Source organism: Flavobacterium sp., from assembly GCF_965657075.1.
Taxonomy (GTDB): domain Bacteria; phylum Bacteroidota; class Bacteroidia; order Flavobacteriales; family Flavobacteriaceae; genus Flavobacterium.
Genome location: NZ_CBFHMV010000005.1, coordinates 55,907 through 113,577 on the forward strand (window position 1 = coordinate 55,907; position 57,671 = coordinate 113,577).

General features: G+C 28.8%; 50 protein-coding genes (2 of these 50 running past the window's edge). 27 read left to right on the forward strand and 23 right to left on the reverse strand.

The window, feature by feature from the left end; translation table 11 throughout:
- On the forward strand, positions 1-447 hold the final stretch of the coding sequence (locus ACTF56_RS05285; RefSeq protein ID WP_438965864.1) for a replication-associated recombination protein A. It extends 831 nt beyond the left edge of the window; 447 of the gene's 1,278 nt are visible here — the last part of the coding sequence; its start codon lies beyond the left edge, outside the window; its stop codon occupies positions 445-447.
- A 1-nt stretch (position 448) separates the two neighbouring features.
- On the opposite strand, the gene ACTF56_RS05290 is transcribed toward ACTF56_RS05285, so the two are convergent.
- The 7 genes from ACTF56_RS05290 to radC all read right to left on the reverse strand — a co-directional run bounded on the left by ACTF56_RS05290 (position 449) and on the right by radC (position 5,810).
- On the reverse strand, positions 449-940 hold the full coding sequence (locus ACTF56_RS05290) for a hypothetical protein (protein WP_438965865.1): 492 nt from the start codon (positions 938-940) through the stop codon (positions 449-451).
- 45 nt (positions 941-985) lie between these two features.
- Positions 986-1,729 (reverse strand): hypothetical protein, encoded by a 744-nt coding sequence (locus ACTF56_RS05295; protein WP_438965866.1) that lies wholly within the window; start codon positions 1,727-1,729, stop codon positions 986-988.
- Between the two features lie 97 nt (positions 1,730-1,826).
- Positions 1,827-2,516, reverse strand: coding sequence for a YjjG family noncanonical pyrimidine nucleotidase (locus ACTF56_RS05300; protein ID WP_438965867.1), 690 nt, complete (start codon positions 2,514-2,516; stop codon positions 1,827-1,829).
- 151 nt (positions 2,517-2,667) lie between these two features.
- The gene (locus ACTF56_RS05305; RefSeq protein WP_438965868.1) at positions 2,668-3,153 is read right to left on the reverse strand and encodes a hypothetical protein; all 486 of its coding nucleotides are present in this window, start codon (positions 3,151-3,153) and stop codon (positions 2,668-2,670) included.
- Positions 3,146-4,408 carry an ABC transporter permease gene (locus ACTF56_RS05310; RefSeq protein WP_438965869.1) on the reverse strand — a complete coding sequence of 421 codons (1,263 nt, stop codon included), beginning with the start codon at positions 4,406-4,408 and terminating at the stop codon, positions 3,146-3,148. Before ACTF56_RS05310 ends, ACTF56_RS05305 begins: the two co-directional genes overlap by 8 nt.
- The gene (locus tag ACTF56_RS05315) at positions 4,405-5,034 is read right to left on the reverse strand and encodes an ABC transporter ATP-binding protein (RefSeq protein WP_438965870.1); all 630 of its coding nucleotides are present in this window, start codon (positions 5,032-5,034) and stop codon (positions 4,405-4,407) included. The genes ACTF56_RS05310 and ACTF56_RS05315 overlap by 4 nt, the downstream gene beginning before the upstream one ends.
- A 92-nt stretch (positions 5,035-5,126) precedes the next feature.
- Complete coding sequence (radC, locus tag ACTF56_RS05320; RefSeq protein ID WP_438965871.1) at positions 5,127-5,810, reverse strand: RadC family protein; 684 nt, start codon at positions 5,808-5,810, stop codon at positions 5,127-5,129.
- A gap of 119 nt (positions 5,811-5,929) precedes the next feature.
- Between radC and ACTF56_RS05325 the strand changes: the two genes are divergently transcribed.
- Positions 5,930-6,589, forward strand: coding sequence for a DUF1287 domain-containing protein (locus tag ACTF56_RS05325; protein ID WP_438965872.1), 660 nt, complete (start codon positions 5,930-5,932; stop codon positions 6,587-6,589).
- A 52-nt stretch (positions 6,590-6,641) separates the two neighbouring features.
- Here ACTF56_RS05325 and ACTF56_RS05330 read toward each other — a convergent pair whose 3' ends face one another.
- Entirely contained in the window at positions 6,642-7,997 is a 1,356-nt protein-coding gene (locus tag ACTF56_RS05330) for a UDP-N-acetylmuramate--L-alanine ligase (protein ID WP_438965873.1), read from the reverse strand.
- Between the two features lie 85 nt (positions 7,998-8,082).
- Positions 8,083-8,769, reverse strand: a complete 687-nt coding sequence (locus ACTF56_RS05335; RefSeq protein WP_438965874.1) for a tetratricopeptide repeat protein — start codon at positions 8,767-8,769, stop codon at positions 8,083-8,085.
- A gap of 140 nt (positions 8,770-8,909) precedes the next feature.
- Here ACTF56_RS05335 and ACTF56_RS05340 point away from each other — a divergent pair, with 140 nt between their 5' ends.
- Positions 8,910-15,437, forward strand: a complete 6,528-nt coding sequence (locus ACTF56_RS05340; RefSeq protein ID WP_438965875.1) for an alpha-2-macroglobulin family protein — start codon at positions 8,910-8,912, stop codon at positions 15,435-15,437.
- A gap of 62 nt (positions 15,438-15,499) precedes the next feature.
- Here ACTF56_RS05340 and ACTF56_RS05345 read toward each other — a convergent pair whose 3' ends face one another.
- From ACTF56_RS05345 to ACTF56_RS05360, 4 genes are all read right to left on the reverse strand, one after another.
- Positions 15,500-16,777: a zinc-dependent metalloprotease gene (locus tag ACTF56_RS05345; protein WP_438965876.1), complete on the reverse strand. Its 1,278-nt coding sequence runs from the start codon at positions 16,775-16,777 to the stop codon at positions 15,500-15,502.
- A 58-nt stretch (positions 16,778-16,835) separates the two neighbouring features.
- The gene (gene obgE, locus ACTF56_RS05350) at positions 16,836-17,837 is read right to left on the reverse strand and encodes a GTPase ObgE (protein ID WP_438965877.1); all 1,002 of its coding nucleotides are present in this window, start codon (positions 17,835-17,837) and stop codon (positions 16,836-16,838) included.
- A 99-nt stretch (positions 17,838-17,936) separates the two neighbouring features.
- Positions 17,937-19,163 (reverse strand): hemolysin family protein, encoded by a 1,227-nt coding sequence (locus ACTF56_RS05355; RefSeq protein ID WP_438965937.1) that lies wholly within the window; start codon positions 19,161-19,163, stop codon positions 17,937-17,939.
- A 120-nt stretch (positions 19,164-19,283) separates the two neighbouring features.
- Positions 19,284-20,444, reverse strand: coding sequence for an adenylate kinase (locus ACTF56_RS05360; protein ID WP_438965878.1), 1,161 nt, complete (start codon positions 20,442-20,444; stop codon positions 19,284-19,286).
- A gap of 68 nt (positions 20,445-20,512) precedes the next feature.
- On the opposite strand from ACTF56_RS05360, the gene ACTF56_RS05365 reads away from it, so the two are divergent.
- The 4 genes from ACTF56_RS05365 to ACTF56_RS05380 all read left to right on the forward strand — a co-directional run bounded on the left by ACTF56_RS05365 (position 20,513) and on the right by ACTF56_RS05380 (position 25,219).
- Positions 20,513-21,043, forward strand: a complete 531-nt coding sequence (locus tag ACTF56_RS05365) for a hypothetical protein (RefSeq protein ID WP_438965879.1) — start codon at positions 20,513-20,515, stop codon at positions 21,041-21,043.
- A 75-nt stretch (positions 21,044-21,118) separates the two neighbouring features.
- Positions 21,119-22,273 (forward strand): 5-(carboxyamino)imidazole ribonucleotide synthase, encoded by a 1,155-nt coding sequence (locus ACTF56_RS05370; RefSeq protein WP_438965880.1) that lies wholly within the window; start codon positions 21,119-21,121, stop codon positions 22,271-22,273.
- Between the two features lie 343 nt (positions 22,274-22,616).
- Entirely contained in the window at positions 22,617-23,099 is a 483-nt protein-coding gene (purE, locus tag ACTF56_RS05375; protein ID WP_438965881.1) for a 5-(carboxyamino)imidazole ribonucleotide mutase, read from the forward strand.
- A gap of 95 nt (positions 23,100-23,194) precedes the next feature.
- The gene (locus ACTF56_RS05380) at positions 23,195-25,219 is read left to right on the forward strand and encodes a M3 family metallopeptidase (protein WP_438965882.1); all 2,025 of its coding nucleotides are present in this window, start codon (positions 23,195-23,197) and stop codon (positions 25,217-25,219) included.
- A gap of 88 nt (positions 25,220-25,307) precedes the next feature.
- On the opposite strand, the gene ACTF56_RS05385 is transcribed toward ACTF56_RS05380, so the two are convergent.
- A complete protein-coding gene (locus tag ACTF56_RS05385; RefSeq protein ID WP_438965883.1) occupies positions 25,308-26,423 on the reverse strand; it encodes an ATP-binding protein in 1,116 nt (371 codons plus the stop codon).
- Between the two features lie 275 nt (positions 26,424-26,698).
- Between ACTF56_RS05385 and ACTF56_RS05390 the strand changes: the two genes are divergently transcribed.
- The 6 genes from ACTF56_RS05390 (at position 26,699) to ACTF56_RS05415 (ending at position 29,745) form a co-directional block, all read left to right on the forward strand.
- Complete coding sequence (locus tag ACTF56_RS05390) at positions 26,699-27,202, forward strand: GbsR/MarR family transcriptional regulator (protein WP_438965884.1); 504 nt, start codon at positions 26,699-26,701, stop codon at positions 27,200-27,202.
- Between the two features lie 67 nt (positions 27,203-27,269).
- A complete protein-coding gene (locus ACTF56_RS05395; protein WP_438965885.1) occupies positions 27,270-27,596 on the forward strand; it encodes a hypothetical protein in 327 nt (108 codons plus the stop codon).
- On the forward strand, positions 27,586-28,497 hold the full coding sequence (locus tag ACTF56_RS05400) for a TIGR01777 family oxidoreductase (RefSeq protein WP_438965886.1): 912 nt from the start codon (positions 27,586-27,588) through the stop codon (positions 28,495-28,497). Before ACTF56_RS05395 ends, ACTF56_RS05400 begins: the two co-directional genes overlap by 11 nt.
- Positions 28,494-28,838, forward strand: coding sequence for a hypothetical protein (locus ACTF56_RS05405; protein WP_438965887.1), 345 nt, complete (start codon positions 28,494-28,496; stop codon positions 28,836-28,838). Before ACTF56_RS05400 ends, ACTF56_RS05405 begins: the two co-directional genes overlap by 4 nt.
- Before the next feature lie 11 nt (positions 28,839-28,849).
- Positions 28,850-29,236: a hypothetical protein gene (locus tag ACTF56_RS05410; RefSeq protein ID WP_438965888.1), complete on the forward strand. Its 387-nt coding sequence runs from the start codon at positions 28,850-28,852 to the stop codon at positions 29,234-29,236.
- 56 nt (positions 29,237-29,292) lie between these two features.
- The gene (locus ACTF56_RS05415) at positions 29,293-29,745 is read left to right on the forward strand and encodes an SRPBCC family protein (protein WP_438965889.1); all 453 of its coding nucleotides are present in this window, start codon (positions 29,293-29,295) and stop codon (positions 29,743-29,745) included.
- Here the strand turns inward: ACTF56_RS05415 and ACTF56_RS05420 are convergent.
- The gene (locus ACTF56_RS05420; RefSeq protein WP_438965890.1) at positions 29,728-30,543 is read right to left on the reverse strand and encodes a hypothetical protein; all 816 of its coding nucleotides are present in this window, start codon (positions 30,541-30,543) and stop codon (positions 29,728-29,730) included. The two genes, ACTF56_RS05415 and ACTF56_RS05420, sit on opposite strands and share 18 nt — an antisense overlap.
- A gap of 172 nt (positions 30,544-30,715) precedes the next feature.
- Here ACTF56_RS05420 and gcvP point away from each other — a divergent pair, with 172 nt between their 5' ends.
- The 3 genes from gcvP to ACTF56_RS05435 all read left to right on the forward strand — a co-directional run bounded on the left by gcvP (position 30,716) and on the right by ACTF56_RS05435 (position 35,264).
- Positions 30,716-33,559: an aminomethyl-transferring glycine dehydrogenase gene (gene gcvP, locus ACTF56_RS05425; RefSeq protein WP_438965891.1), complete on the forward strand. Its 2,844-nt coding sequence runs from the start codon at positions 30,716-30,718 to the stop codon at positions 33,557-33,559.
- Between the two features lie 131 nt (positions 33,560-33,690).
- Positions 33,691-34,062, forward strand: a complete 372-nt coding sequence (locus ACTF56_RS05430; protein ID WP_438965892.1) for a group III truncated hemoglobin — start codon at positions 33,691-33,693, stop codon at positions 34,060-34,062.
- A 143-nt stretch (positions 34,063-34,205) separates the two neighbouring features.
- Positions 34,206-35,264 carry a 3-oxoacyl-ACP synthase III family protein gene (locus ACTF56_RS05435; RefSeq protein ID WP_438965893.1) on the forward strand — a complete coding sequence of 353 codons (1,059 nt, stop codon included), beginning with the start codon at positions 34,206-34,208 and terminating at the stop codon, positions 35,262-35,264.
- On the opposite strand, the gene ACTF56_RS05440 is transcribed toward ACTF56_RS05435, so the two are convergent.
- Positions 35,265-36,545 carry an amidohydrolase family protein gene (locus tag ACTF56_RS05440; RefSeq protein ID WP_438965894.1) on the reverse strand — a complete coding sequence of 427 codons (1,281 nt, stop codon included), beginning with the start codon at positions 36,543-36,545 and terminating at the stop codon, positions 35,265-35,267.
- Positions 36,546-36,641: 96 nt separating this feature from the next.
- Between ACTF56_RS05440 and ACTF56_RS05445 the strand changes: the two genes are divergently transcribed.
- Entirely contained in the window at positions 36,642-37,172 is a 531-nt protein-coding gene (locus ACTF56_RS05445) for a methyltransferase (protein WP_438965895.1), read from the forward strand.
- A 39-nt stretch (positions 37,173-37,211) separates the two neighbouring features.
- The gene (locus ACTF56_RS05450; protein ID WP_438965896.1) at positions 37,212-38,060 is read left to right on the forward strand and encodes a glycosyltransferase; all 849 of its coding nucleotides are present in this window, start codon (positions 37,212-37,214) and stop codon (positions 38,058-38,060) included.
- A gap of 299 nt (positions 38,061-38,359) precedes the next feature.
- Here ACTF56_RS05450 and ACTF56_RS05455 read toward each other — a convergent pair whose 3' ends face one another.
- The 7 genes from ACTF56_RS05455 to ACTF56_RS05485 form a co-directional block, all read right to left on the reverse strand.
- On the reverse strand, positions 38,360-38,965 hold the full coding sequence (locus tag ACTF56_RS05455) for a hypothetical protein (protein WP_438965897.1): 606 nt from the start codon (positions 38,963-38,965) through the stop codon (positions 38,360-38,362).
- Positions 38,966-39,275: 310 nt separating this feature from the next.
- Complete coding sequence (locus ACTF56_RS05460) at positions 39,276-39,761, reverse strand: hypothetical protein (protein ID WP_438965898.1); 486 nt, start codon at positions 39,759-39,761, stop codon at positions 39,276-39,278.
- A gap of 375 nt (positions 39,762-40,136) precedes the next feature.
- Complete coding sequence (locus tag ACTF56_RS05465) at positions 40,137-40,451, reverse strand: hypothetical protein (protein WP_438965899.1); 315 nt, start codon at positions 40,449-40,451, stop codon at positions 40,137-40,139.
- A 13-nt stretch (positions 40,452-40,464) separates the two neighbouring features.
- Positions 40,465-43,140, reverse strand: coding sequence for a carboxypeptidase-like regulatory domain-containing protein (locus ACTF56_RS05470; protein ID WP_438965900.1), 2,676 nt, complete (start codon positions 43,138-43,140; stop codon positions 40,465-40,467).
- Positions 43,141-43,503: 363 nt separating this feature from the next.
- Positions 43,504-43,767: a hypothetical protein gene (locus ACTF56_RS05475; RefSeq protein WP_438965901.1), complete on the reverse strand. Its 264-nt coding sequence runs from the start codon at positions 43,765-43,767 to the stop codon at positions 43,504-43,506.
- Between the two features lie 22 nt (positions 43,768-43,789).
- Positions 43,790-44,545 (reverse strand): GLPGLI family protein, encoded by a 756-nt coding sequence (locus tag ACTF56_RS05480; RefSeq protein WP_438965902.1) that lies wholly within the window; start codon positions 44,543-44,545, stop codon positions 43,790-43,792.
- A 56-nt stretch (positions 44,546-44,601) separates the two neighbouring features.
- On the reverse strand, positions 44,602-44,934 hold the full coding sequence (locus ACTF56_RS05485) for a hypothetical protein (RefSeq protein ID WP_438965903.1): 333 nt from the start codon (positions 44,932-44,934) through the stop codon (positions 44,602-44,604).
- A gap of 611 nt (positions 44,935-45,545) precedes the next feature.
- Between ACTF56_RS05485 and ACTF56_RS05490 the strand changes: the two genes are divergently transcribed.
- From ACTF56_RS05490 to ACTF56_RS05530, 9 genes are all read left to right on the forward strand, one after another.
- Positions 45,546-47,159, forward strand: coding sequence for a helix-turn-helix domain-containing protein (locus tag ACTF56_RS05490; RefSeq protein ID WP_438965904.1), 1,614 nt, complete (start codon positions 45,546-45,548; stop codon positions 47,157-47,159).
- A gap of 133 nt (positions 47,160-47,292) precedes the next feature.
- On the forward strand, positions 47,293-47,451 hold the full coding sequence (locus ACTF56_RS05495; protein WP_438965905.1) for a hypothetical protein: 159 nt from the start codon (positions 47,293-47,295) through the stop codon (positions 47,449-47,451).
- A 16-nt stretch (positions 47,452-47,467) separates the two neighbouring features.
- Positions 47,468-49,747 (forward strand): CocE/NonD family hydrolase, encoded by a 2,280-nt coding sequence (locus ACTF56_RS05500; protein ID WP_438965906.1) that lies wholly within the window; start codon positions 47,468-47,470, stop codon positions 49,745-49,747.
- Positions 49,748-49,751: 4 nt separating this feature from the next.
- Positions 49,752-51,926: a lantibiotic dehydratase family protein gene (locus ACTF56_RS05505; RefSeq protein ID WP_438965907.1), complete on the forward strand. Its 2,175-nt coding sequence runs from the start codon at positions 49,752-49,754 to the stop codon at positions 51,924-51,926.
- Positions 51,916-52,782: a thiopeptide-type bacteriocin biosynthesis protein gene (locus ACTF56_RS05510; RefSeq protein WP_438965908.1), complete on the forward strand. Its 867-nt coding sequence runs from the start codon at positions 51,916-51,918 to the stop codon at positions 52,780-52,782. Before ACTF56_RS05505 ends, ACTF56_RS05510 begins: the two co-directional genes overlap by 11 nt.
- Positions 52,782-55,034 (forward strand): peptidase domain-containing ABC transporter, encoded by a 2,253-nt coding sequence (locus tag ACTF56_RS05515; protein WP_438965938.1) that lies wholly within the window; start codon positions 52,782-52,784, stop codon positions 55,032-55,034. Before ACTF56_RS05510 ends, ACTF56_RS05515 begins: the two co-directional genes overlap by 1 nt.
- Before the next feature lie 87 nt (positions 55,035-55,121).
- Positions 55,122-56,411 (forward strand): HlyD family secretion protein, encoded by a 1,290-nt coding sequence (locus ACTF56_RS05520; RefSeq protein ID WP_438965909.1) that lies wholly within the window; start codon positions 55,122-55,124, stop codon positions 56,409-56,411.
- Positions 56,412-56,781: 370 nt separating this feature from the next.
- Positions 56,782-57,528: an MlaE family ABC transporter permease gene (locus ACTF56_RS05525; RefSeq protein ID WP_438965910.1), complete on the forward strand. Its 747-nt coding sequence runs from the start codon at positions 56,782-56,784 to the stop codon at positions 57,526-57,528.
- Positions 57,528-57,671, forward strand: the 5' portion of a protein-coding gene (locus ACTF56_RS05530) for an ABC transporter ATP-binding protein (RefSeq protein WP_438965911.1). It continues 624 nt past the right edge of the window; only the first 144 of its 768 coding nucleotides appear in the window; its start codon is at positions 57,528-57,530; its stop codon lies off the right edge, out of view. Before ACTF56_RS05525 ends, ACTF56_RS05530 begins: the two co-directional genes overlap by 1 nt.

Here is a 57,671-nt window from a genome sequence, read left to right on the forward strand (position 1 = left end):
CGAAGAATGTTGATTTTAGCCAGTGAAGATATTGGAAACGCCAATCCAACTGCTTTGATTATGGCAAATAACACTTTTCAGGCTGTGACTACAATTGGTTATCCTGAAAGTCGGATTATACTGAGTCAGTGTGCGGTTTATTTAGCAACTTCTGCTAAAAGTAATACTAGTTACTTAGCCATTGGAAAAGCACAACAAATTGTAAAACAAACGGGTGATTTGCCTGTTCCGTTACATTTGCGAAATGCTCCAACAAAATTGATGAAGGAATTGGGTTATGGTGATGAATATAAATATTCGCACGATTTTGCCAATAATTTTGCTGAACAAGAATTTTTACCAACAGAAATATCGGAAACTAAATTTTTTGAACCTGGAGAAAATGCTCGTGAAAGAGAAATTCGTCAGTTTTTGAAAAATCGTTGGAAGGATAAGTATGGGTATTAGATTAGGTTTTACTTTTTAAAGCACTCAAAAATTCATATTCTTTGTTAGAGAGTTGGATTTTTATTGTATCATTTTTTATTAAATTAACTCTATATTTTTTTTCAATTAATTCAAAGTCTTTAAAAAAAAGTAAACTCTTAGTATTCTCATTTTGAAAATTTAAATGACTTTTTTTAATCAATACACCATTGTTTTTTGAAATCACTTTTATTTTTAGCTCATTCAAATCAACTTTATTTGATTCAATATTAAGAAACAAACAATTATTTGTGTAATAACAAAGCATATCAATATATAAAGAATCTTGATACTTAATTCTCAAGAAGTCACCTTCATACTTTAAGAAGTTATTTTCCGAATTATCAAAAAAATAAGGAATAAAATTCAAATTAGTTTTATCAAAATTAGCACTCTGTATTAATTTTTTATCTTTTTGAATTGGGGCGCATGATATAATTATAAAACAAAACAGAGCAAAAATGTTTTTTCTCATCTTTTGGTATTAAATATTAATCCTTTGTATAGAAACAAAAAATCATTAAAATTTCACTTCAACTTTTTCCACAATTAATTCATTATTTTGATAATATTCAAATTTTGAAATTTGTCCGTTTAAAGTAAATATTCCTTGAAGAGTTCCTTTTTTAGCAATGAAAATTGTTGGATTAGAAGTTTTTAATAATTCAAACTTTGTGTCTTTGTTTTCGTCTATTAAATTATAACCGTTTTTAGTGATTTCAAGACTCAATCCTTCATTGTTTGAACTTGACAATTCAGTGGCATTTGTACTTTGTTTAATTTCTTCTTTAATAACAATTACCTCGTTTTTAGCCTCCGTTTTATTTGAAACTTCTTTTTCTTGAATTGATTTAGAAATGTTTAGTTTTCCTCTCAAAGAAACTAAAGTCTCTCTAGTAACTTCAGAATGCGCTTTATCAAAATTTTTCTCTTTAGTAACAGATTCAGTACCTTTTAAAACAACATTTTTTTTGCAATCTTTAAGCTCAACGGTCATTTTGGTAGTTAAAAAACCTTTATCTTTTATTAAATCAACGTATAAATATTCACATCTGTTGTTAAACATTTCATCGGTCATAACATCCGTTTCTTGAAGTACTTGAAATCCTTCTTTTTCAAAAAACAGCTTGCATAAATCGTTCAATCCGTATTGATTGGCTTCTTTTTGAAACATAAATTGTTTTGGAACAACCACAGTTGTGTATTTTTCTTGTGCCAATAAGGAACTAGAAACCAATAGTAATAATAAAACATATTTTTTCATATATATAAAATTTATTTGTTAGCGGTCATATTTGGTATCGCCTTTTTATTTATTGGTGTTTGCTTATGCAAACTTGTTGTTAATGGCGATTTCATAACTATAATATTTTTTTTAATTCTAACAAATGATTTATTTGAGGTACCTCTAAATTGTGATTCAAATTTTGCTCGTTGAAATATACAACTTTAATTCCAAAATTTATTGCACCATGAATATCAGCTTCTAAACTATCACCAATCATTATACTTTCGTCCTTTGAGGCTTTTGCTGTTTTAAGCGCATGATCAAAAATTTGGGGATGTGGTTTTTTTTGACCTGCCATTTCTGAATTTGTTATGGTTTCAAAATAATGATCTATTTTAGAATTTACCATTTTTTTTCCTTGAACTTGACTAAAACCATTGGTTATAATGTGCAGTTGATATTTTGGTTTTAAGTAATCTAATATTTCAAAAGTTCCATCAAAAAGATGATTGTAATTTGGCAAATGCTCAATATAATCTTCTGAAAGTTCATGAATTTGTTCGTCTGATATTGAAAAATTTAGAGCATCAAATACATCTTTAAAACGAAAATAGCGTAAATCCTGATGACTTACTTGATTGAGTTGATACAATTTCCAATAATGTTGATTTCTTGGAATATAAATTTCTAAAAAATCACTTAAAGAGATATCAAAGTTATGTATTTTAAAAATTGCTTCGAAGGCAAAAGCAGAATTTTTATCAAAATCCCAAAGGGTGTGATCTAAATCGAAAAAAACATGTTTGATGTTTGAAAATGACATAAAATAAATGGATTATTAGAAGCCTAAAAGTGTTAGTTTAGCCCTGACAGTAATGGCATCTTTTTTACACTGCTTTTTTTAAGTAGTGTAAAAAAATAAAATGGATGGCAGGAAAATGGATTAATAGAAGCCTGAAGTGTTGCTCCAAAAACTATTTACTAATTATTTCTGCATTATCGATGTGATAAATCCAATCTTCAATATCTGTCTCATTATATCGAAAAGTTCCTTTTAAAGTAACGTACTGGTCGGTTTTTAGTTTGGGTAAATCGCCTTTAAATTTGATTCCAGCTAAAGTCTCTGGACCTGATTTTCCGCAGAAAAAGCATGCTGCAAAAACATTTTTACTGATAGCATAATTTTTTGAATCAATAGGAATGATAAAACCACTAATGATGACGGCTTTTTTGCTTAGTGTTTTTAATTTAGTGTTGACAACAGGGAATTCTACTTCGCCATAATCTTTTACAGTTTTCTTTTGATATTTGATATCACCTAGCAATTTCCAAGTTATTGTATCGGTTGCAACTACACTTTTTTTAGTATGTGTAACTTCTTTTGATGCATTTGAAGTTGAGAAACTGAACAGACCAAAGGCTACAAAAAAAGCCACTAGTGATTTTGAAATTTTATCCATTAGATAATGTTTTTGATATGTTTAAATTATAAGCTTTTATGGCCGGAATTAATGCCGCAATGATACCTACAAAGATAGTTAGTAAAAATAAGATTCCTTCTTTTTCCCAAATAAATTCAAACGGGTTGAAACTCATTTTTAAATCTTCTTCAGCAGCATTGGATAAGAACGATAAAGCTATTCTTCCAAGAATCGTTCCAAAAAGAAAACCAACAATACATAGAATGAGACTTTCAATAAGTAATAAAAGTAACAATTGAAATCTTTTTGCACCACCAACTCTCAATAATGCAAATTCAAATTTGCGTTCTTTAAGGGTATTGTATAGTGCTATGAATATGGAAATTCCTGATATTAACATGATTCCGTAAGCCAAGTAACGTAAGGCTTCAATTCCGATTCCGAATAATGAAAAAAGACGATTTATTTCAATAGCTGGAGAAGCAACTTGCATTTTTGTATTTTGAGCTATGATTCTTGGCCAAGTTACGATTCCCATTTTGTTTCTAAACTTTAACAAAACGGCTGTGATTTCCATGCCTGGTTCATCTATGGTTAAATCATTTTCATGCTCATTGTGTTCATGGCCTTTTTCTCCGTGAGCAGGATTTTCAATATTTTCTTCATGATTATGACCTTCATGACTTACGTGCATTTGCCATACACTTGGAATGTTGCATAAAATTAAATTATCTACAACCTTTCCAGTTTTTTTTGTGATTCCTACAACAGTATAGGCTTCATTTTCATGAACTTCACCTTCAGCAGCATCGCCATGAGAACCAAAAAAAGTGTCTCCAATTTTTATGCTTAATTTTTGAGCAATTTCATGTCCAATAACAACTTCAAAATTATGTTCAAATAGTTTTCCTTCAGCGATTTTGGCATCGTATTTTTCTAAATAATCATGGGTTGTTCCTAAAATTTTATACCCTCTATAATTATCTCCAAAAGCTAAAGGAATTGCCTTTTCAATAAAACGGCTTTTCATCCAAACTTTAGCGGAATCATAACTTATATTCCCTGTTGGTGCATCTACTTGATACACCGAAGAAAGTATTAATTGCAAAGGACTTCCTTGTGCACCCATAACTAAATCAACGCCATCAATATTACTGTTAAATTTTTCTTCAAATTGCTTTTCTAATAAAATTAGAACTGTAATTATGGCAACACTTGACATTAGTAAAATGATACTCAAAATAGTATTTAATGGTTTAAACCAAATATTTCTCCAAGCTAATTTTGCTATCATATCATTGTAATTTGGTTGTGAAACTTCTCTTTAATTCGGCTATCGTGAGTCACAATAACTAAAGCGGCTTTATATTCTTTTGACAAATTGGTAAGTAATTCAATTACTGCATTTGCGTTTTTATCATCCAAACTCGAAGTGGGTTCATCTGCTAAAAGTACTTTAGGCTCGTTCATTAATGCTCTTGCAATAGAAACTCTTTGCAATTGTCCTATACTTAATTGTGATGGTAACTTGTCGGATTGTTCTAAAATATCCAGTTTTTGGAGTAGTTCTTTAGCCTTTGGAGTCTGCTTTTTTCTTCCTACCAACCAACTTGTCATTTCTAAATTTTCCAAAACAGTTAAACTTGAAATAAAACTTGATTTTTGAAAAACTATTCCTATATTTTTTCCTCTAAAAGCATCGGTCTTTTTCTCGGAAAGTGCTACAATATCTGTTTCGCCTACTTCAATACATCCTGTAATTGGCTTTAATAAACCGGCTAACAAATGTAAATATGTAGTTTTTCCTTTGCCCGAATTTCCAGTAATTAAAATGGTATTTCCAGCCGTACAATACAAATCTGGCATGTAAAAAAGCTGATCCTTTTGATATGAAAATGTAACGTTTTTAGTACTTATCATTTTTTTATAAATTCCAATATTTTGAATTTTGAATTCTAAATTTTACAAGTGGCAAGATAAGAAATTGAACCCTATTAATTTCTTAAACTTTTCTAAAATATTCCACTATCATTAAAACTATAATATCCGTTTTCGGTAATTATTAAATGGTCTAAAACTACAATTTCGAGATACTTAGAAGCTTCCTTAATTTTTTTTGTAATTTGAATATCAGCATCGCTAGCTACCAATTTTCCTGAGGGATGATTATGAGTTAAAATTATAGAAGTTGCATTAAACTCAAAAGCTGTTTTAAAAATCAATCGAACATCAACTACGGTTCCTGTTATGCCTCCTTTTGAAAGTTGTGCTTTATGAATTACTTTATTGGAATTGTTAAGATACAGAACCCAAAACTCTTCGTGGGGCAATTCGCCAATTATGGGTTGCATGATTTCAAAAATCATTTTGCTTGAGGTAATTTTTTTTAATTCTATTGTTTCTTCTGCTCTTCTTCGTCTTCCTAATTCTAACGCTGCTGCTATGGAAATGGCTTTTGCTTCTCCAATACCTTTAAAATTAGTCAGTTGGTTCACCGAAATTTTACCTAATTGATTAAGATTATTGTTGGTTGAGGCTAAAATACGCTGGCACAACTGTACAGCACTCTCATTACGAGAGCCAGAACCAATTAATATTGCCAATAATTCGGAATCGGATAAGGAAGATTTTCCTTTTAATAGAAATTTTTCGCGTGGGCGATCGTCTTCTGCCCATTGGTTGATTGGTGTGTACATAGTTTATTTGGCTTATAATTAAAGTACAAATGAAAATAATTTTATAATAACTTCAAAATAAAAACGTTAGATTTTTTTAATAGACCGCAAATTTCACGAATTATCACAAATTAATTACTATGAACAAACCATTTTATATTATCTTATTTTCTTTAATCACTTTGTTTTCTTGTAAAAAAAAATCAAAATTAACTGATGTAATTGCTTCAAATCCAAAAGAAATTGTTCGAGATAGTATTATTGAAAATCCATTTTTTTTTGCGGAAAAATTATCCAATGCTGCTATTTCAATAATTGATAAAGATATTGTTTACACACCAGATTATGTTTCAATTAAATATCCTAATGGTGATGTTCCAGCAAAAACTGGAGTTTGTACTGATGTCATTATTCGAGCGTACAGAAAACTAGGAATTGATTTGCAAAAAGAAGTTCATGAAGACATGAAAGCAAATTTTTCAAAATATCCAAAAACTTGGGGTTTAACCAAAACCGACACGAATATTGACCACAGAAGAGTGCCAAATTTAGAAGTGTTTTTTGAAAGAAAGGGAGAAAAATTAAAAGTAACAGAAAATGCTTCTGATTACAAAACAGGTGAGCTGGTAACATGGATGATTAACGGAAAACTACCTCATATTGGAATTGTTACACATTTAAAATCTGAAGATGGAAAACGAAATTTAATTGTACACAATGTTGGTGGCGGACAAGTTTTACAAGATTGTTTGTTTAGTTATGAGATTGTTGGGCATTATAGATATATGATTGAAGATTAACGATTTTTGATTTAAGAATAATTCTGTAATCGCTAATCTTCATTCTACAATCTCAAATCATTAACCCTTTCACTTCCTCAAAATCCAAACCACCATAATTTCCTGAACTCATCAATAACAAAGCTGAATTATCAAAATTTTGACTGAATAAAAAGTCTTTAAACTCTTTTGGATTCGTGTAAATAATTAAATCTTCTCTTTGAAATGACTCCGAAATTTGGTCGTAAGTGACTTCTTCTAATTGCTTAATTTTTACAGCATCTGGTGAATAGAAAACTACAGCAACATCGGCTGCATCTAATGCTCCTTGGTATTCATTTAAGAATTCGGCATTCAAACTACTGTAAGTATGCAATTCTAAACAAGCAATTAATTTTCTGTCAGGATACTGATTTTTAACTGCTTTCGTTGTAGCAGAAACTTTACTTGGTGAATGCGCAAAATCTTTGTAAGCCACTTTGTCTTTTCCTTCTGCGATTTTCTCTAAACGTTTACTTGCTCCTTTGAAAGTGGCAATGGCTTCATAAAAATCGGCTTCATCTACTCCCATGTTTTGGCAAATCCATTTGGCACCAGCTAAATTGTTAAGGTTATGAGCTCCAAAAACTTCAATTGGCATTGGTCCTTCTGGAGTTTCTAATAAAGTTGTTCCATTTTCAACACTATAACTAGGTGTTTGGTAAGCAATTCTTCTAATGGTATTTTGAGTTTCTTCTGCTACTTTTTTTACCGCTTCATCTTCTTCATTATAGACTAAAATTCCACCTTTTGTAATTTGATTTACGAATATTTCAAACTGCTCTACATAATTTTCAAAAGTTGGAAATACATTGATATGATCCCAAGCAATTCCAGAAAGTAAAGTAATATTAGGTTGGTATAAATGAAATTTTGGACGTCTATCAATTGGTGAAGACAAGTATTCATCACCTTCTAAAACGATAAAATCATTCTCATGAGTTAAATGAACCATAGTGTCAAAACCTTCTAATTGGGCTCCAACCATATAATCCACTTCTATGTTATGAAAATGCATCACATGTAAAATCATAGAAGTTATCGTAGTTTTTCCATGTGAACCACCAATTACAACACGTGTTTTATTTTTAGATTGTTCGTATAAAAATTCAGGATAAGAATAAATTTTCAAGCCTAATTCTTGCGCTTTTAACAATTCTGGATTGTCTTCTTTTGCATGCATTCCTAAAATAATAGCTTCAATATCTGAAGTGATTTTTTCTGGAAACCAACCCATTTCCTTTGGCAATAGTCCTTTTTTATCTAATCTTGATTTTGAGGGTTCAAAAATAGCATCATCGCTACCTGTAACTTGATATCCTTTATTATGTAAGGCTAACGCTAAATTGTGCATGGCTGCTCCACCAATGGCTATGAAATGTGTTCTCATTTTATTAGGTTAAAAGGTTAGAAAGTAATAGGTTAAGAGCTTGGTTGAAAAACCTTTTAAACTCATAATCTTATAAACTTTTAACCTATTTTTCAAATTCTTTTTTTAATTTATTTGCTTTTGCTTTGTCCTTCATTTTATTCAAATACAAATCATATAATTTCTCATAAGTTGTTTTTGAATTTCCTACTTCGTGTGCTTTTATGTAATTGATTTCGGCTTTAATATATCTTTTAAAATAAACATCTATATAGCCTTTTGCTAAAAACCCATCCACTATGGAAAGATTCATTAATTCTGTAGCATATTTTTGAGCCTTGGCTTCACTACCTCCTACTATTGCTGGTAATTCGATATAAAACATAACTAAAGCCCAACGTGTATCAATATGTTTTGAGTCTAATTTTGCTGCTTTTAAAAATGCTGCTTCAATATCACTTATCATTCCTAAAGCTTTAAATTTATTGACATCTTTAGCTTTCATTCCCATTGCGCCACCATACTTGTACCAATAGTTGGCACTTTTACTATCTAATTCTTTAAGTTTTTTATAATATTTTATGGCATTATCCCATTCTTTGTTTATTCCAGCTATATCGCCTAAATATTCTATAGTTTGTTTATGGTTTGGATTTGATTCTAAATAAGATTCAAATAATTTTTCAGCATCGGCATATTTCTTCTGATCAAACAACTTTTCTGCTTTTTCAAACAAAGATTGCGCGGATCCAAATTGAATGGTTAATACTAATAAAAACATTAATTTTTTCATCAAAATTATTTAAGTCCAAAAATAACAAATAGAAATTAGAATGACTTCAATTTGAGATATTTTTAATAATTTTAAAAAATATTTAATACTTGTTACAACCTTTTCTCGTTTTAAACACTCTATCTAATAAACACTACTTTATGCCAAAATTATATTTTTTATACTGCTTTTTATTTTGTTTTACTTTAAATGCTCAAAATTTTGATTCTGATTGGAAAACAGTTTACAAATTTGAGTTGGATGGAAAAATTGAATCTGCTCAAAAAGAAGTTAATGCTATTTATAAAAAAGCTAGAAGAAAAAAAGACAATAGCACTGTTTTAAAATGCTTTTTTTATCTGTCGAAATTTGAACAAGTTTTTGATGAAAATGCACAAAGCACTATTATTCTTAACCTTAAAAATGAAATCAAAACAGCTTCTAAAGAAAACAAGGCCCTTTTTTATTATGTCTATGCCAAAATTTTAACCGATTATCAAAATGCCAACCGTTATCAAATTAACAAAAGAACTTTTGTAGAAAACAATAAAAATGATGATTTTTTAACTTGGTCTGCCGCAGATTTTCGTACTGAAATTCAAAAATGTTATGATGAACTTCTCAAAAATAAAAAAGAATTAAGAGCCATAAGCATAGAAGATTACAAGGATATTTTTGAATACAGTTCTAATATTGATGCTAAAAACTATACTTTATATGATTTTTTATTTGAAAAAAAATTAAAGTATTATAATGAATTTACATTCTGGAATAGGAACGATAAAAGTTTTGATTTTGAAAAAACATTTAATTTAAGTCCTAATGAATTCGTTCAAATAAAAATTTCGGACATAAAAGATAAAAGTATCGTGAAATTTGTTGAATTACTTCAGGAAAACGAAATACATCTGATAGAAAACAATTTATTTGACCAATTGGATTATGCTTTTTACAATCGTTTAATAATTGCTAATCAAAAAACAAATACTAACAACAGAATTCAACTTAACGCTTTAGAAAAACAAACTAAAAATATTTATCTAAAACAAGAACTACAAGCTGACAGAGCAGTATATTTAACCTACAAGCAAGCCGATTCATTAAACATAAATTACAAACAAAAAGCTTTAATTTTAATTGATTCCATATTTCAAATAAAAACAAACGCTGATGCCTTATCAAGAGCTGAAAATTTAAGAAATGAAATCATTAAAAAATCTCTAAACATTCAGTTAACTAAAACTATTTATCCCTTTGAAAAAAACAGAGCTTTTGTTAATTTTAAGAATGTTGATTCTATAAAAATAAGCTACTATAAATTTCCAATAGCTTTAAATGAAGCTCTAAATAAATACAATAACATAAAGAAAATAAATACGGATTCATTAGTTATTGATTTTGTAAGTAAAAACAAAGCGTATCAAAATTACACCCGGATTTTACCTAAAAAAACGGATTTTAATTATCACTCTACAGAAATTTTATTGGAAGATGTTGCAAGTGGTAATTATTTGGTTTTTATGGAAGCTAATAATTATTCCAAACGAAAAGATACTGTTTCAAATGCTTTCAGTTATGAAATTGTAAAAGCAACACAATTTATAGTTATTGAAGATAAAGACGAAACCAACGATTTAATTTATTTGTATGACCGAAAATCTGGAAAACCAATTGAAAACGCTTCAATAATTGGCGAATTAGGTCAATACAAATCAGATAAAAATGGAAAAGTCAGTATTAAAAAATCAATGTATAATACTGATTATAAACAAAATAACCAAATCACCATCTTCAAAGAAAATGATACTTTGATTCACAATTACAACAGAAGTTTTATTTATAAAAACAACAGAGAAGATGATGATGAATTTGAAAATTATGAAGCAAAAGGAATGGTTTTTTTTGATAGAGCCATTTATCGACCTGGACAAAAAATGTTTTACAAAGGTATTTTAGTTGAAAAAAAAGATGACATAAAAAGTGTCGTACCTTTTGTAACGGTACATGTAACTGTTTATAGTCCTGAAAATACTGCTTTAAAAGAATTTGACGTTCAAACTAATGAATTTGGTAGTTTTTCGGGTGAATTTGTTATTCCAAAAAACAGTTTAACAGGTAGGTTTTACATGGAAATTGAAGAACCTAATAATTATGAAAAAGACAATAAATACTACGATAAAAACGAAGACGAACATTCATTTTGGGATTATGTGGATTTTCATGATAATTCAGAATATAATTTTCAAGTAGAAGAATATAAACGTCCTACTTTTGAAGTGACATTCAACGAAATCAAAGAAAATTATACTATTGGCGATAATTTACAAATTGTAGGAAACGCAAAAGCGTTGGCAGGAAATAATCTGACTAATGCAAAAGTTTCCTATACTGTTACAAGAAGTTATACCACCAAAAAGAATGAATGGAATACAGATAATAACTTTATTAATGAAGAAATTTTTACTGATTCTGACGGTAATTTTGTCATTCCAATTAGTGCAAAATTGGATAGTATTACTGATGATAAAATTGATAATTTTAGATTTTCAATAAATGTTTCGGTAACAGATTCCAATGGCGAAACACGAACTGCAACAGATGAAATTTTGGTCAATCAAAAAACATTAAAACTAAACATCGTTGCAGCAAACATAGTAAATGCAGAAGATCCAAAAGCTTTACAAATAAAAAGTACAACTTATAACAATTTTCCAATCGATTCAAAAGGAGAAATAAAAATCTATAGATTAAAATACAAAGAATTCCTAATACAAAGAACATTTACATATCCTGAAATTCAAGAAATAGACAGAACATTATTTGAAACACTTTTCCCACATGAACCTTACAATCAAAGTGATTTTGAAACGGAAAGAATTTTAATTAAAACTATCCCTTTTGATACTGAAATAAGTAAGGAAGTGAGTTTAGATTTCCTAAAAAATGAAAATCTAAGCAGATATGAAATTGTAGCCCATTCTTTTGATTTTAAAAATAATAAAATTGAAGATGTAAGTGAATTTAGATTAGTTTCTAAAGAAAATCCTGTTTCCAATTCTCAATTATTTACTTACAAAGACATTTCTAAAAAAGAAGGTAATTATTTTGAAATTGAAATTCAATCCGTGATTCCTGATTTGTACATAACGCATCGCTATTACGCTGATAAAGAAAAATTACAGCAAGTAGTTACACAACAACTGGTGAATGGAAAAACCATTTTCAAAATCAAAAAAGAAAAAGAGTATAAAAACAACATCAATTTTCATTTTTCTACTTTTTGGGAAAACCAATCCCATGAACAACGTTATTCGATTTCAAAAGGAAAAACAGAATCCAAATTAAATATTGAAGTCACTTCATTAAGAAACAAAATTGAACCTGGAAGTAAAGAAAATTGGTCGTTTAAAATCTTAAATTCAAAACTACAAGCCGAAGTTTTGGCTAGTATGTATGATAGTTCTTTAGATCAATTTACAACCAAAGATTGGGAAAACGTTTACTTTAATTTAGATGAAAATTATTATAATGCACCACAAATTTATTTAAGAAAAAACAATTCATATACTTATTTTACTAATTTCTACTTACAAAAAAAATATTTTGAAAACTACAAACGAAATCCAGAAATGTATTGGTTTGGTTTCAATTTTAATGATCACAAAAACACAAGAATTTTAAAAGATTATTTGGCAAAAATTAGTTCAACCATTTCTATACCTAAAAATACTAAAACTATCGCTGGAATTATTTTGAACAATGGACAACCTTTAGCTGGTGCAACTATTTGTGTAAAAGACACCCAAAGAGGATTTGCAACTGATTTCGATGGGGAATTTACAATTGAAGCATTTAAAGGTGAAACGCTTATTGTAGAATATATCGGAATGAATAGAAAGGAAATTACCATTGAATCTTACAAAAATTTAGAAATTATTTTAGAAGAAAATGATGACTATTTGCTGGAAACTATTGTAGTTGTATACAACCAAATGCAAACTAAAGTTAGTAGTACTAATGCATCAACAACTGTTAATAGTGAAATTTTAGAAAACAGACCAAATGAATCTGTTTTATTTTCTTTGAAAGTTTCAATGCCTGGAATAAATTTAACATCTTCATCAGGTACACCAGGATCTGAAAAGTTTGCAGGATTTATAAGAGGATCTTCATCCATAAACGGTAATTCTGATCCTTTAATTATTATAGATGGTGTTCCTTCATCACAAGATGATTTCAGAAAACTAACATCAAATGATATAGATTCTGTAACCGTTTTAAAAGACAAAGAAGCCACTTCAATTTATGGAAACAAAGGAACAAACGGTGTAATTGTAATCACAACCAAAAAAGGATTACAAGATTTAGCTCAAGTAAAAACCAGAACCAATTTTAATGAAACCGCTTTCTTTTATCCCAATTTAAAAACCGATAAAAACGGAACTATTTCTTTTGAATTTACTAGTCCAGAATCTTTAACCCAATGGAAATTACGTTTATTTGCACACAATAAAAATGCAGAAGTTGGTGCTTTTGAAACCAAAATAATTTCACAGAAAGAAGTCATGGTTCAAACCAATATGCCAAGATTTGTACGTGAAAAAGACGAAATTAAAATCAGTGTCAAAGTAGTTAATATGACTTTGGAATCGAAATCTGGGATAGCCATGCTGCAACTTTTTGATGCTGCAACAAATACAATAATTGACGAAATATGTGCCAACAAAAAAAACATTAAAAACTTTATTTGCAAACCCAAAGAAAGCGTTCCTGTAGAATGGATTATCCAAATTCCTGAAGATTTACATGGACTGCAATATAAAATTGTAGCCAAATCGGGCAATTTTTCTGATGGTGAAGAAAATATTCTACCAGTGCTTTCAAATAAAATTTTAATTACCGAAAGTATTCCAATTTGGGTGAAAGGAGAAACCAAAAAAGAATATGAATTTTCGAATCTTAAAAACAATACATCAACAACATTAAAAAGTCATTTATTTACTTTAGAATACACTTCAAATCCAACATGGTTAGCTTTGCAATCGCTTCCTTATTTGATGGAATATGAACACGAATGTGCTGAGCAAACTTTTTCAAGATATTATGCCAATTATATTGCGACTCAAATTATTGATAGTAATCCAAAAATAGCAGCATTGTTTGAAACTTGGAAAAAAGAAGGCAAATTGATTTCAAAATTAAAAATGAATGAAGAATTAAAATCCATTGTTTTAACAGAAACTCCTTGGTTGTTGGATGCTGAAAATGATGAATCTAAAAACAATCGTTTGGCATTATTAATGGACTTAAATTCCATGAAAGAAGCTATGGAAATTACTTTGAAAAAACTGAAAGAAAAACAAAAAACTTCAGGTGCATTTTCTTGGTTTGAAGGTGGAGAAGATAATATTTACATTACACAACATATCATTAAAGGATTAGGCCATTTAGCAAAACTTTTTCCTGGAAAGGATTCCATATATACTAGTATTTTGGACAAGGCTATTCCGTTTTTAGATCAAAATCATGTCGACAATAATTCGTTGAAAAATAAAAAAATTAATTATTATACTTATTCAGACTTGCATTACTTATATGCTAGAAGTTTTTATCAGAAAAAACATCCAGTTTCAACAAAAATAGATTCTATAATTGCTATACAAAAAGTAGAATTTAAAAAAGATTGGTTGACTTACAATATATATTCTAAAGCATTATTGGCATTAACCATGCATCGTTTTGGAGATAAAACTTTCGCGAAAAAAATCTTAACCAATCTAAAAGAAACAGCTGCAAGAAATGAAGATAATGGCATGTTTTGGATAGAAAATACTAATGGTTATTATTGGTATCAAAATGCTATTGAAACGCAAGCTATACTTATAGAAGCTTTCGCTGAAATTGAAAATGATGACAAAATTGTAGAGGAATTGAAAGTCTGGTTATTAAAAAACAAACAAGTAAACAAATGGCCCACCACAAAATCTACAACAGAAGCTGTGTATGCGCTATTATTACATGGAAGTGATTGGACTTCTATAAAAGATAACACCAAATTCACCATTGGAAACGAAAAAGTCTTTACCAAAAAGTTATCCGAAAAAGATAAAGAAGCCGAAACGGGTTACATCAAACTAAATTGGAACGCAGAAGAAATAACCCAAGAAATGGGAACGATAAAAGTTGAAAACAAATCAAAAGTACCAGGTTATGGTGGCGTACATTGGCAATATTTTGAGAATTTAGAAAATATTAAAACCGATAGTACAAAAGTATTAAACATAAGCAAAACATTGTACAAAAAAATAAAAACCACAAAAGGAAACGAGTTAATTGAATTAAATAAAGAACAATTAAAAACAGGAGATTTAATCACAATTAGACTGATTATAAAAACGGAAAGTGATTTAGAATTTGTACACTTAAAAGACTTAAGAGCTTCTTGTTTTGAACCAGTTAATGTGATTTCAAATTATGAATGGAAAGAGAATGTGTCATATTACAAAAGCACAAAAGATGTTGCTACACATTTCTTTTTTGACAAAATAAATAAAGGAACTTATGTTTTAGAATATGATGTCAGAATAAATAACTCTGGAGTTTTTAATGATGGTGTAGCAACAATACAAAGTATGTATGCTCCTGAATTTTCTGCTCATTCAAGAAATACAACTATCACAATTGATTAATTATTAGAACAAAAAAGGCTTTCTAAATTAGAAAGCCTCATCTTTTAATACTAGTACAATTATTATTCAACAATAATTTTCTTTGTTATTATTGCATCTTTACTTTTTATTGAAACAAAATAAATTCCTGAAGAAGCTGCTTCTAAAGTAATTGTTTGAGATAAACTTGTGTTTTGAATATACTCATTTTCAAATACTACTCTTCCAGAAGTATCAAAAATTTGGATGGAATAATTAGTAACATTATCTATTAATTGTAACTCAAAAGTACCTTTATTAGGATTAGGACTTATTGAGAAATTATTTTTTATCAAATCATCATTCGCCAAAACATTTTGATTAAATTGATTTGCTATAGTATTAAGATAAGCTTGCATAACATTTTTTTGTCCGACAGTAAACATATACATACATGCATCGTCTGAATAATCCATATAATTCATTGATAACACTTTTTCTGGGAAAGTACAAGCACTTATCGAACCAGGTGTAGCACATCCATAAGTAGAAGCTGCTTGTTTTGGAGTGTCTGCAATTCCATCTGAATCTGCACCACCACAATTAGTTGAGTTTGGATTTGCTGACTTAAATGTATGATTTAAGTTGAAAAAATGTCCTAATTCGTGAGTTACTGTTCTACCTAAATTAAAAGGAGCAGAAGGAAAATAACCAGAACATCCATTACCTACAGAACCAAAACAAAAAGTATTCATTACAACAGTTTGACCAGCAGCAGGAGTTCCTGCTAAAGGAGAATATCCTAAAATTTGATTTCCTTCATCTCTAACAACAAAATTCATATAACCTGACCATGTGAAATCTGAATCTGCCCCATTTAAAAAATCTGTTCCAAAAGTAACAGCTACTGTTCCATTTGATAATCCTGTACCTGCAGGATGGTTCTGAGTTGCAATTTCAAATTGCACATCTAAATTACCAAGATTCACTCCTGGATAGAAAAAACTTACAGTTGACCAATTTGAAATATCAGAGTTAACTGCATTGTAATCAGCATTAATAACGTTAATTTGAGATTGAGCTAAATTTCTCAAACAGTTTTTCAATGTCTCAGAACTTGTATTTGGAACTTCAGGAAAGTGAACAGCTACTGGGATTTTCATTGTAACTTGAGGACTAGCAACTCTGTTTGGATTTGCTTGTTCATCTAATATTTTTTGATACTCAATCTGAAATTTTGCTTGTCTCTCTAAATATTGAGCTTTTTGGATTGGATTGGCCATCACCTCTTCCATGTGTGCTTCCATGCCGCATGTTCTTTGTTGTGCATTACTAAATTGTAATCCTACAAAAAGTACTATTAATAGTAATTTTATTTTCATTTTAAATTAGTTTTAAAAAAATTTTTCCAAATATATGTAATAAAATAAAATTTTAATGTTAAATAGTTAACATTTTCCATAATTTATCTTTCAATTCTCCTAAACCTAAATTGGTAATTGAAGAAATAAACATGTAAGGAGTTCCTTTAAATTCTTTATCTAATTGCGCTTTCAATTCCGTTTTTAATTCCTCATCAAGCATATCTGATTTAGAAATCACAACCAATCTGTCCTTGTCTAACATTTCTGGATTGTATCTTCTTAATTCGTCTAACAAAATTTCATACTCTTTTTTAATATCATCAGCATCAGCTGGAACTAAAAATAATAAAGTCGAATTTCGCTCAATATGTCTCAAGAAATAATGACCTAATCCTTTTCCTTCGGCTGCACCTTCAATAATTCCAGGGATATCTGCAATTACAAACGATTGAAAATCTTTGTAGGAAACGATTCCTAAATTTGGTTTTAATGTAGTAAAAGGGTAATCTGCAATTTTTGGTTTTGCTGAAGTTAATACAGAAAGTAAAGTCGATTTTCCAGCATTTGGAAATCCAACTAAACCAACATCAGCTAATACTTTTAATTCTAAAATAATATCAACTTCTGTAACAGGCATTCCTGGTTGAGCATAACGAGGTGTCTGATTTACTGAATTTCTAAAATGCCAGTTTCCTAAACCTCCTTTACCTCCTTTTGCCAAGATTTTAGTTTCATCATGTTCTGTAATTTCAAATAACACATCACCTGTTTCTTTGTCTTTCACAATTGTTCCTAACGGAACTTCAATGTATTTATCTTCACCATCAGCACCAGTACTTCTTGAACTTCCTCCATCACCACCATGACCAGCTTTTACATGACGTAAAAATTTTAGACTAAATAATGTCCAAAGATTTTTGTTTCCTCTTACATAAACATGTCCACCACGACCACCGTCTCCACCATCTGGACCACCTTTTTCAATAAATTTTTCTCTATGTAAATGAGATGAACCTTTTCCTCCTTTTCCGGAAGAAACATATATTTTTACGTAGTCGACGAAATTCCCTTCTGTCATAACTTTTATTAGTGATTAGTAATTAGTAATTAGTGATTAGCCAATTCTAACTCTAAAATTATTTTTGCAAAGGTAAGATTTATTAGTCAATTTGATAGCTTATTCTCTAAGGATGTTTTTTACCAAAATTTTATCAATTTTAACACCATCCATGTCAATTACTTCAAACTCTAATTTATTCCAAACTAATTTTTGCCCTTGTTTTGGAATTGCTCCTAATTCTGTAATAATTAAACCACTCACAGTAGTAACTTCATAATCAGACAAATATTCATCTAACTCAAAATAAGTCAAGAAATCATGTAGGGAATAATGTCCATCAACCAACCACGAACCATCCTCTCGTTCAATTAATTTAAAATCTTCTTGATAAAAATCTGATGCATCACCAACCAAAGCTTCTAAAATATCATTTAAAGTAAGCATTCCTTGAAAAACTCCATGTTCATCTGTAACTAAAGCATAATGAATTTTTGAAGTTTTAAAATGCTCTAAAGCTTTATAAGCTAAAGTATATTCAATAAAATAAATGGCTTCATTAGTAATACTTTTCAAATCAAAAACTTCATTTTCGAAATTTTTAATCAAGTCTTTAAGTGAAACGATTCCTTCAATCTCATCCAAATTATTGCTACAAACAGGATAAAATGAATGCAAATCTTCCAAAACTTTCGATTTGATTACTTTAATTGAATCCTCATAAGACAAATAAACTACAGCATTTCTGTGTGTCATTAATGAGTTTACTCTTCTATCACCAATATGAAAAACTCTTTCTACAATATCTTGTTCTATTTCCTGAACTTCTCCTACTTCTGTTCCTTCTTTGATTATAGCTTTTATCTCTTCTTCAGTAACTTTTCCATCAGCTGAAGGTTTTATTTGCAATACTTTTAAAAGAAATTCAGTTGAAATAGTCAATAACCAAATAAAAGGTCTTGTGATTTTTGACATATATTTCATGGGAATAGCTAATGTTTTTGCAATTCCTTCAGGATGATTTAATCCAATTCGTTTTGGTAATAATTCTCCTAAAACTAATGAGAAAAAGGTCAACGTTATAACAACAATTCCCACTGCAATTGAATCTGCATAAGGTTTCAATATCTCAAATGAACTAACAAAATTTTCAACATCAGTTGTAATTTTATCACCTGAAAATATACCTGTTAAAATTCCAATTAATGTAATTCCAATTTGGACTGTTGACAAAAATTTATTGGGAGAATTTGCTAATTCTAAAGCTGCTTTAGCTTTTTTATTTCCTTTTTTTGCCGCTGCTTCTAAACGATTTTTTCTAGCCGAAATCAGGGCAATCTCAGACATGGAGAAAACTCCATTTAAAAGAATTAAAAAAAATATAATAAGTATTTCCATAAGTTAAGTTGAAAAAAAAGAGCTATCATTTAAATAGCTCTTCGATAGATACAAATATCTAAAAAAAAATTATAAAGTATCAATTACAGCACTCAATCTTTCGGTTACTTCTGCAATACTTCCAATTCCGTTAACAGCTTTAAATTTATTTTGTCCTTTATAATAATCCATTAAAGGAGCTGTTTTTTGATTGTACTCCTCATAACGATTTCTGATTTTTTCTTCATCTTGATCGTCTGGTCTTCCTGAGGTTTTTCCTCTTTCTAACAAACGTTGTACTAAAATTTCGTCATCAGCATCTAGAGCAACAGTTGCCGTAATTTTTTGATTTTTTGAACTTAAAAAAGTATCTAAAGCTTCTGCTTGAGCAATGGTTCTTGGAAATCCATCAAATAAAAATCCATTAGCTTGTGGGTTTTTATCCACTTCACTTTGTAACATTTTAATCGTTACTTCATCTGGAACCAAATCACCTTTGTCCATGTAAGTTTTAGCTAATTGCCCTAATTCAGTGTCATTTTTGATGTTAAATCTAAAAATATCACCTGTTGAAAGATGTACTAGATTATATTTTTCTTTTAAAAAATCGGCTTGAGTTCCTTTACCTGCTCCAGGCTTTCCGAATAAAACTATATTAATCATTTCTGTTTGTGTGTTTTCTATGGCTAATTGATATACATCTGTTAGGTTTCTTCCTAATCCATCATAATCTAATCCAAAACCAACGATGAATTTATTTGGAATACGAATTCCTACATAATCTAATTTGATGTCTTTTTTGTAAGCTTCTGGTTTGAAAAACAAAGTAGCAATTTTTAAATGCTTTACTTTTTTCTCTTTTAAAATAGCTTTCAATTCTTCAACTGTATTTCCTGTATCAACAATATCTTCAACGATTACAACCGTTTTTCCTTCTAAATCTTCATTTAAACCTATTAACTGCTTAACTTCATTTGTTGATAGTGTTCCTTCATAAGAAGCTAATTTCACGAAACTAACTTCGCACATGCCTCTGTAGTATTTCATTAAATCGGAAATAACTTTGAACGAACCATTCAAGACTCCAATAAAAACTGGAACTTCGTCAAAAAAATCATCATCCATTTGTTTTGCCATGTTTTGAATCGCAAAATCTATTTCTTCTGACGAAATAAAAGGTTCAAAATGTTTATCGTGTAATTGTATCACTTGTGTTGTTTTTAAAAAATAAACAACAAATTTACTAAACATGAAAGGATTACTAATAAAGTATTTTATTTTTTTTGCAAAATTGATATATTTACAAAATGATTTCTGAAATGTTTACTAAAATTGACCAAAGTACAGCTCACAAAAAAAGTAGAGTTACCGTGAGTAATTTCGCCATGAAAAGTGAAGATAATTTGGCAGAATTAATTTCGATAGCTTTTGATATTTCGCATAAAAACCATGTAAAAGCTTTTTGGTCATTAGAATTACTATGTGATAAAAAATTAAAACTTTTTTTTCCTTATTTGGACAGCTTTTGTGAAGTTTTACCAAAATTAAAAGAGGATTCAGCCGTTCGACCAGCTTCAAAAATCTGCATGTTTTTAGCCAAAAGCAATCACCGAAAGAACGGAATTGATTTAACAAAAGAGCAAGAACACAACATTATTGAGAATTTAATTGACCGTTTAATTCAAAATGAAAAAGTAGCTTCAAAAGTATATGCCATGAAAGCTTTATTTGTTTTTGGAAAAAAATACGACTGGATTTATGAAGAATTAAAACCCATAATTACCCAAGATGCTTTTGAACATTCTGCAGCTTATCAAGCTTGTGCTCGAAATATTTTGAAGAAAATTTAAGTTTTTGCAATTTCTGAATTTGATTTTTAGCATTTGGAATTGGGATTTTATATCTTTGCTCAAACACAACTACAAATGAATTATTTCTCTTCAAATTTTAAATTAGGAATTCTTGGTGGCGGACAATTGGGCAAAATGCTGTTGGCTGATACAAGAAAATTTGATATCCAAACTTTAGTCCTTGATCCAAGTGCAGAAGCACCTTCTCAATTTGGATGTAATGCTTTCTATAAAGGAAGTTTAATGGATTTTGACACCGTTTATCAATTTGGAAAAATGGTCAATTTATTGACTATCGAAATCGAAAACGTAAACCTTGATGCTTTAGATAAATTAGAAGAAGAAGGTTTAGCTGTTTTTCCATCACCGAAAACGTTGCGAATGATTCAAAACAAAGGAAAACAGAAAGATTTTTATGTTGAAAATAACATTCCAACTTCAAAACATTTGCGTTTTGTAGATTTAAATGATTTGAAAAAATCTCTTGAAAAAGACGAATTAGAATTTCCGTTTGTGTGGAAATGTGCGCAATTTGGTTATGATGGAAATGGAGTAAAAGTTTGTCGTTCTGCCATAGATTTAGTGAAACTTCCAGATGTGGAATGTATTGCTGAAGATATGATTCCGTTTAAAAATGAATTGGCTGTAATTGTGGTTCGTTCCTCTTCAGGTGAAGTAAAAACCTATCCTGTTGTGGAAATGGAATTTCATCCTGAAGCCAATCAAGTAGAATATGTAATTTGTCCGGCTCGAATTGACGAAAGTGTAGCTCAAAAAGCCATTGATGTTGCCTTGAAAGTTTCAGAAAGTTTCAATCATGTTGGATTATTAGCTGTAGAAATGTTTCAAACCGAAGACGATGAAATTTTAGTCAATGAAGTAGCTCCAAGACCACATAATTCTGGACATTATTCAATTGAAGCAAGTTATACTTCGCAATTTGAAAATCATTTACGTGCGATTTTAAATCTTCCATTAGGAAATACAAATAGCAAAGTAGCTGGAATTATGGTAAATTTGGTAGGTGAAGAAGGTTTTGAAGGACAAGTGGTTTATGAAAACATAGAAAAAATAATGGCAATTGATGGTGTAACTCCACATATTTATGGTAAAAGAGAAACAAGACCTTTCAGAAAAATGGGACACGTTACGATTGTAAATGAAGATATGTTTGAAGCGAGAAAAGTTGCTGAAGAAGTAAAGAATAGTATTAGAGTGATTTCGATTTGAAAATTAAATAATTTGGAGATTTTAAAATGATAAAAAAGTTTTTCAAAATTTGCTTTTATACTTTTATTGCTTTTTGTGTATTTAATTTTATATCATTAATATATTCAATTATTTTCAATAAATTACAAGGCAGTTTTCCAAAATATAATTTTGGTTTCCCTTTTGAATTTTATTATCAATTTGAAGTAAGAAGTTTTGGAACTTGTTATGAATTACAGCACGGAACTAATATTAATAATTCCCTATATGACTTTATAATATTTTGGATCATAGTATTTTTATATTTTCAATTGAAAACAAGAAATTTTAAACCAACTACGAATAACAAACAACATAAATAAAAATGAAAGTAGCCGTAATAATGGGTTCAAAATCCGATTTACCCGTAATGCAAGAAGCCATCGACATCTTAAAAGGGTTTGACATCGAAACTGAAGTCGATATTGTTTCCGCACACCGAACTCCAGGAAAATTATTTGATTTTAGTAAAAATGCTCACACACGTGGTATTTCAGTAATTATTGCTGGTGCTGGTGGAGCTGCTCATTTGCCTGGAATGGTTGCTTCTATGTCTCCATTGCCTGTGATTGGTGTTCCTGTAAAATCAAGTAATTCTATTGATGGTTGGGATTCTGTTTTGTCTATTTTGCAAATGCCTGGTGGAGTTCCTGTAGCAACTGTGGCACTTAATGGGGCTAAAAACGCGGGAATTTTAGCAGCTCAAATTATTGGAACTTCTGATAAATGTGTTTTAGATAAAATCATCGCATACAAAGAAGACTTAAAGCAAACCGTTTTAAAATCTTCTGAAGACTTAAAAAAGTAACAATTTTAAACCATTAAGAAATTTAAGGTTCATTAAGGATTGTAGAACTTAATGAACCTTAATTTCTTAATGGTTTAAATAAAATGATATTTAAAATGAAACTACTTACTCAAAAATTCAATACAAAATACACCTCAGCTCCATTTTCTCAAATAAAAATGGAAGATTACAAACCTGCTTTTGAAGAAAATATCAAAAATGCTAAAGCCGAAATTGATGCTATCATTCAAAATATAGAAGCACCAACTTTCGAAAACACTTTGGAAGCTCTAGATTTTGCAGGAAATCCTTTAGACAGATTATCATCTATCTTCTTTAATTTGAATTCGGCTGAGACTTCTGATGAAATGCAAAAAATTGCACAAGAGGTTTCTCCATTGTTAACAGAATTCAGCAATGATATTACTTTAAACGAAGATTTATTCAAGAGAATTAAAGCTATACATGATCAAAAAGATAGTTTGAATTTAACAACAGAACAACAAACCTTATTGGATAAAAAATACAAAGGTTTTGTCAGAAATGGTGCTTTGTTGAATGACGAACAAAAAGCAAAACTTCGTGAAATTGATACGCAATTGGCCAAATTAAAACTGACTTTTGGTGAAAATGTTTTGGCTGAAACCAATAATTATCAATTACATATCACCCATGAAAATGATTTAAGTGGTTTGCCTGAAGGTGTAATTGAAGCTGCAAAATCGGAAGCCGAAAACAGACAATTAGAAGGCTGGATTTTTACTTTAGATATGCCAAGCTATTTGCCTTTTATGACTTATGCTGATAATCGTGAATTACGAAAAGAATTAGCTATTGCAGCTGGTAAAAAAGCATTTCAAAACAATGAATATGATAATCAAAATAACGTAAAAGATATTGTTCGTTTACGTCATGAACGTGCTAATTTATTGGGTTATGCTTCACATGCTCATTTTGTTTTAGAAGAACGAATGGCTCAAAATCCTGACAAAGTGAAATCGTTTTTATATGATTTACTAGAAAAAGCTAAATCTGCAGCGGAAAAAGAATTTGCTGAATTAACTGCTTTCGCAAGAGAATTAGACGGAATTGATCATTTAGAAAAATGGGATGGTGCCTATTATTCAGAAAAGTTGAAACAAAAATTATTCAATTTAGATGATGAAAAACTAAAACCTTATTTCAAATTAGAAAATGTTTTAAATGGTGCTTTTACAATTGCTGAAAAATTATATGGCATTACTTTTAAAGAAGTTTTTGATATTGACAAATACCACGAAGATGTAAAAACTTTTGAAGTTTTAGATTTTGAAAACCATTTAGTAGCAGTTTTTTACGCTGATTTTTTCCCAAGAAAAGGAAAACGAAATGGTGCTTGGATGACTTCTTTCAAATCACAATCAATTAGAAATGGAGTCAATGATAGACCACATATATCTAATGTTTGCAACTTTACACCACCAACACCAAGCAAACCTTCACTCCTAACGTTTAATGAAGTTACGACTTTATTTCACGAATTCGGACACGGATTACATGGTATGTTGGCTAATACCGTTTATCCAAGTTTATCTGGAACTTCTGTGTATTGGGATTTTGTGGAATTACCAAGCCAAGTGATGGAAAATTGGTGCTACGAACCAGAAGCTTTGGCTTTATTTGCCAAACATTATGAAACTGGAGAAATCATTCCTCAAGAATATGTTGAAAAAATCAAAGAAAGTGCTAGTTTCTTGGAAGGAATTGCAACTATGAGACAAATTAGTTTTGGACTTTTGGATATGGCTTATCATGGAAAAGCGCAAACTATTGAGGATGTAAAATCCTTTGAAGAAGCTGCTTTTGAAAACACAAAACTATATTCTGATGTGGCTGAAAATTGCATGAGTGTTTCTTTCTCTCACATCTTTCAAGGTGGTTATTCTTCTGGGTATTACAGTTACAAATGGGCCGAAGTTTTAGATGCTGATGCTTTTGCTTATTTTCAAGAAAAAGGCATTTTTGATAAAGAAGTTGCGACAAAATTCAAAGAAAATGTACTCTCAAAAGGTGGAACAGAACATCCAATGACTTTGTACAAAAAATTTAGAGGTCAAGAAGCTAAGCCTGAAGCTTTGTTGAAAAGGGCTGGGTTGATTTAAGTTTTAAAAGTAAAACCATTAAGATTATTAAGGTTCATTAAGTTTTTTTTGTTAATTTTTCTTAATTTCTTAATGGTTTTAAAAAAATCTATTCTAAAAAATCTCTAAAATTCTCCTTATTCACCACCAAAAAACTTGGATTATATGCTTCAATAAATGATTTTGGTAATTTCGCTTTTTTAGTGGTTGCCCATTTGAATTCAAAAGCACTCACAGCATCAGCATTGGTTTCAATATAATCAATTTCTTGTTGGGTTGTAGTTCTCCAAAAATAAGGCTTTGCATTACTTTGTGTATACGATAAAAACTTCATACGTTCTGCCATCATAAAGTTTTCCCACAAAGCACCTTTATCTTGTCGAAGTGCTAAATTATTGAAGTTTCCAATAATCATATTTCGAACACCATTATCATAAAAATAAATTTTCTTGTTGGCTTTTATCTCATTTCGAAGGTTTTTACTAAAACTATTGATTCTAAAAACTACAAAGCTTTTTTCTAACAAGTCAATATAATTACTAACAGTATTTTTATCAATACCAACCAATTGTGCTATTTCATTATAACTAACTTCATTTCCAACCTGAAAAGCTAATGCTTGAACCACTTTTTCTAAATATTCGGACTTTCTAATTCCAGCCAAAGCCAAAATATCTTTATACAAATAACTCGAAACTAAGTTTTTCAAAATTTCGTATTCATCACCAAAATTATTAATAACATCAGGATACATTCCATATAAGATTCGCAATTCAAGTTGTTGTTGTGCTTTAATGTAACCTGCATTTTTCTCAAACTCATTCCAAGAAATAGGAAATAAATTATATTCAAATTTTCTTCCCGTCAAAGGTTCTTGTGTTGCATTATTAATATCAAAAGCCGATGAACCACTAACAATAACTTGCACGTTTTTTATTTGATCTACAATGATTTTTAACTTCAAACCTATATTTGGGATACGTTGCACTTCATCAATAAATACATATTTATAGGTTCCAATGATGCTACGCAAAGCTTCCGTATTGGCATTACTAATTATTTCAGCCACAGAATGATCATCACCATCCAAAAAAAGATAGTCATTATCAGTCAAAAGAGTATTAATCATCGTTGTTTTTCCAACTTGTCGCGGTCCAATCAATACAATTACTTTGCCTTTATGCAGTTTTGTTGCTAAAACTGGAGTTAAATCTCTAGAAATCATCTCATAAAATTTTGACAAATATATAAAATATTATTTCTATTCACCAATTTTATATGTTTTTCGGTGAACGTATTCACCAATTTTATATGTTTTTCGGTGAACGTATTCACCAATATTATATTTTTCATGTAAAACTGAAATAACTTTCATTTTTTATTGAAACTTTAAAAACTTTTATATATCTTTGTACTATCAAAATGAAATAACCATCACAATGACAATAAGCATTTTTAATGCGTTTGCATTTGACCAATAAAAAACAATAAAAACGACAAATGAAATTCAAAGAAGCAAAAAATAAATTCGTTCAAACTTGGGGTGCCTTAGGCAGTCAATGGGGAATTAACAAAACCATGGCTCAAATTCACGCACTTTTGATGGTTAGCAACGAACCTATTTCCATGGAAGATATTATGGAAGAATTGCAAATTTCTCGTGGAAATGCTTCTATGAATCTTCGTTCTTTAATGGATTGGGGAATTGTTTACAAAGAATATAAAGCTGGTGAACGTAGAGAGTTTTTTACGGCTGAAAAAGATTTAGATGAATTAGCCGTAAAAATTTCAAGAGAAAGAAGTAAAAGAGAAATCAAACCTGCTTTAAAAGTTTTGAAAGAAGTTTCTACTATAGATTCAAATGCAACCGAAGAAGAAAGACACTTTATTGATCAAACCACTAAATTATACGACTTTGTTCTAAAAGCTGACAATATGTTAGAAAAAGCAACAGAATTCAAAGACAATTGGTTGGGAAGATTGGTTATTAAAATTATGAAGTAAAATTTAACCTAAAAAAATTTAATCAAAACTTTCAATTTTTTCTGAAAGTTTAAAAATAAAAAGAATTATGGAGACAAAATTAAAAGCATTAAACACTATTGCATTATTCATTCCAATATTTATTGGATTATTAGGTCTTATGGCTGAAGGTCTATTTATTCTAGCCGCACTTTCAACAATGGTTACAGGTCTTATTCAGGTAGTATTGGGAATATTATATTGGATAAAGTTTCCAAAAAGTATATCTATTAAAATATATTTCTTAATAGTGATAATATTTTTTCTATTACTCTTTTCTAAAATAGCAGATAATTGGATTTGGTTTCTGCCACCAATACTTTGCTTGTATCTTTCAATACTTGTTTACTCATTAAAAGAAAATCATGAAAAATAAACTAATCATAGTAGCAGGAACAGGTTTTCTAGGTCAAGTTATCTTAAATCATTTTAAAGATAAGTTTGAAGAAATTGTAATTCTTACAAGAGGAAAACCTAAAACAACAGCCAATGCAAAATATGTAAATTGGGATGCAAAGACTCTCTCTGGTTGGAAAAACGAATTAGAAAATTGTGATGTATTAATAAATCTGGCTGGAAAATCAGTTGATTGTAGATATACGGATAAAAACAAAAAAGAAATTTTAGCTTCAAGAATTGATAGTACTTCAATTTTGAATAAAGCTATTTTACAATGTAAAAATCCACCAAAGAATTGGTTAAATTCTTCCACTTCAACTATTTACAGACATTCAGTAGATATGCAAATGACTGAAGAAAATGGTGAAATTGGAAATGACTTTTCTATGAATGTTGCCAAAGCTTGGGAGAAAACATTCTTTGAAATTGAAACTCCAAAAACACTAAAAACCGCTTTAAGAACATCAATTGTTTTGGGTAAAAATGGTGGTGCTTTTATTCCTTTAAAAAGATTAACACAGTTTGGTTTAGGTGGAAAACAAGGAAAAGGAAATCAATTCATAAGTTGGATTCACGAAAAAGATTTTGCAAGAGCCATCGAATTTATTATTGAAAAAGAAATGACTGGAATTATAAATATTGTTTCACCAAAACCAATTCGCAATAGAGATTTTATGAGTGAATTAAGAAAAAGTTTAAAAATACCAATTGGAATTCCAACTCCAAAACCAATATTAAAAATTGGCGCAAAAATAATTGGAACAGAAACTGAATTGGTTTTAAAAAGTAGAAATGTAATTCCAGAAAGATTACAAGAAAATGGTTTTAAATTTGAATTTGACACTTTAGAAAAAGCATTTAAACACCTAACATCATGAACTTAAACATCATTGGCTATATAATCTACTTATCTATAACAGCAATAATCATTTTAAAAGTGGGTAAAATCTGTTATACAAACGGAAACATTTTTGTAGCTCAATTAATTCCAAATCACGAAGATTTATGCTTGAAAATCAATCAGGTTTTATTGATTGCTTATTATCTTTTTAATTTAGGTTATTGTGCTATTACTTTAGTTCAATGGAACATAATAACTACTCAAACACAGTTATTTGAAACCATTGCTATCAAGACATCCATCATTTTATTTTTAATTGGAATAATGCACTATTTCAACATTTTAATCATCACCAAACAAGTAAAAAAATTAATTTAAATATTCATCTTATGGAAACTTCAAAAATTTTAATCGGTTACGCTATTTATTTACCAATTGCCATTGGACTAACAATTTATGTTTCAAAAACATTGTTCAAAAACAGTTTAATTTACATGAAAGACATTTTCAATGGTCGAGACGAAATTGCAAAAGCAACCAACAAATTATTCGAAACAGGATTCTATCTCTTGAACCTTGGATTTGCTTTAATGATTTTAGAATTATATCTACATCAAAATTCCTATCAAGAATTAATCGAAAGATTAAGTTACAAAATTGGTGGATTTGCTATTTATTTAGGAATAATGCTTTTTGTAAATTTGTACTTTTTCTTTAGAGGAAAAAGAAAAGCCAAAGAAAATCACAAAGAAGCCAGAATAGTAATCAACGATTAACTTAAACAATAACCTTTCAGAGTTTAAAACTCTGAAAGGGTTTCTATTTTAAAAATATGACAACCATAAACCTCATCACCAAAATAAATGCATCTAAACAAATTGTTTTTGATTTAGCCAGAAACATTGATGTGCATCAAAATTCTGCCAGTAAAACAGATGAAAAAGCAATTGCTGGAATAACTTCTGGTTTAATTAACTTAAATGAAACCGTAACTTGGAAAGGCAAACATTTTGGATTTTACTTAACACATACAAGTAAAATTACCGAAATGGAATTACACAATTATTTTGCTGATGAAATGATTCATGGTAATTTCAAATCATTTAAACATGAACATTCTTTTATAGAAAAAAACGGCAAAACGGTTATGATTGACAATTTAATTTACGAAACTCCTTTTGGAATTTTTGGAAAATTTTTCGACTGGCTATTTCTAAAAAAACACATGACAAATTTTCTTAAAACAAGAAATACCGTTTTGAAAAATTTAGCTGAAAATCAATAGAAAAACCAACCAAATAAAAGGCACACTTTCAACCCAAAAAGAAGTGTAATATTTGGTGCGTTTTGAATTCGCAAAAAAAGTAAAAGTTATTAAAATCAAACCAACTAAAAAAGTAATCAATAGTTGCTGATTGGTAATATTTGGTTTAAAAAAGTCTAAAACAAAAAAAATAAAAGTTAATAAGTAACTCCATCTTTTAGTTTGCTTCACTCCTAATTTTTGAGGAATAGTATGGAGTTTTAAATCGTCAAACTGTAAATCAATAATTTCAAAAATCAACATCAAAACAAAAACCAAAATAAATCGTTGAATACATTTCAAAATCACCAATATTGAAAAATCAAATTCAGCATTTAATACAGGCAAAAGAACCGTAACTCCAACCCAAGCAATAGCTACTAAATAAATTTTTAAACCACTCCAATTTCGCATATTGGATTTGTGAGGAAAAAAGGGTAATGTATATAAAATTGTGAGAAGCAATGTTCCAAATCCAATTAGTTTGGTTTTCGTTTTCAACTCTAAAAAGTAATAAAATGCTGCAATGGCTGAAATGAAACTCAAAACAATTATAGCTTTAAAAGTTTTGGTTAATTTTATTTTTTTAATGCGAGCCAACTCATCATATTTTATAAAATTATAGCCTACAATTGTGCCAAAAAAACCAAAATAAGCCACTGACTCATCATAAGAAATGTTTAACTTTAAAAACGTTATACGAATCAATGCATATACAGCCAATGCAACATGCAAACTGCTTTGGATGTAAAAGTCAAATAAATATTTTAATATTCGCATTCAACAAAAATAATCAAAGTGTTAATAAGAATGCCTTTTAGTTGAAAAAAAGACAAAAATTCAATTAAAATTAAGGAAAAATTAAAAGTATAATAATTACTTTTGCACTTTAATCTGAACTAGTTTCGGACACTAAAAAAACAACACAATTACACACTTTATCTTTATATAAATGAAAACAGACTCATTTGCGTTAAGACACTTAGGACCAAGAGAAAACGATTTACCAAAAATGTTGGAAACTATTGGTGTTGAAACTTTAGATCAATTAATTTACGAAACAATTCCAAGTGATATTCTTTTGAAAAAACCACTAGAATTGGAACATATCATGACCGAATACGAATATGCAAATCATATTAGAGTTTTGGGTCGTACAAACAAAGTTTTTAAATCATACATTGGTTTAGGATATCACCCAACAATTGTTCCTCCAGCAATTCAAAGAAATATTTTTGAAAATCCAGGATGGTACACCGCTTATACACCATACCAAGCTGAAATTGCTCAAGGTCGTTTAGAAGCTATCTTAAACTTTCAAACTACAGTTATTGAATTAACTGGAATGGAAATCGCAAATGCATCTTTATTAGACGAAAGTACTGCTGCTGCTGAAGCAATGGCTTTGTTATTTGATGTTCGTTCTCGTGACCAAAAGAAAAATAATGTTTGTAAATTCTTCGTTTCTGAAGAAATTTTACCACAAACTTTATCGGTTCTTCAAACTCGTTCAACTCCAATTGGTGTTGAATTAGTTATCGGAAATCATCAAGAATTTGATTTTTCAAACGACTATTTTGGAGCTATTCTTCAATATCCTGGAAAATACGGTCAAATATATGATTATGCTGATTTTATTAAAAAAGCCAATGAAAACGAAATAAAAGTAGCTGTTGCTGCTGATATCTTATCGTTAGTAAAATTAACACCTCCAGGTGAAATGGGAGCTGATGTAGTAGTTGGAACTACACAACGTTTCGGAATTCCAATGGGTTACGGTGGTCCTCATGCTGCTTACTTTGCTACGAAAGAAGAATACAAACGTTCTATGCCAGGTCGAATTATTGGAGTGTCACAAGATACAGATGGTAATCGTGCGCTTCGTATGGCATTACAAACTCGTGAACAACATATCAAACGTGAAAAAGCAACATCAAACATCTGTACAGCTCAAGTTTTATTGTCTGTTATGGCAGGAATGTTTGCAGTTTATCACGGACCAAATGGTTTAAGATATATAGCTGACAAAGTTCACGGAATGGCTTCGACTTTAGCTGATGCTTTGAATAAATTAGGTGTTTACCAAACAAATACTGCCTTTTTTGACACCATTGTTGTAAAAGCTGATGCTAAAAAAGTGAGAGCTATCGCTGAAAGTAAAGAAGTAAATTTCTTCTACATTGACGATGAAACAATTTCAATTTCTTTAAACGAAACTATCTTATTTAGTGATGTTAATGAAGTAATTGCCATTTTCGCTGAAGCATTAGGAAAAGAAGCTTTTGAAGTTTCTGAATATGTTTTAGAAAACAATTATCCGATGCACTTAAACAGAAAATCGGAATTTTTGACACATGAGGTATTCAATAAATACCATTCTGAAACCAGTTTGATGCGTTATATCAAAAAATTAGAACGTAAAGATTTATCCTTAAATCATTCGATGATTGCTTTAGGTTCATGTACAATGAAATTAAATGCAGCTGCTGAAATGTTACCTTTAAGCATGCCTTATTGGAACACCATTCACCCATTTGCTCCTTTAGATCAAGTGCAAGGTTATACTAAAATGCTTAAAAAATTAGAACACCAATTGAATGTAATTACTGGTTTTGCTGGAACTACATTACAACCAAATTCTGGTGCTCAAGGAGAATATGCTGGTTTAATGACCATTCGTGCTTATCACCTATCAAGAGGCGATAAACAAAGAACGGTTTGTTTAATTCCTGCTTCAGCACATGGAACAAATCCTGCTTCAGCTGCTATGGCTGGAATGAGAATTATTGTTACCAAAACTATGGAAAACGGTAATATCGATGTGGATGATGTAAGAGAAAAAGCTATTCAATATAAAGACGAATTATCATGTTTAATGGTAACTTATCCTTCAACTCACGGTGTTTTTGAAAGTGCTATTAAAGAAATTACGCAAATCATCCACGATAATGGTGGTTTAGTTTATATGGATGGTGCTAATATGAATGCACAAGTTGGACTAACAAATCCTGCTACAATTGGTGCTGATGTTTGTCACTTAAACTTACACAAAACATTTGCAATTCCTCATGGTGGTGGTGGACCAGGTGTTGGACCAATTTGTGTAAATGAAAAATTGGTTCCATTTTTACCAAGCAATCCATTAGTACAAGTTGGTGGCGATCAAGCTATTACTGCTATTTCTGGAGCACCTTATGGTTCTGCTTTAGTTTGCTTAATTTCTTATGGATATATCTGTATGTTAGGTGCAGAAGGAATTACAAATGCAACAAAATATGCTATTCTAAATGCCAATTACATGAAAGCACGCTTAGAAGAACATTACCCAATTTTATATGTTGGTGAAAAAGGAAGAGCGGCTCACGAAATGATTTTAGATTGTAGAGCTTTCAAAGCCAAAGGAATTGAAGTTACTGATATTGCAAAACGTTTAATGGATTATGGTTATCATGCACCTACAGTTTCTTTCCCTGTTGCTGGAACATTAATGATTGAACCAACTGAATCGGAAGATTTAGCTGAGTTAGACAGATTCTGTGATGCGATGATTTCTATTCGTAAAGAAATTGAAGCCGCAACAATAGAAGAACCAAACAACGTCTTAAAAAATGCTCCTCATACCTTAAACATGTTAACTTCTGATACTTGGATTTTACCTTATTCAAGAGAAAAAGCAGCTTATCCATTAGAGTATGTTATGGAAAACAAATTCTGGCCAAGTGTTCGTCGAGTAGATGAAACCTATGGTGATAGAAATTTAGTTTGTAGCTGTGCTCCTATTGAAGCGTATATGTAAAAATAGTAATTAGTCCTTAGGGTTTATAAATAGTAAAGGTTTCAGATTAATTTTTGAAACCTTTTTCTTTTTTATGATAAATGTCAGATAATAAAATTAGGAGAATACTAACTTTGTCTAAAATTTAAAAAATGAATGATATCGAAACTAGAGAAGATATTCTTTTAGTCATGCGAGAATTTTATGGAAAACTCTTAACTGATGAAAGTATTAGTTTTTACTTCACTAAAATCACAAATATTGACCAACATTTGGAACATCACTTTGATATTTTGGCTACTTTCTGGGAACAATCCTTGTTTATGAAAGGAGGTTACAGCAACAATATGTTTCAAATCCACAAAGATTTACATGAGAAACACGCTTTCAAAAAAGAGCATTATGACACTTGGTTAAATCATTTTTACATAAGCATAGATTCAAACTTTAGCGGTCTAAATTCAGAGCAAATGAAAACCAATGCATTAAGTATGGCTACTATAATGCAAATTAAATTTACATAAAAACGGGTTTAATTATAAATATTTAACAATATATATAGTGCATTTTTAACAATATGATAATAGTATGCGTGCATAGTAAATTAATTAAAGTTTTGTAATATATAATTATTAAATTTACATATAAATTTCATTAAATTAACAGGATGAATATCAAAATAACAGGATCAGGAAGTTATATTCCTTCAAAAGTTGTAACTAATGCAGATTTTGCTAATCACAAATTTTTAAACGAAGATGGTTCCTCTATAAATTACTCAAATGATGTAATTGCTCAAAAATTTACAGATATAACTGGTATTCAGGAACGAAGATATGCTTTAGGGGATCAAAACACTTCAGACATGGCTACAATTGCTGCAAAAAAAGCAATTGAAGACGCAAATATAGATCCAGAAACTTTAGATTATATTATTCTAGCACACAACTTTGGAGATGTAAAAAAAGGTGCTATCCAAGGAGATATGTTGCCAAGTTTAGCGTCAAAAGTAAAGTATAATTTACGCATTAAAAATCCAAACTGTGTAGCTTATGATATGCTTTTTGGTTGTCCGGGTTGGGTTGAAAGTGTTATTCAAGCTCAGGCTTTTATCAAAGCTGGAATGGCAAAAAAATGTTTAGTTATTGGTGCAGAAACATTATCAAGAGTTGTTGATCCATTTGATAGAGACAGCATGATATATTCAGATGGTGCTGGAGCTACAATTATTGAATCTACAGAAGAAGATTGTGGCATTTTATCCCATAAATCAGGGACTTATACTTACGATGAGGCCAATTATTTATATTTTGGAAAATCATACAATCAAGATAATGATCCAGATGTGCGTTATATAAAAATGTATGGTCGTAAAATATATGAATTTGCTTTGTCTAACGTACCAAATGCCATGAAGGAATGTTTAGAAAATGCAAAAATTGACATTAGTGAAGTCAAAAAAATATTAATTCATCAAGCCAATGAAAAAATGGACGAAGCTATAATTAATCGTTTTTACAAACTATATAAAACTGCAACTCCTGAAGGCATTATGCCTATGAGTATTCATAAATTAGGAAACTCTAGTGTTGCAACTGTACCAACTCTTTATGACTTAATAATAAAAGGACAAATAGATAATCAGTCTTTAAATAAAGGCGACATTATTCTTTTTGCCTCTGTAGGTGCAGGAATGAATATTAATGCGATTGCATATAGAATGTAATTATTCCGACTTGTAAATTTTTCCACCTTTCATTACAAAAGTGACTTTCCCCATCAGATTAATATCTTTTGTTGGATCACCATCTACTGCAATAATATCAGCAAATTTCCCTTTTTCAATCGTACCTAAATTAGAAGATTGGCCTAATAAATCCGACGCATTTATAGTAGCAGTTTTTAATATTTCCATAAAAGGCATACCTACTTCATTCATGTAAATAAATTCTTTCCAATTTTCACCATGAGCAAAAACACCAGCATCCGTTCCAAAAGCAATCTTTACACCATATTTATAAGCTTTAGCAAAAGTGTTTTGAATTTTTGGACCAATTTCTAATGCTTTCGGAACAACGACATCTGGATAATAATTTGGAATTTTTGCAAATAATCCAACCGATTTTCCTGCTGTAACCGTTGGCACTAAATAGGTACCTCTTTCTTTCATTAATTTCATAACATCTTCACTCATATAAGTGCCATGTTCTATAGAATGAACGCCTCCAACAACTGCCCTTTTCATTGCTTCCTCACCATGACAATGAGCCGCAACTTTAAAACCATAATCGTTAGCTGTACTAACTATAGCTTGTATTTCTTCTATTGTAAATTGAGAGTTTTCACCACTTTTTGCAACACTTAATACACCTCCAGAAGCCGTTATTTTGATCAAATCGCTTCCATCTTTATATCTTTGTCTTACCGCTTTTGCACAATCATCTACACCATTAACAACACCTTCATCTGGACCAGGATTCCCCATTAAATCACTTCTATAACCATTGGTTGGATCTGCATGACCACCAGTTGTTGCAATAGATTTTCCAGCAGTAAATACTCTTGGCCCTTTTACCAAACCTTTGTCAATGGCATTTCTTAAAGATATATTGATATTTGTTCCTCCTAAATCTCTAACAGTTGTAAAACCTGCATTTAGAGTTTTCTCAGCATAAGCCAATGATTTGTAGGCAATATCAGCATCATTCAAAGTAAATTCTTCCAAATATTGTTTCGCATTAGTTTCATGTTCTAAATGCACATGCATATCAATAAGACCAGGCATGACAGTCTTTTTAGATAAATCAATAAACAAATCCTTTTCTGCAACTATTGGTTTAACATTAGATACACTTTCAATTTTATCACCTATAATGGTAACATAAATATTATCTAAAACCTTAGCGTTTTCAACATCAACAAACTTACCACAATGAATTATTGTTTTTTCTTGTGCATTCGACAAAAATGAAATACAAAAAACTAAATACAAGGCTATTTTCTTCATAATCAAATTTTTTAAAAAGCTAATGTACAAAAATTACGCTTTATTAGTATAACTTTGTAGCTTTACATAATACAAAAACCAGAGACAGATCTATTCATGTACGAAAAAACATATCCAAGCAAACGATTCAACATTACTTTAGATTTTCTAAAAAAACATATTTCAACTGACGAAACTATTTTAGATTTAGGTGTACCAAATCCTTTTTCTAAAATAATGGATGATAATGGATACAAGGTCAAAAATACAAAAGGAGAAGATTTAGATATGGATCAAACTACTTTACAAAGTGAAGAGTATTCAGTTGTTACAGCTTTTGAAATTTTTGAACATTTATTAAATCCCTACACCATTTTAGAAAATGTAAAATGCAATAAAATTTTGATTTCTATTCCAATGCGTTTGTGGTTTTCTTCTGCTTATCGAAGCAAAACCGATATGTGGGACAGACATTATCATGAATTTGAAGATTGGCAACTGGATTGGTTGTTAGAAAAAACGGGGTTTCAAATTGTGGATAGTGTAAAATTTACTCATCCTGTAAAAAAAATAGGGTTTAGACCTTTATTGAGGTACTTTACCAATCGTTATTATTTGGTTTATGCTGAAAGAGTAAAGAGTAATTAGTAATTAGTAAAGAGTAATTAGTAAAAAGTAATTAGATAAATGAACTATTACATCATCATTCCTGCATATAATGAAGCCAACCACATTGCATTTACTTTAAGGTCAATTGTATATCAATTTGCTAAGCCAAAAAAAGTAATAGTTGTTAATGATAATTCTTCAGATACTACTGAAATTGAAGTAAATAAGTTTATCAAAAAGCATAAATGGATATCAATAATTAACAAAACTTCCGATGCCATTCATTTGCCTGGAAGTAAGGTAATTCAAGCATTTCAAACTGGTTTAGAAACTTTAGATGATGATTATGATTTTATTGTAAAAGCCGATGCTGATTTGATTTTTCCTGCCAATTATTTTGAAACAATTATAAAACATTTTCAATCTGATGAGCGTATAGGAATGGTTGGAGGCTTTGCGTATATCGAAAAAAACGGAAGTTGGATTTTAGAAAACCTAACCGATAAAGACCATATTCGAGGAGCTTTTAAAGCGTATAGAAAAGAAACATTTCAACAAATTGGCGGTTTAAAACCTGCAATGGGTTGGGATACTGTGGATGAATTGCTTTGTAAATTCTATAATTGGAAAGTCGTTACCGATGAAACATTACAAGTAAAACACTTAAAACCCACTGGTACCAATTACAACAAAGCTGCTCGTTATAAACAAGGAGAAGCTTTTTACAGTTTAGGATATGGTTTTTTAATAACAGCTATAGCCTCTTTAAAATTGGCTCTAAGAAAGAAAAAACCGCTACTTTTTATAGATTATATCCATGGGTTTATAAAAGCCAAATCTTCTGGAAAAGCGTTATTAGTTACTAACGAACAAGCCCGATTTATAAGAAATTACCGTTGGAAAAAAATTAGGAAAAAGTTGTTTTGAGTTAATGCCTTGTAAAGATTGAGAAGAAGGCATTAATTTATGATTACTTTTTTAGTGCTAACTCTGTTTTTCTTCAACTTACTTAATTTTTCTCATGTTTATACGTTTTCGAGTTAAAAATTTGATCATGAGAAACTGCTCCCTATGCTATCCAACCAAAAAATGAATGCTTTTTTAAAGGAATTAGCTGAAATTTACGGAATTGAAAAAGAACTAACTTTTCACATTGCCCGAAACACATTTGCAATAACAGTAACGCTAATTATGCTATATTGCTTAGTAGCGGTTGCTAGCAGCCATTATTTTATTTGCCAACCTATTTTTAAATTTATACCTGAAAAACTATTTCCTTCTAAATCATTAGAAATTAATGTTACGTTAGGTGTCATGGTCATTTTATTTACTTGAACCCTTATACCTAAACCTAATTCATAACCTAATTGAATACCCTTATAGCCATCATCATAAATAAAATTATCAAAACTTTCAGGCGTGTAATTTATATTATATCCACCTAAATAATATTCTTGATGATAATAACCTGTTTTTAAGCCTAAATGAAAGAAAAAATCTATACTTTTAGTATTAATTGGAAATAACTGTACAAAGGGTGTTACTTTATAGTCATTAATTAAACCTCTATAAATATATCGATCCCCTGTAAATGGATTAGAAAAATCCCAATCTGTTTTCTTATTAGAAAAAAAACTTGCATTTATACCATAACCAAACCATTTATTTACCTCTTTGGAATATTCTAAACCAAAACCATTGCCTATATGGTCATTAGTGCCATAGCTTCTATAATTAAATTCTGCTGAAATATATTTTTTTTTAGCAAAATCTTGTGATAAAGAAATAGTATTAATTGATAAAAATAATGCGGTAATAATAAATTTATACATAATAATTTATTTAGTGAGTTTTGTAAATTTAATTGTATTTAATTAATGAATCAACTTTTTGTTTTACATCATTATAGAATAAATCTGTACCAATATGTGCCATCTGAAAAAAAACAATTTCTGAATCTTCTTTTTTAAATTTATTGAGAGTTATTTTGTTATCATAGATACCTTTTTGTTTTAAAGCATAATTCACTAACAAAGATTTACAACTAATAAATAATAAAAAAATTAGTATATAAGCAATCTATTTCATGTTTTACTCTATTTAATTATGGCTGCCTTTTTAATATGACAGCCATAATAATTGCTATTTTAAATTTCTTTTAATGTATTCAATTTTGATTCTTTCATATACTTTATAAATATTTTCATCTTCTAGTAACTCAATCAGACAATATTCATACGAATCTTTATTTTCAATTATCAAATCACCTTTATATTCTTTAGTTGGACATTTTACACTGGAATCATTTGATATTCTTCCTTGAGGACAACCTGAACCAACATTTACATTTTGATTAGCCATCAATATTGACCCTTGTTCAGTATTAAAATACACTCTAACATTTACAGTCCAGCAATCTGTACTAACTACATTAACGTAATCTGCTGCAACAGTAATTGTAAAATTAAAAGGAAATCTTGCACTTGCCTCAAACTCTTCAGATATCATTGAATTATTATCAATAATAATTTTTGGTTCTCCAATAATCTCTGATTTTGTTTTACTTTGACCAACACATGAAATACAGATTGTTAAAAATGCAATTAAGCAAAAAATTAATTTTTTCATTATATTTGTATTTTAAAATTACTTACAGTCACTTTTAATGTCCGTCAAAACATTATATAAAGTGGCTGTTTTTTTTTATGGTTGGTTTTCTCTTTCACTATAACAAAGCCAACCTTTCCTTGTTATGATGTTTCAATAAAATTAAGTTATGGATAACTTAGCTCTTTTATTTTGAAAAAGGTAAACATTAGCATAAACTTCCTTTTTATAGCGGCCACTATTTTTTTTGTAAATACAAAACCTTTGTTTGATATTTCATTTTCTATTTAATGCTTCTCTTTTTTTTAAAAGAAAAATTAAAACCTATTTGCATAAATAAAACGGGTTCATAAAAATAAACCTCGTTTTATTTAACAACAAACAAATTAATTTACATTATTGAAACTCATTAATTCCATATAAAATTTCTTTCATTTTTGTACCATTGATTTCTACTGGTCTATAGGCAACGTTAAATTTATCTATGGCTATATCTATATCCGATTTTAATCTCTTATACTCTAAAGGCAGTTTGCTTTCACATTGTTTCTCATTTTCATAGCTATTGAGAATGATGCTGAATTTTTGATAGAATTTTTCCCCTTCGTTGATGAAGTTGTTATATTGTGTAATAAATTGAATTAATCTATCGATAGGAAACTCCAAATTAATGAGCATTTTGTTTTTTTGAACACCTTCAACTATGTCCATACCTATAATGTGTTTAAAACCTATATTCCATTTTTAAAAGCACATATCTTGGCATTAATCTATATTCGGTTTGTGAAATGTTGATGTCGGAAATACTATAATTTTTAAATGTTTCTACATTAAAAAGATTATTACCTGACAAGAAAAAAGTTAGTTTGTTTTCTTTTACCACATAACGAGCTTCTACGTCTAAGAAATAATATTTGTTGTTGTCTTTGTCTAAATTTCCGAAAAAATAACGTTCTGATTGTATTTGTATATTAAATTTATCATTAAACATAAATGATAAATCTAAAAAACTCATATTGTCTGTGAAACTATTTATAATAGTTGTTTCAACTTTGCTGTATTTCCATTTTGAGCCAATATGATAATTGAAAAAACCTCTAAAACCTGAACGCAATTCAAAACCATAATCTGCATTAAAGCTTTTAACTTCTCTTAAATTTGAATTGTTTACGATGTTCTTATAATTGGTTTTGGTTGCTCCTAAATTGAATTTTAAATTTGATTTGATGGGTTTAAAATACCTATCAATGTTTGATGAAATGGATAAAAACTCACGATTTTTAATCATTATTTTTTCAGATTGTGAATAATTTTGAGCAATAATGGAATTAGTGCTAAAAAAATCATTGTTTTTGGAATACAAGACAAAAGTATTAGCAAAAAACTTGTCGCCCCAACTGCCATAAGTATAATTTAAAATAGCACTTGATAAATTTAATTGATTAAATTGTTCTAACCCTTTTGAAAATGAGCGAAAACTAGTTTGTACAAAACCCGAATACACATCTAAAACACTAGCATTTGTAGCGTTATAAGAATAAGAAGTAAGGATTTTGTTTTTATCGTTAATTTTCCAATCTAAGCCAATTTTTGGCATCACAAAAAACGGATTTTGATTTGATTTGATATCAAAATTTTCTAATTGATTGAATAATTGATGAAAATCTGCTTGGGTTAATAAAGTAAAATTCTTTAGTTTAAAACGATATTTAGCTGATAAATACATATCGTTTGTTGAGTATGTTAAATTGTTTTGATAGCCATTCTGAAAAGCAAGATTGTTTTCATTTTGTAATAATTCAAATCGAGTATCTAAATTATCAATTCGTAATTGATTACCGATTTTTAGTTCCAACAAATCGCCATTTTCTTTTTTGTCTAATAAATGACCTTCAAAACCTGCAAATTGCATTTTGTTTTCGCTAAATTGTTTCGTATTATTAGCATCTTCTGAAAACAAATCACTAAAAATAAATTGATTTACTGCATAATTTTGTGGCGTTTTTTCGCCTATGTATCTTCCTGAAAGCAAGAAAACTTTATTGTTTTTAAATTTATTGGTATAAACCAATTTTTGGTCAAATAGTTGATTATTAGTGTTTAATCTTTCGTTTAATAAGTCATTATTAAAAAACAAATCACTTCTATTTTTCTCTTTGGTTTTATTAAATTTTCCAGTATATTCAATAGTTTTGGTTTTTGAAACATCATAGGTTACATCTACTTTTCCAAAACCTGTCAGTTGTTTTTTTCTACCTACAAAATCTTCGGTATTAGTAAATGTTGTATTTCCAACACTGAAAGTTTGAAAACCATTTCTATAAAAATCAATCTCATCGGTATTTAAAAAGCCAAGAGTTTTGAGTTTTACTTTTTCTGATAAAGTAAAAATACTATTTAATGATAGCATTTCTGCATTGTTGAGATTAACTCTTTTTTGTTTTAAATTAGGAGTATCAAAACCTAAACCTAATAATGAATTTACACTTTGGTCATCGCCTATACTTCCTGCTTCATCAAAACGATAAGGTCTTATTAAATGGTTGATATCACCTACGGCATCAATACCAATATTATTAAGATTAGTCAGAAAATAATATTTATTTTTCTTACCAAAATTCATTAAGTTACTTCTAACTTCATATCTATTTTCAGAATTTAGTCCATAACCTACTTGCATATTGCCAAACCAAACACGCTTTGCGTCTTCTTTTAAGGTTAGATTTAAAGCCACTTTTTCGCTATTTTCAATACCTTTTAGATGTTTGTTATTGGAATAATTTTGATACAATTCTACATTATCAATAGGATTGGCGGGCATATTTTTAGTTAATATTTTATAGCCTTTTTCAAACATGTCATCACCATCAACCATTACCTTTTCAATTTCTTGGTTGCCTACTTTTATAGTTCCATTTGCATCAATACTTAGACCTGGTATTTTTTTGAGTAAATCTTCAACCGTTTGCTCGTTACCTTGTCTGAAGGAATCTCCATTGAATATTATGGTGTCGTTTTTTATTGTGATAGGACGATTTGCACTCACAATTATTTCGTTTAATATTTTTATTTCATTTTCTAATATTATATCTATTGTAATTTCTTTGGTGTCTTCATTTATTTCAACATTAATAGAATTTGTTTTATATGAAAGACTTGAAAAAGTTAATATAAAATTACCCCTTTTTGTTGTTTTTAATTTGTAATTACCTTTTTCATTTGCATAGCAATAGGCTTCAATAGAACTGCCGTTTTGAGGTTTTAAAACCACATTAATATAAGGAATGGTTTCATTATTAGTGTCTCTAATAATGCCTGAAATAGTGGGTTGGGAATAAGTTTTAAAACAAAACAACAAAATCAAGATTGAAATTTGCATTAAATTTATTATTACTTTCATTATATATAAATATTTGCTTGTTAAAAAGAAATTTTCATTAAAATAAATTACTAACCTTAACTTGTACTAAAGAAAAAAATAATCTTTTTTTACTATCGACAAAGTAGTAATCGTAATAAAAAAAATCCTATAAGACTAACTATGTCTATTCATTACTACTTATGTTTATTTTGTAGTTTCAGAATAAAAAGGAAAATAATGAAATTAGTCTGAGTTTGGGATAGTCTTTTTTTTTATTATTAGTTTAAAGATGCCTTATAAATGAAAATAAGTCTCAAATAAATGAAAATATGAGACTTATTCTTCATAAAAGCTATTAGAAAAATGAAAAAAATTTTCTTATTTGTAATTAGAATCTAAGGTTTATTGAGCATTTTTTTTTGATTTTATTATGCCCGCATCAATTGCAGATGCTTCAACTTCTTCACAAGTTTCTGCTGTTAATGTATACTCATTTGTTGTTGTAACTCCATTAGATGTTTCACGAACTGTATATGTAATTGTGCATATGTCTTTGGTTTTTACAACTTTTACAACTTGAGGATTTATTTCCTCAATATCAAAACTTTTAGCATTGCTATAATTTGAAAAAAACATAACAGATACTACATAAATTAATGTTTTCATATTTTTAATTTTTTAATTAATATTATTTTTCAATCCCATCTACTTTGTAATCAATTTTAACACTAGTTCCTCTCCCAAATTTTGTTGCCATTTTTGATTGAAATTCCTCTTTCTCTTTTTCTTGTAGAATTATAAATTCACCTTCAGTTAAATATTTCTTTTCTTTTAAAATATCATTATTTATAATTTCTTTACAAGGAATTACTAATTTCTTTAAATAGAAAGCAACTTGATTTTCCTCATCAATGGCCTCAAATATTAATCCTGGCAAACCAATTAACTTCCATGGACCATTACTTATAGGAATAGTGGGGCAATACCATGCTGTATAATTTCTTCCTTTAAAATTACAAATTGCCTTTTTGCATAACATGTCATTAATTAATTTTGATTCTTCCAATAAATTCCAATTAATATTCAGAATAGAATCTTTAATGAAATACGTTTGTTTTGAATAAATTGACTTTCTGTTTTCTGTCATTAATTTTTCAATATTATCAAAATATACATAACTAGTTGCACTATCAATAATTGTGATATCAATTTTAGATTCGGTATCAATATTTTCTTCTCTGTATGTTAACTCATCTTCACTAAGCTTATATTTATATAATGATTGCTTTGAATTTGAAATTAACTCTGCTGAATATTTAATAGAACTATGAAAATTTAAATACATATCATATTGTAAGTAAATATTTGATTCATTAAGATTTTGAGCATAATTAATACTAAAAATACATAAAAAAAAGAACGATATAGTTAATTTTGATTTCATAAAATAAATTTTAAATAACACCTACTCTCTGATTGTGTAGGTGTTATTATTATTGTTTAACCCTCAATAGCCGCAGTTAATTGTGCTTTTAATTTTTTTGCTTCTGCTATTAATTTGCTGCAGTCAATATCTTTTGCAGTTACTGTCATACTTGCAAATGTTGCACCATAACCAACACTAACAGTTACTGTAACGTCACAAAGAGTAGCGTCAAATAAATTATAATTTGTAACAACATCAAAAGTTAAATCACTTGTTAAATTTGATTCATAAAATGAAGATTCAAATCCTTGAACATTGATTTTTGATGTTTCTTCTAAATTGTTGTTAGCAAATCCACTAAAGCTAAACATTACCGTGGCAATTAAGCCAAAAACTAATTTTTTCATTATATTTGTATTTTAAAATTACTTACAGTCACTTTTTATGTCCGTCAAAACATTATACTAAGTGGCTGTTTTTTTTTAGGGTTGGTTCTCTCTTACACTACAACAAAGCCAACCTTTCCTTGTTATAATGTTTCATTATATTAAGTTATCGATAACTTTATGCTCTTTGTTTTTTAAAAAGGCTAACATTAGCTTAAACTTCCTTTTTTAATAGTGGCCACTATTTTTTTGTAAAAACAAAACCTTTTTTTGTTAATTCATTTTCTATTTAATGCTTCTCTTTTTTTTAAAGATGAAGTGAAACAAACTTTTTATTTCAGTTCTACATTTCAAAAGTAGCAGTGTTTATTTGTTTGTGCAAATAAAGTAACACGTCATTCCTGAATTTCGTGTCGTAATTCGGGAATGTCGTGTTAAAAAACTACTTATTTATCTGATAATAATGGTTTTAGTATTTAAAAAAAATTTTATGCTTTTTTAAACTAAAAGTACTATTTTAGCCAAATACTTAACAATTTATGAGTAAAATGTTTCTTAACCGATTTGTATTTACATGTTTTTTTATTCTTTTTAGTTCTTTTTTGACAGCTCAAACGCAAAAAGAGTTAGAGATGATGAGTTATAAACAACTTAGAGATTCCGTAAATAATAATAAATTAAATAAAAAAAGAATAGTATACTTTGCAAAACAATACTTAAAAAAAGCAAAGAGAGAAAAAAATATAGAAGAGATTGCAACAGGATACTATTATCACACTTATTTCTCAGATGATAAAACGTATTACATCTATTGCGATAGCATTATCAATTTAACTAAAAATAGAAAAAGTGATAAATATCCAATGCTTGCCTATACTAGAAAATCTGTTAAAGATGTTGAAAATAGTAACTATTCAGATGCTGTTGAAAATCTTTTGCTTTCTGAAAAAGCTGCTCTTAAATATAATAATTTAGATTTTTTTTATGATACAAAAAACAATATAGGTATTATAAAATCAGAATATTTAGGAGATTACAGGGAGGCGTTAAATTTATATATAGAAAGTTATAATTATTTTGACAAGAAAAAAAATACTGGAGAAAATTACAGAGAATATAATCTTTCAATAATTTTTGGCATTGCAGATGCTTATTTTTCTTTGAATAAAACTGATTCCGCTTCTTATTATAATAAAATAGGTTATTACGAGTCGACAAAGTATAAATATGATGAAATGAAATATTTATTTGTTGTTAATGAAGGTGCTAATAAATTACATGAAAAAAAATATCAAGCAACAATTGATAGTATAGACATTGCTTTACCTAAACTAAAAAAGTATAAAAATATTGATCTTAATATTTTATCATGCTATTTTTATTATGGGGAAGCATATAAAGGACTAAATAATTACTCTAAAGCTTTAGAAAATTATCGTAAAGTAGATTCAATTTACCAAAAATTAAATAAAATAACTCCGGAGTTCACAGACGGGTATCGTTTTTTAATTGATTATTATAAAAAAACGGGTAATAAAGAAAAACAACTCTATTATATCAATACTTTAATGTCTATAGATAGTTCTTTTCAAAAAAACTATAAATTACTAAACCGAAAAATTCATAAAGACTATGATATTCCCCATTTAGTGCAAGAAAAAGAAAGCATTATTAATACATTACAAGAGGACAAAAAAGTAAATTATGGCATAATAGGACTTTTGGTTTTAGGATTTTTGAGCACTGTGGCTTTTGGTATTAAACAAGTGCAACAAAAGAAAAAGTTTAAACAGCTTTTTGATCAGCTATTGACAACTAATTCGGCAGCAGTCGAACGTTTAATTGTTTTAGACAATACTTTAAAAGAATCTAAAAAAACTTTGGATATAGCAGCTGAAATTGTTTTGGATATTAAAACAAAATTAAAAAATTTTGAAAAAGAAAAACGCTATTTAAACGCTGCTATTTCTGTACAATCTTTGGCACAAGATTTTAATACCAATACCAAATATTTGTCGGGTATTATTAACCATACTTTTCAAAAATCGTTTACTCATTATATCAACGATTTAAGAATAGATCATATTGTACAAGAATTAAAAACCAATAAAAATTTACGTAAATACACCATCAGTGGCATAGCCGAAGAAGCCGGATTTAATGCTGGAGAATCGTTTTCTAAAGCCTTTTTTAAGCGAACAGGCATTAAACCTTCCTATTTCATAAAGGAAATCAACAAAATATAAAATATTTATTATCAGTATTTTAATAAATTATTTACACGATATTCCTGAATACCGTGTAACACATCAAGGAAAAATTAGAGAGAAATAAAACTTAAAATTAAATTTGGAAAATTAATTTTAATAAATAAATAAAATGAAAACAAAAAATGAAAACAAAAAGTTTACTTTAGAAAAATTTGAAGTAGCTAAATTAAAAAACATGAAAACAATTAAAGGTGGTAGTGAAAATGGAGGTGATGATCCTAAAACAACTGGTAATACTATTTATAGAACATTACAAACTGTTGGGTAATATTTATTAAAAAAGAATGAAAATAGAAAAATTAAAAAAAATTATGTTAAAACTAATGTGTAAAAATATTTTTTATTTGTCATTCTTTTTATTTTTATGTTTTGTAAAATCTAATGCACAAAACTATCTTATAGATAAAAAAAAACTTAATGACTCTGTTATTTTAGATCAGCAAATAATTATTTTAACAGAGTCATTATTAAAAGACTTTCAAAGCAGTAACAAGTTAGATTCAATAGAAAAAAGAATCTATTTTAATTTAGTTTTGGATAATTACAGTTATATAGAAAAAGATATAAAATTATATAGAAGAACCCTGTCAAAGGAAGAGTGGGAAAAACAACTTTTTTTTCTTGTAGAAATTTATTCTAATATTAAATTATCATCAATTAAAAAAAATAACACTTTTAACCATATTTCAAAAAAAATTATTAGTAAAAGCTTTGCAAATCTCTCAGATAATGATTTTATTAAACTGGATAAACTACTAATTAAACCTGAAAAAATTAAAATTCAATTTAATGATTTTATTTCAAATATAAATTCAGATACTCTTTCATATAATCAGGCCTTTAATTTGATAAAAATTTATCAAAATTACAAAATCAATTTACTTATTGGTAATGAAATTTTAAATAAATATAAAATTTTAAATAAAGCTAAATTTAAAATTGAGACAAGAGATGTAAAATTAAATAATGATATAATATTAACAGCCACAATTATAACAAAAAAAAAATCTAAAAGTAAACTTCCTGTAATTTTAACGAATAACATATACGCAGGTTATAATGATACTTTGGTAGCAAAAAGAGCAGCTATAAACAATTATATAGGTGTAGTTTTTAATCCAAGAGGTAAGAGAAATAACTTAGATGAAAACAATCCATTTGAAAATGAAGCTGAAGATTTATTTGAAATAATTGATTGGATAAGCAAACAAAAATGGTGTAATGGAAAAATAGGAATGTTAGGTGGAAGTTATTCTGGATTTAGTCAATGGGCAACTACAAAAAAAATGCACCCTGCACTAAAAACTATTGTACCTCAAGTTGCTGTTGGTATTGGAGCAATTGATTTTCCAATGTGTAATAATGTTTTTATGTCATATTCTTTACAATGGATAAATTATGTTACAAACAATAATTTGACTGATAGAAGTGATTTTTTTGATTTTAACAAATGGAATAATGTAAATGAAAAATGGTTTCAAAGTGGAAAAAAATTTAGAGATTTAGATTCTATTAGTGGAAAAAAAAGTATCATTTTCCAAAAATGGTTAGATCATCCAAGTTATGATAATTATTGGAAAAGTATGATTCCTTTTAAAGAAGATTATAGTAAAATAAATATTCCAATTTTAACTATAACAGGATATTATGATATTGATCAAAAAGGGGCACTGTATTATTTAAGAGAACATTTTAAATATCACAGAAATCCAAATCATTACTTAGTAATAGGACCATTTAATCATTCAACAGCTCAAACCCAAACTCAAAACACTCTTTATGGTTACACTCTTGATAGTGTAGCAAGGATAAGCATGTTAGATATATCTTATGAATGGTTTGATCATATTTTGAAAAACAAATCCAAACCAAAATTATTAAAAGACAAAATTAACTTTCAAATTATGGATACAAATAAATGGAAACATGTAGAAAGTATTGATAAAACCTCAAATAATTCAATCAAATTCTATTTAAAAAATAATATCAATAACGAATCTGTTTTTACAAAACCCAATACCATTGAAAGTAACAATCAAATTATAGATTTTAAAAATAGAGAAAGTAATAATGATTATTATCATTATTCTGAAAAAGATAGCACTTATATTTCAAAAAACACTTTAGTTTTTATTTCAGAAGAATTAGAAAAAGATGTAATTATAAGTGGTTCTTTTGAAGGTGAAATAAAAGTTATTATAAACAAAAAAGATTTTGATTTTAATTTAAATATGATGCAAATAGAGCCAACAGGTGATTTATTTAATTTATCAAGTTTTAAAGGTAGAGCAAGTTATTTACATAATAGTTATGAAAGAAAATTACTTACCCCAAATGAAAAACAAATATTACCAATAAGTACTTACAATACCGACTTTATCAGTAAAAAAATAATTAAAGGAAGTAAAATAATTCTGTTTGTAAGTGTTAATTTCAATAAAGAAGATCAGATTAATTATGGCACTGGAAAAGACGTAAGTGATGAAAGTATATTAGACGCTAATGAGCCTCTAGAAATTCAATGGTTTAATGATAGTTACATAAAGATACCAACGATAGATTAAAAAAATGCAAAATTTTTCTACTTTCAATACTTACATTTTAAGAACTGCAACTTTCCCTGTTTCCTTTTACACCAATTTATTAAAAAAATATAGTACATCATTACTTTTTGAAACGGTTGAAATGGCTTCTGTAAAAAATGCCATCAAACTTGCTTCACCTGAACTAATTCAAGAAGTTGAAAAACACAATCAAAATCCAAATATTTATTCAAAAGAAAAAGCTTCTAACTTAGAACTTTCTTTATTAAAATATATAGCTCGCATGTCATCTAGAGCTACTCCTTTTGGTTTATTTGCTGCATGCAGTACAGGAAATATTGCCGAAAAAACAAACGTTATATTGCAAGAAAAACAAAATGCACATACCCAATTTGACATGCAATTTTGGATGGCTCTGTTGCAAAAATTTAGTAAAAATGAAGGTTTGCAAAAACAGTTGCTATATAAACCAAATACCACTTTATATAGCGTTGGCGATTACTACAGGTATGTTGAATATTACTATTTAGATCAAAGAAGAACCTATTGCATATCTTCTTTTCGAAAAAATTATTTTTTAGAAATCATAGTTGATAAAGCCAAAAAGGGATTGAAAATTGAGGAATTAAGCAATTTGATAATTGATTCGGAATCTGAAAGAGAAGAAGCCTCAGAATTCATAAAGGAACTTATTGAAAATCAAATTTTAGTAAGCAATTTAGAAGCAACAATTACTGGAAGTAATGAAACAGCTCGTGTATTAGAAATTCTAAAATCTTGTAAAGGTATTACCAAAGAATATAATGCTGTAAAAGAAATTATAACATTCATAAATTCGCTAAACCAACCCTTAGATTTTAATACATCAAACCTTCATTTTATTCACAAAAAAATAAAAGAATTAAATGTTGATTTTGAAGAAAAATACTTGCTTCAAACCGATTTATATAATCAAACCATTGAAAATAGTTTAAATAAAAATATCACAGATAAACTTTCTAGAGCAATTTCTTTTTTGGGAAACATTCAAGATGCATATTCGAGTCAAAATTTAGAAAATTTTAAAAACGCTTTTCAAAAAAGATATGAAAGCAAAGAAATGCCTTTGGCTATAGTTTTAGATACCGAAACAGGAATTGGTTATTTGCAAAATTCGGGCATGAATGATTCCAATCCAATTTTAGATAAATTTAATATTTATAAAAATAATTCTTCAGAAACCAAAGAATATTGGACTGAAAACGATTATTATTTAGAAAAAAAAATACAAAATTGCATTATAAATAAAGAGTCTTTTATAACTCTAAAAGAGCAAGATTTTAAAAATGTTCCATCTAAAAATCGTAATCTTCCTGCAACATTTTCAGCCTTAATAGAAATTGTAGCTGATGGTGATGGTGAAAAAATAGTTTTAGATTCTTTAGGAAATTTTAGTGCTGCAAAACTTATTGGAAGATTTTGCAACGGTAGTCAAGAAATAAACAAGTTGGCAAAAGAAATTGTAGAAAAAGAGACTGTTTTTTGTAAAGAATCTGTTTTAGCTGAAATAGCCCATATTCCAGAATCAAGAACAGGAAATATATTGAGAAGACCTGTTTTAAGAACTTATGAAATTCCATATTTAGCCAATAGTTCTCTTCCAAAAGCACAACAAATTGAATTAGATGATTTGATGGTTTGTGTTAAGAATAATACTGTTTTTTTAAGATCAAAAAAACTTAATAAAGAAATAATTCCATGCCTCTCTAATGCTCATAATTATAGCAGTAATGCTTTACCTATCTATCAATTTCTTTCTGATTTGCAAGGGCAAAAAGTAAATCCAGTACACAAATTTGACTGGGGGGTTTTAAAAAATCATTACACTTACTTTCCAAGAATGATGTATCAAGATGTTATTTTATCAAAAGCCAAATGGTTAATTATTGAAAACGATTTTAAAACCAATTTGACTTTCCATGAATTTGAAGAATGGAGAAGCGAGAAGCAAATTCCAAAGTATGTAAATATGGTTGATGGTGACAATACCCTATTATTAGACTTGGAAATAGAAGTTTGTTTTAAATTGCTAATAAAGACATTAAAAAGTAAAAAAAAGATAACATTAGAAGAGTTTCTATTTGTTGAAAATTCAATAGTAAAAAATGAAAATGAGGATCATTTTGTAAATCAATTTATAATTTCATTTTATGCCAATTAATACCCAAAGAGAGTTTATTGTTGGAAGTAAATGGTTGTACTTTAAAATTTATTGTGGTGTAAAAACTTCTAATATTATTTTAAGAGACTATTTGTTTGAAAAGATTAATTTTTTAAAAGAAAATAATTGTATCGAAAAATGGTTTTTTATTCGATACAATGACCCTGAAGCACATATTAGACTACGTTTCTTATTGTCCGAAAATTCAAATCTAAATGAAGTAATACAAATACTTAATGAAACATTTAATGTATTGCAAAACCAAAATCTAATATGGAAAATTCAAACCGATACCTATGTTAGGGAATTAGAACGTTATGGAGCTTCTACGTACAAGCTAACTGAAACTGTTTTTGAAGCAGATAGTGCTTTGATTTTGGATTATTTACAACTTGAAAATTCTTTCTCAAACACCTCTACTCCAATGCTTTTTAGTTTCGTGTCTATTGATAATTTTTTAAATCTCTTTGAACTATCAAAGATTGAAAAATTAAATTTATTAAATTCAATACAACTTTCTTTTAAAGAAGAATTTAACGCAGATAAATATTTAAAAAAAGAATTAGACAAGCATTATAGAGAACTTTCAAATGAAATTGAATTGTTTATTGAAAGAAAAAATAAAGACGAATTTCATTCTTTTTTTGAAATAATTGATTTCAAGGCAAATAAAATAAAAGATACTATTTTAAACTTAATAGAAAATTTAGACATAAATCTTTTTTCTTATTTAAATAGTCAAATTCATATGATGATAAATCGACAATATACTTCAAGACAACGTGAATATGAGTTAATTATTTATGACCATTTGTATAGATATTATAAAACTCAATTCTATTTAAGTAATCAATGATAACTACTTTTCCCCATTACACCCAAACCGAATCCAAAGACTGCGGCCCAACCTGTTTAAAGATAATAGCCAAACATTACGGTCGAGTACTTAATATCCAAACCTTACGAGAGTTATCAGAAACCACACGTGAAGGAAGTAATTTATTGACTTTAAGTGATGCTGCAGAAAATATTGGGTTTAGAAGTTTAGGTGTGAAATTATGTGTAAATGATTTATTAGAAGCTCCCTTGCCGTGTATTTTGCATTGGAATAACAATCATTATGTAGTGCTTTATAAAGTTAGAAGTAGGAAGCTGGGAGTTAGAAGCGCCAAAAAATCTTCCAACTTCCAACTTCAATCTTCCAAGACATACTATGTTTCTGATCCAGCTCATGGATTATTAGAATACACTAAAAAAGAATTCATTAAATTTTGGATAGGAAATAATGCAGACGAAACTACAAAAGAAGGAATTGTTTTATTACTAGAACCAACACCAAATTTTTATGAAAAAGAAAATGATGACAAAGAAGACAAAAAAATTTTCGGCTTCAGCTTGCTTTCCAAATATGTTTTAAGATACAAATCGTTCATTGTTCAATTAATAATTGGACTTTTTGCAGGTAGTTTATTGCAATTAATTTTTCCGTTTTTAACACAAAGTGTTGTGGATGTTGGAATTCAAAATCAAAACATTCATTTTGTTTACTTGGTTTTAATAGCTCAATTATTTTTATTCTTCGGAAAAACAGCTTTAGAATTAATTAGAAGTTGGATAATTCTTCATCTTTCCACTCGAATAAATATATCTTTAATTTCCGATTTTTTCATCAAATTAATGAATTTGCCTATCTCCTATTTTGATGTAAGAATGACTGGAGATATTATGCAACGGATCAACGATCATCATCGAATAGAACGAATTTTAACTACTTCTTCATTAAGTGTTTTGTTCTCTTTTATTAACATGATAATTATGGGAGCTGTTTTAGCGTATTATAATTTATCCATTTTTGTTGTATTCTTTATTGGAAGTATTTTATACTTTTTATGGGTAACATTATTCCTAAAAAAAAGAGAAAAACTAGATTACAAAAGATTTTCAGAAGTCAGTCAAGAACAAAGTAAAGTCATTGAATTAATCAATGGAATGCAAGAAATTAAATTACACAATGCCGAAAAACAAAAGCGTTGGGGTTGGGAATACATTCAAGCCAGACTTTTTAAAGTTTCTATGAAAAGTTTGGTTTTGGAACAAACACAAAGTATTGGTTCTAATTTCATCAATGAATTAAAAAATATCATCATCATTTTCTTATCAGCCAAATTAGTAATTGACGGTCAAATAACTTTAGGAATGATGATGGCTATTACAAGTATTGTTGGAAATTTAAACGGACCAATTGTGCAATTAATTGGATTTATTCGTGAATTACAAGATGCCAAAATATCATTAGCACGTTTATCCGAAATTCATGATAAAGAAGATGAAACCCAAAATGATGAAGAAAAAACTAAAGAAATCCCCAAAGATGCAGATATAAATATAAAAAATTTATCTTTTCGATATGTTGGTTCAGATATTCATGTTCTAGAGGATTTGAATTTGACTATTCCAGCTAATAAAATCACAGCCATTGTTGGTACAAGTGGAAGTGGAAAAACAACATTGATGAAACTTTTATTGAAGTTTTATGAACCAATTAAAGGGGAAATTAATGTAAACAAAACCTCATTGAACAACATCACTCAAAGAGCTTGGAGAAATCATATCGGTTCAGTAATGCAAGAAGGATTTATATTCAATGATACCATTGCAAATAACATTGCTATTGGTGAAGATGTTATTGATAAAGAACGATTACAATATGCAGCTGATGTGGCCAATATTAAAGAGTTTATCGAAGATTATCCATTAAGATATAACACAAAAATTGGTTCTGAAGGAGTTGGAATGAGCACAGGACAAAAGCAACGTTTGTTAATAGCAAGAGCAGTTTATAAAAATCCAGAAATGCTGTTTTTTGATGAAGCCACAAGTGCTCTAGATGCTAATAACGAAAAAGAAATCATGAAGAAATTAGACATCTTTTTCAAAAACAAAACTGTTGTTGTAATTGCTCATCGCTTAAGTACTGTGATGAATGCAGATCAAATAGTAGTTTTAGAAAAAGGAAAAATAATCGAACTAGGAACACATGATGAGTTAGTTGCCTTAAAAGGAAGTTATTTCAAATTAGTAAAGAATCAATTGCAGTTAGGAACATAAGATTGAAGAATGTTGAGTAACGATTTTGGATATTTGAAGAAAAAAATCCGTGAAAATCTGTGTAATCTGTGGTAAAAAAACAATAAAATGCCAGAATATCAAGACATAGAATTAAGAAGTGAAGAAGTCCAAGAAATCCTTACTCGCGTCCCGCATTGGATGATTCGATGGGGAAATATCATTATATTAGTAATTCTTTTGACAGTAATGTTGTTTGCCTATATTATCAAATATCCTGATATGATTGCTACACAAATTACAATAACAACTCAAAATCCACCTGAAAAATTAGTAGCAAGAACTTCGGGTAAAATATCCAAAATATTAGTAGCAGATAGAATTGAAGTAGATTCAAAAACTCCTTTAGCAATAATTGAAAATACTGCAAATTATAATGATGTTTTTAAACTTAAAGAATGTATAGATACAATTTCAATAAACAAAACTCAATTTAATTTTTCATTCGATAAGTTTTCGGTTTTACAATTGGGTGATATTCAAAATGCATTTACCCTTTTTGAAAAAGATTATGTTGCTTATGATTTAAATAGAGACTTAAAACCCTATTCGGTTGAAAAAACAGCTCAAAGTTTAGAAACCAATCAACTAAACGAAAGACTTATATTGCAACAACAACAATATCAAATAAGTAAAAATGAATTACAACTAAAAAAACAAGAATTAGAACGTTATAGAAAATTACACGAAAAAGGTGTAATTGCTACTCAAGAATGGGAAAGTAAAAACTTAGATTATTTGCAAGCAGAGAAAAACGTTAAAAATATAAGTTCGCAATTATCTCAAATGCGTTCTTCTATTAATGATTTAAATCGAAATTCTGGAAACACAAGAGTTAGTGAAACAAAAGAAAATATCAACTTACTTAGAAATGTATTGCAATCTTTTAATCAACTTAAAAAAGCTATAAATGATTGGGAATTGGCTTATGTGTTGCGGTCGTCTAAAAAAGGGCAAGTTTCATTCATGCAAATTTGGGTGGAAAATCAAACTATTAATGCTGGAGAGCAAGTTTTCACGATTGTACCAACAGACAATAAAAATTACATAGGAAAAGTAAAAGCACCAGCTCAAAATTCTGGAAAAATAAAAATAGATCAAGATGTAAATATAAGACTGGCTAATTTTCCGGATAGAGAATTCGGAATTATAAAAGGAAAAGTAAAATCTATCTCACTAACTCCAGACAAAGAAGGAAATCTATTAATAGACATCACATTGCCAAACGGAATAGAAACTTCATATCAAAAGAAAATAATTTTCCAACAAGAAATGTCAGGAACAGCTGATATAGTTACTGAAGACTTAAGACTGATTGAACGATTATTGTATCAATTTAGAGATGTTTTTAATAGATAATATTTTATAATTTATCAAGTTTTATACAAACTTAAAAATATAATAAAACATAAACGTACAAGCCCAATTTATAAGAAGTTACAGTTGAAAAAAGATAAGAAAAAAGTTGTTTTAAAACCTACACTTGCGTTAGTGATGGGAACGGCATCCTTTTTTGTTTATTTAAACAAAAAAGATATAGTGGACAGCACGACCTGAAAGGGAACGCCCAAATTCAAGTTAAAAAAATCAATCTCAATCTCAAAAATCAAAGTAAATTTTTAAATTTAAAAAAAAGATAACTATAAGTGCTTCGCCAATACAAAAAATAAAAGGATTTATTTTTCCATGGGTCATAACTTCTTAGTATTTTTGAGGATATTTTAAAACTATGATGTTAGTAAGATACCTATCGCAAATAGGTCGTTATTTTATAATGTTGAAAGAAGTTTTTAACAAGCCTACCAAATGGAGTGCTATGAAACAACTTATACTGAAGGAAATTGATGATTTAATCATTGACTCGTTAGGAATAGTTGCTTTTATTTCGTTTTTCGTGGGTGGTGTTGTTGCGATTCAAACTGCTTTAAACTTAACAAATCCGTTAATTCCGAAATATTTAATTGGTTTTGCTACACGGCAATCTATTATTTTAGAATTTGCTCCTACGTTTATTTCCATTATTATGGCTGGTAAAATGGGCTCGTTTATTACCTCAAGCATTGGTACTATGAGGGTTACTGAGCAAATTGATGCTTTGGAAGTTATGGGTGTAAACTCGTTAAATTACTTGGTTTTTCCAAAATTGATTGCTCTTTTTTTGTATCCTTTTGTGATTGGAATTAGTATGTTTTTAGGAATATTTGGCGGCTGGATTGCAGGAGTTTATGGTGGTTTTACAACTAGTGGTGAATTTATTGAAGGTCTTCAAAACGAATTTATTCCTTTTCATATTGCTTATGCTTTTATTAAAACGGGTGTTTTTGCTTTTATTTTAGCTACAGTTCCTTCGTTTCATGGTTATTATATGAAAGGTGGTGCGCTTGAAGTTGGAAAAGCAAGCACTGTAGCTTTTGTATGGACTTCTGTATTGATTATTTTATTGAATTATATATTAACTCAACTCCTTTTAAGCTAATGATAGAAGTTAAAAACATAGAAAAAACTTTTGGTGAGCAAAAGGTTTTAAAAGGAATCAGTACCCGTTTTGAAGCTGGGAAAACCAATTTAATTATTGGGCAAAGTGGTTCTGGAAAAACTGTTTTTTTAAAATCGTTATTA

What these genes read in the sequence shown, in the direction of transcription:
- ACTF56_RS05290 (WP_438965865.1), bottom strand. Translation starts at nt 940, where the DNA reads ATGAGAAAAAACATTTTTGCTCTGTTTTGTTTTATAATTATATCATGC.
- ACTF56_RS05295 (WP_438965866.1), bottom strand. Translation starts at nt 1,729, where the DNA reads ATGAAAAAATATGTTTTATTATTACTATTGGTTTCTAGTTCCTTATTG.
- ACTF56_RS05300 (WP_438965867.1), bottom strand. Translation starts at nt 2,516, where the DNA reads ATGTCATTTTCAAACATCAAACATGTTTTTTTCGATTTAGATCACACC.
- ACTF56_RS05305 (WP_438965868.1), bottom strand. Translation starts at nt 3,153, where the DNA reads ATGGATAAAATTTCAAAATCACTAGTGGCTTTTTTTGTAGCCTTTGGT.
- ACTF56_RS05310 (WP_438965869.1), bottom strand. Translation starts at nt 4,408, where the DNA reads ATGATAGCAAAATTAGCTTGGAGAAATATTTGGTTTAAACCATTAAAT.
- ACTF56_RS05315 (WP_438965870.1), bottom strand. Translation starts at nt 5,034, where the DNA reads ATGATAAGTACTAAAAACGTTACATTTTCATATCAAAAGGATCAGCTT.
- radC (WP_438965871.1), bottom strand. Translation starts at nt 5,810, where the DNA reads ATGTACACACCAATCAACCAATGGGCAGAAGACGATCGCCCACGCGAA.
- ACTF56_RS05325 (WP_438965872.1), top strand. Translation starts at nt 5,930, where the DNA reads ATGAACAAACCATTTTATATTATCTTATTTTCTTTAATCACTTTGTTT.
- ACTF56_RS05330 (WP_438965873.1), bottom strand. Translation starts at nt 7,997, where the DNA reads ATGAGAACACATTTCATAGCCATTGGTGGAGCAGCCATGCACAATTTA.
- ACTF56_RS05335 (WP_438965874.1), bottom strand. Translation starts at nt 8,769, where the DNA reads ATGAAAAAATTAATGTTTTTATTAGTATTAACCATTCAATTTGGATCC.
- ACTF56_RS05340 (WP_438965875.1), top strand. Translation starts at nt 8,910, where the DNA reads ATGCCAAAATTATATTTTTTATACTGCTTTTTATTTTGTTTTACTTTA.
- ACTF56_RS05345 (WP_438965876.1), bottom strand. Translation starts at nt 16,777, where the DNA reads ATGAAAATAAAATTACTATTAATAGTACTTTTTGTAGGATTACAATTT.
- obgE (WP_438965877.1), bottom strand. Translation starts at nt 17,837, where the DNA reads ATGACAGAAGGGAATTTCGTCGACTACGTAAAAATATATGTTTCTTCC.
- ACTF56_RS05355 (WP_438965937.1), bottom strand. Translation starts at nt 19,163, where the DNA reads ATGTCTGAGATTGCCCTGATTTCGGCTAGAAAAAATCGTTTAGAAGCA.
- ACTF56_RS05360 (WP_438965878.1), bottom strand. Translation starts at nt 20,444, where the DNA reads ATGTTTAGTAAATTTGTTGTTTATTTTTTAAAAACAACACAAGTGATA.
- ACTF56_RS05365 (WP_438965879.1), top strand. Translation starts at nt 20,513, where the DNA reads ATGTTTACTAAAATTGACCAAAGTACAGCTCACAAAAAAAGTAGAGTT.
- ACTF56_RS05370 (WP_438965880.1), top strand. Translation starts at nt 21,119, where the DNA reads ATGAATTATTTCTCTTCAAATTTTAAATTAGGAATTCTTGGTGGCGGA.
- purE (WP_438965881.1), top strand. Translation starts at nt 22,617, where the DNA reads ATGAAAGTAGCCGTAATAATGGGTTCAAAATCCGATTTACCCGTAATG.
- ACTF56_RS05380 (WP_438965882.1), top strand. Translation starts at nt 23,195, where the DNA reads ATGAAACTACTTACTCAAAAATTCAATACAAAATACACCTCAGCTCCA.
- ACTF56_RS05385 (WP_438965883.1), bottom strand. Translation starts at nt 26,423, where the DNA reads ATGATTTCTAGAGATTTAACTCCAGTTTTAGCAACAAAACTGCATAAA.
- ACTF56_RS05390 (WP_438965884.1), top strand. Translation starts at nt 26,699, where the DNA reads ATGAAATTCAAAGAAGCAAAAAATAAATTCGTTCAAACTTGGGGTGCC.
- ACTF56_RS05395 (WP_438965885.1), top strand. Translation starts at nt 27,270, where the DNA reads ATGGAGACAAAATTAAAAGCATTAAACACTATTGCATTATTCATTCCA.
- ACTF56_RS05400 (WP_438965886.1), top strand. Translation starts at nt 27,586, where the DNA reads ATGAAAAATAAACTAATCATAGTAGCAGGAACAGGTTTTCTAGGTCAA.
- ACTF56_RS05405 (WP_438965887.1), top strand. Translation starts at nt 28,494, where the DNA reads ATGAACTTAAACATCATTGGCTATATAATCTACTTATCTATAACAGCA.
- ACTF56_RS05410 (WP_438965888.1), top strand. Translation starts at nt 28,850, where the DNA reads ATGGAAACTTCAAAAATTTTAATCGGTTACGCTATTTATTTACCAATT.
- ACTF56_RS05415 (WP_438965889.1), top strand. Translation starts at nt 29,293, where the DNA reads ATGACAACCATAAACCTCATCACCAAAATAAATGCATCTAAACAAATT.
- ACTF56_RS05420 (WP_438965890.1), bottom strand. Translation starts at nt 30,543, where the DNA reads ATGCGAATATTAAAATATTTATTTGACTTTTACATCCAAAGCAGTTTG.
- gcvP (WP_438965891.1), top strand. Translation starts at nt 30,716, where the DNA reads ATGAAAACAGACTCATTTGCGTTAAGACACTTAGGACCAAGAGAAAAC.
- ACTF56_RS05430 (WP_438965892.1), top strand. Translation starts at nt 33,691, where the DNA reads ATGAATGATATCGAAACTAGAGAAGATATTCTTTTAGTCATGCGAGAA.
- ACTF56_RS05435 (WP_438965893.1), top strand. Translation starts at nt 34,206, where the DNA reads ATGAATATCAAAATAACAGGATCAGGAAGTTATATTCCTTCAAAAGTT.
- ACTF56_RS05440 (WP_438965894.1), bottom strand. Translation starts at nt 36,545, where the DNA reads ATGAAGAAAATAGCCTTGTATTTAGTTTTTTGTATTTCATTTTTGTCG.
- ACTF56_RS05445 (WP_438965895.1), top strand. Translation starts at nt 36,642, where the DNA reads ATGTACGAAAAAACATATCCAAGCAAACGATTCAACATTACTTTAGAT.
- ACTF56_RS05450 (WP_438965896.1), top strand. Translation starts at nt 37,212, where the DNA reads ATGAACTATTACATCATCATTCCTGCATATAATGAAGCCAACCACATT.
- ACTF56_RS05455 (WP_438965897.1), bottom strand. Translation starts at nt 38,965, where the DNA reads ATGTATAAATTTATTATTACCGCATTATTTTTATCAATTAATACTATT.
- ACTF56_RS05460 (WP_438965898.1), bottom strand. Translation starts at nt 39,761, where the DNA reads ATGAAAAAATTAATTTTTTGCTTAATTGCATTTTTAACAATCTGTATT.
- ACTF56_RS05465 (WP_438965899.1), bottom strand. Translation starts at nt 40,451, where the DNA reads ATGGACATAGTTGAAGGTGTTCAAAAAAACAAAATGCTCATTAATTTG.
- ACTF56_RS05470 (WP_438965900.1), bottom strand. Translation starts at nt 43,140, where the DNA reads ATGAAAGTAATAATAAATTTAATGCAAATTTCAATCTTGATTTTGTTG.
- ACTF56_RS05475 (WP_438965901.1), bottom strand. Translation starts at nt 43,767, where the DNA reads ATGAAAACATTAATTTATGTAGTATCTGTTATGTTTTTTTCAAATTAT.
- ACTF56_RS05480 (WP_438965902.1), bottom strand. Translation starts at nt 44,545, where the DNA reads ATGAAATCAAAATTAACTATATCGTTCTTTTTTTTATGTATTTTTAGT.
- ACTF56_RS05485 (WP_438965903.1), bottom strand. Translation starts at nt 44,934, where the DNA reads ATGAAAAAATTAGTTTTTGGCTTAATTGCCACGGTAATGTTTAGCTTT.
- ACTF56_RS05490 (WP_438965904.1), top strand. Translation starts at nt 45,546, where the DNA reads ATGATGAGTTATAAACAACTTAGAGATTCCGTAAATAATAATAAATTA.
- ACTF56_RS05495 (WP_438965905.1), top strand. Translation starts at nt 47,293, where the DNA reads ATGAAAACAAAAAATGAAAACAAAAAGTTTACTTTAGAAAAATTTGAA.
- ACTF56_RS05500 (WP_438965906.1), top strand. Translation starts at nt 47,468, where the DNA reads ATGAAAATAGAAAAATTAAAAAAAATTATGTTAAAACTAATGTGTAAA.
- ACTF56_RS05505 (WP_438965907.1), top strand. Translation starts at nt 49,752, where the DNA reads ATGCAAAATTTTTCTACTTTCAATACTTACATTTTAAGAACTGCAACT.
- ACTF56_RS05510 (WP_438965908.1), top strand. Translation starts at nt 51,916, where the DNA reads ATGCCAATTAATACCCAAAGAGAGTTTATTGTTGGAAGTAAATGGTTG.
- ACTF56_RS05520 (WP_438965909.1), top strand. Translation starts at nt 55,122, where the DNA reads ATGCCAGAATATCAAGACATAGAATTAAGAAGTGAAGAAGTCCAAGAA.
- ACTF56_RS05525 (WP_438965910.1), top strand. Translation starts at nt 56,782, where the DNA reads ATGATGTTAGTAAGATACCTATCGCAAATAGGTCGTTATTTTATAATG.